This is a genomic window from Streptomyces hokutonensis (assembly GCF_042751305.1).
Taxonomy (GTDB): Bacteria; Actinomycetota; Actinomycetes; order Streptomycetales; family Streptomycetaceae; genus Streptomyces; species Streptomyces hokutonensis_A.
The window spans coordinates 139,337-187,728 of sequence record NZ_JBHYWD010000009.1; the positions used below are offsets into that span (position 1 = coordinate 139,337).

The 48,392-nt window shown below is 71.1% G+C and carries 45 protein-coding genes and 1 tRNA gene; 21 read left to right on the forward strand and 25 right to left on the reverse strand.

Going from position 1 to position 48,392, the window contains the following annotated elements; genetic code table 11:
* Positions 1–1,389 (reverse strand): hypothetical protein (locus ACFXC1_RS24320; RefSeq protein ID WP_381245759.1); only part of this gene is annotated, 1,389 nt, incomplete at its 3' end.
* A gap of 81 nt (positions 1,390–1,470) precedes the next feature.
* Entirely contained in the window at positions 1,471–2,691 is a 1,221-nt protein-coding gene (locus tag ACFXC1_RS24325; protein WP_381245761.1) for an exo-beta-N-acetylmuramidase NamZ family protein, read from the reverse strand.
* A 158-nt stretch (positions 2,692–2,849) separates the two neighbouring features.
* On the opposite strand from ACFXC1_RS24325, the gene ACFXC1_RS24330 reads away from it, so the two are divergent.
* Genes ACFXC1_RS24330 through ACFXC1_RS24340 form a run of 3 tightly spaced genes read left to right on the forward strand, consistent with a single transcriptional unit; the run spans position 2,850 to position 5,898 of the window.
* Entirely contained in the window at positions 2,850–3,614 is a 765-nt protein-coding gene (locus ACFXC1_RS24330) for an SDR family oxidoreductase (protein WP_381245763.1), read from the forward strand.
* A complete protein-coding gene (locus ACFXC1_RS24335; protein WP_381245765.1) occupies positions 3,611–5,278 on the forward strand; it encodes a class I adenylate-forming enzyme family protein in 1,668 nt (555 codons plus the stop codon). Before ACFXC1_RS24330 ends, ACFXC1_RS24335 begins: the two co-directional genes overlap by 4 nt.
* Before the next feature lie 26 nt (positions 5,279–5,304).
* Positions 5,305–5,898, forward strand: a complete 594-nt coding sequence (locus ACFXC1_RS24340) for a TetR/AcrR family transcriptional regulator (protein ID WP_381245767.1) — start codon at positions 5,305–5,307, stop codon at positions 5,896–5,898.
* 2 nt (positions 5,899–5,900) lie between these two features.
* Here ACFXC1_RS24340 and ACFXC1_RS24345 read toward each other — a convergent pair whose 3' ends face one another.
* Together ACFXC1_RS24345 and ACFXC1_RS24350 are read right to left on the reverse strand one after the other, a co-directional pair.
* Positions 5,901–6,587, reverse strand: a complete 687-nt coding sequence (locus ACFXC1_RS24345; RefSeq protein ID WP_381245769.1) for a response regulator transcription factor — start codon at positions 6,585–6,587, stop codon at positions 5,901–5,903.
* Complete coding sequence (locus ACFXC1_RS24350; protein ID WP_381245770.1) at positions 6,584–8,578, reverse strand: sensor histidine kinase; 1,995 nt, start codon at positions 8,576–8,578, stop codon at positions 6,584–6,586. Before ACFXC1_RS24350 ends, ACFXC1_RS24345 begins: the two co-directional genes overlap by 4 nt.
* Before the next feature lie 186 nt (positions 8,579–8,764).
* Between ACFXC1_RS24350 and ACFXC1_RS24355 the strand changes: the two genes are divergently transcribed.
* Positions 8,765–9,331, forward strand: coding sequence for a hypothetical protein (locus tag ACFXC1_RS24355; RefSeq protein ID WP_381245772.1), 567 nt, complete (start codon positions 8,765–8,767; stop codon positions 9,329–9,331).
* 65 nt (positions 9,332–9,396) lie between these two features.
* Here ACFXC1_RS24355 and ACFXC1_RS24360 read toward each other — a convergent pair whose 3' ends face one another.
* The 7 genes from ACFXC1_RS24360 to ACFXC1_RS24390 all read right to left on the reverse strand — a co-directional run bounded on the left by ACFXC1_RS24360 (position 9,397) and on the right by ACFXC1_RS24390 (position 14,565).
* Positions 9,397–10,611 (reverse strand): acyl-CoA dehydrogenase family protein, encoded by a 1,215-nt coding sequence (locus ACFXC1_RS24360; RefSeq protein WP_381245773.1) that lies wholly within the window; start codon positions 10,609–10,611, stop codon positions 9,397–9,399.
* Positions 10,612–10,617: 6 nt separating this feature from the next.
* Positions 10,618–11,640 (reverse strand): phosphotransferase family protein, encoded by a 1,023-nt coding sequence (locus ACFXC1_RS24365; protein ID WP_381245775.1) that lies wholly within the window; start codon positions 11,638–11,640, stop codon positions 10,618–10,620.
* A 176-nt stretch (positions 11,641–11,816) separates the two neighbouring features.
* Positions 11,817–12,113: a hypothetical protein gene (locus ACFXC1_RS24370; protein WP_381245776.1), complete on the reverse strand. Its 297-nt coding sequence runs from the start codon at positions 12,111–12,113 to the stop codon at positions 11,817–11,819.
* Positions 12,114–12,393: 280 nt separating this feature from the next.
* The gene (locus tag ACFXC1_RS24375; protein WP_381245778.1) at positions 12,394–12,720 is read right to left on the reverse strand and encodes a DUF202 domain-containing protein; all 327 of its coding nucleotides are present in this window, start codon (positions 12,718–12,720) and stop codon (positions 12,394–12,396) included.
* Positions 12,717–13,109 carry a YidH family protein gene (locus tag ACFXC1_RS24380; RefSeq protein ID WP_381245779.1) on the reverse strand — a complete coding sequence of 131 codons (393 nt, stop codon included), beginning with the start codon at positions 13,107–13,109 and terminating at the stop codon, positions 12,717–12,719. Before ACFXC1_RS24380 ends, ACFXC1_RS24375 begins: the two co-directional genes overlap by 4 nt.
* 10 nt (positions 13,110–13,119) lie before the next feature.
* On the reverse strand, positions 13,120–13,641 hold the full coding sequence (locus ACFXC1_RS24385) for an NUDIX domain-containing protein (RefSeq protein ID WP_381245780.1): 522 nt from the start codon (positions 13,639–13,641) through the stop codon (positions 13,120–13,122).
* 30 nt (positions 13,642–13,671) lie between these two features.
* On the reverse strand, positions 13,672–14,565 hold the full coding sequence (locus ACFXC1_RS24390) for a DMT family transporter (protein WP_381245782.1): 894 nt from the start codon (positions 14,563–14,565) through the stop codon (positions 13,672–13,674).
* A gap of 353 nt (positions 14,566–14,918) precedes the next feature.
* On the opposite strand from ACFXC1_RS24390, the gene ACFXC1_RS24395 reads away from it, so the two are divergent.
* The 4 genes from ACFXC1_RS24395 (at position 14,919) to ACFXC1_RS24410 (ending at position 18,982) form a co-directional block, all read left to right on the forward strand.
* Complete coding sequence (locus tag ACFXC1_RS24395; protein ID WP_381245783.1) at positions 14,919–15,869, forward strand: hypothetical protein; 951 nt, start codon at positions 14,919–14,921, stop codon at positions 15,867–15,869.
* Positions 15,870–15,946: 77 nt separating this feature from the next.
* Entirely contained in the window at positions 15,947–17,494 is a 1,548-nt protein-coding gene (locus ACFXC1_RS24400) for an APC family permease (protein WP_381245785.1), read from the forward strand.
* Positions 17,495–17,607: 113 nt separating this feature from the next.
* Positions 17,608–18,363, forward strand: a complete 756-nt coding sequence (locus tag ACFXC1_RS24405) for a molybdopterin-dependent oxidoreductase (protein ID WP_381245787.1) — start codon at positions 17,608–17,610, stop codon at positions 18,361–18,363.
* Positions 18,347–18,982: a cytochrome b/b6 domain-containing protein gene (locus tag ACFXC1_RS24410; RefSeq protein WP_381245789.1), complete on the forward strand. Its 636-nt coding sequence runs from the start codon at positions 18,347–18,349 to the stop codon at positions 18,980–18,982. Before ACFXC1_RS24405 ends, ACFXC1_RS24410 begins: the two co-directional genes overlap by 17 nt.
* Positions 18,983–18,988: 6 nt before the next feature.
* Here ACFXC1_RS24410 and ACFXC1_RS24415 read toward each other — a convergent pair whose 3' ends face one another.
* The 5 genes from ACFXC1_RS24415 to ACFXC1_RS24435 form a co-directional block, all read right to left on the reverse strand.
* Positions 18,989–19,807 carry a hypothetical protein gene (locus tag ACFXC1_RS24415; RefSeq protein ID WP_381245791.1) on the reverse strand — a complete coding sequence of 273 codons (819 nt, stop codon included), beginning with the start codon at positions 19,805–19,807 and terminating at the stop codon, positions 18,989–18,991.
* Between the two features lie 273 nt (positions 19,808–20,080).
* The gene (locus ACFXC1_RS24420; protein ID WP_381245793.1) at positions 20,081–21,106 is read right to left on the reverse strand and encodes an L-idonate 5-dehydrogenase; all 1,026 of its coding nucleotides are present in this window, start codon (positions 21,104–21,106) and stop codon (positions 20,081–20,083) included.
* 14 nt (positions 21,107–21,120) lie between these two features.
* Complete coding sequence (locus tag ACFXC1_RS24425) at positions 21,121–21,879, reverse strand: SDR family oxidoreductase (RefSeq protein ID WP_381245794.1); 759 nt, start codon at positions 21,877–21,879, stop codon at positions 21,121–21,123.
* Positions 21,880–21,889: 10 nt separating this feature from the next.
* Entirely contained in the window at positions 21,890–23,287 is a 1,398-nt protein-coding gene (locus ACFXC1_RS24430; RefSeq protein ID WP_381245796.1) for a GntT/GntP/DsdX family permease, read from the reverse strand.
* Between the two features lie 44 nt (positions 23,288–23,331).
* Positions 23,332–23,850: a gluconokinase gene (locus tag ACFXC1_RS24435; protein ID WP_381245798.1), complete on the reverse strand. Its 519-nt coding sequence runs from the start codon at positions 23,848–23,850 to the stop codon at positions 23,332–23,334.
* Between the two features lie 130 nt (positions 23,851–23,980).
* Here ACFXC1_RS24435 and ACFXC1_RS24440 point away from each other — a divergent pair, with 130 nt between their 5' ends.
* On the forward strand, positions 23,981–24,682 hold the full coding sequence (locus ACFXC1_RS24440; protein ID WP_381245800.1) for a FadR/GntR family transcriptional regulator: 702 nt from the start codon (positions 23,981–23,983) through the stop codon (positions 24,680–24,682).
* Between the two features lie 5 nt (positions 24,683–24,687).
* On the opposite strand, the gene ACFXC1_RS24445 is transcribed toward ACFXC1_RS24440, so the two are convergent.
* The 4 genes from ACFXC1_RS24445 to ACFXC1_RS24460 all read right to left on the reverse strand — a co-directional run bounded on the left by ACFXC1_RS24445 (position 24,688) and on the right by ACFXC1_RS24460 (position 31,176).
* Positions 24,688–25,071: a YchJ family protein gene (locus ACFXC1_RS24445; RefSeq protein WP_381245802.1), complete on the reverse strand. Its 384-nt coding sequence runs from the start codon at positions 25,069–25,071 to the stop codon at positions 24,688–24,690.
* Positions 25,072–25,089: 18 nt separating this feature from the next.
* Positions 25,090–25,824 (reverse strand): hypothetical protein, encoded by a 735-nt coding sequence (locus ACFXC1_RS24450; RefSeq protein ID WP_381245804.1) that lies wholly within the window; start codon positions 25,822–25,824, stop codon positions 25,090–25,092.
* A gap of 64 nt (positions 25,825–25,888) precedes the next feature.
* A complete protein-coding gene (locus ACFXC1_RS24455) occupies positions 25,889–27,232 on the reverse strand; it encodes a M1 family metallopeptidase (protein ID WP_381245806.1) in 1,344 nt (447 codons plus the stop codon).
* 80 nt (positions 27,233–27,312) lie between these two features.
* Positions 27,313–31,176, reverse strand: a complete 3,864-nt coding sequence (locus ACFXC1_RS24460; protein WP_381245807.1) for a Pls/PosA family non-ribosomal peptide synthetase — start codon at positions 31,174–31,176, stop codon at positions 27,313–27,315.
* Between the two features lie 495 nt (positions 31,177–31,671).
* Here ACFXC1_RS24460 and ACFXC1_RS24465 point away from each other — a divergent pair, with 495 nt between their 5' ends.
* Both ACFXC1_RS24465 and ACFXC1_RS24470 read left to right on the forward strand, forming a co-directional pair.
* A complete protein-coding gene (locus tag ACFXC1_RS24465; protein WP_381245809.1) occupies positions 31,672–32,919 on the forward strand; it encodes an MFS transporter in 1,248 nt (415 codons plus the stop codon).
* Positions 32,916–33,749 carry a class I SAM-dependent methyltransferase gene (locus ACFXC1_RS24470; protein WP_381245811.1) on the forward strand — a complete coding sequence of 278 codons (834 nt, stop codon included), beginning with the start codon at positions 32,916–32,918 and terminating at the stop codon, positions 33,747–33,749. Before ACFXC1_RS24465 ends, ACFXC1_RS24470 begins: the two co-directional genes overlap by 4 nt.
* Before the next feature lie 58 nt (positions 33,750–33,807).
* Here ACFXC1_RS24470 and ACFXC1_RS24475 read toward each other — a convergent pair.
* Positions 33,808–33,895, reverse strand: a tRNA-Leu gene (locus tag ACFXC1_RS24475).
* A gap of 201 nt (positions 33,896–34,096) precedes the next feature.
* Here ACFXC1_RS24475 and ACFXC1_RS24480 point away from each other — a divergent pair.
* The 3 genes from ACFXC1_RS24480 to ACFXC1_RS24490 all read left to right on the forward strand — a co-directional run bounded on the left by ACFXC1_RS24480 (position 34,097) and on the right by ACFXC1_RS24490 (position 37,087).
* On the forward strand, positions 34,097–35,422 hold the full coding sequence (locus ACFXC1_RS24480; protein ID WP_381245813.1) for a M20/M25/M40 family metallo-hydrolase: 1,326 nt from the start codon (positions 34,097–34,099) through the stop codon (positions 35,420–35,422).
* Between the two features lie 159 nt (positions 35,423–35,581).
* Positions 35,582–35,815 (forward strand): chaplin ChpH, encoded by a 234-nt coding sequence (chpH, locus tag ACFXC1_RS24485; protein ID WP_019066065.1) that lies wholly within the window; start codon positions 35,582–35,584, stop codon positions 35,813–35,815.
* Positions 35,816–35,995: 180 nt separating this feature from the next.
* Positions 35,996–37,087: a chaplin gene (locus ACFXC1_RS24490; RefSeq protein WP_381245815.1), complete on the forward strand. Its 1,092-nt coding sequence runs from the start codon at positions 35,996–35,998 to the stop codon at positions 37,085–37,087.
* 110 nt (positions 37,088–37,197) lie between these two features.
* Here the strand turns inward: ACFXC1_RS24490 and ACFXC1_RS24495 are convergent, their stop codons facing one another.
* Entirely contained in the window at positions 37,198–37,386 is a 189-nt protein-coding gene (locus ACFXC1_RS24495) for a DUF5703 family protein (protein WP_005485166.1), read from the reverse strand.
* Positions 37,387–37,433: 47 nt separating this feature from the next.
* Between ACFXC1_RS24495 and ACFXC1_RS24500 the strand changes: the two genes are divergently transcribed.
* On the forward strand, positions 37,434–38,180 hold the full coding sequence (locus ACFXC1_RS24500) for a hypothetical protein (RefSeq protein ID WP_381245816.1): 747 nt from the start codon (positions 37,434–37,436) through the stop codon (positions 38,178–38,180).
* A gap of 85 nt (positions 38,181–38,265) precedes the next feature.
* Here ACFXC1_RS24500 and ACFXC1_RS24505 read toward each other — a convergent pair whose 3' ends face one another.
* Positions 38,266–40,500 (reverse strand): helix-hairpin-helix domain-containing protein, encoded by a 2,235-nt coding sequence (locus ACFXC1_RS24505; protein ID WP_381245818.1) that lies wholly within the window; start codon positions 40,498–40,500, stop codon positions 38,266–38,268.
* The gene (locus tag ACFXC1_RS24510; protein ID WP_381245820.1) at positions 40,497–41,480 is read right to left on the reverse strand and encodes an aldo/keto reductase; all 984 of its coding nucleotides are present in this window, start codon (positions 41,478–41,480) and stop codon (positions 40,497–40,499) included. Before ACFXC1_RS24510 ends, ACFXC1_RS24505 begins: the two co-directional genes overlap by 4 nt.
* Before the next feature lie 186 nt (positions 41,481–41,666).
* Between ACFXC1_RS24510 and ACFXC1_RS24515 the strand changes: the two genes are divergently transcribed.
* Both ACFXC1_RS24515 and ACFXC1_RS24520 read left to right on the forward strand, forming a co-directional pair.
* Positions 41,667–42,722 carry an LLM class F420-dependent oxidoreductase gene (locus ACFXC1_RS24515; RefSeq protein WP_359608322.1) on the forward strand — a complete coding sequence of 352 codons (1,056 nt, stop codon included), beginning with the start codon at positions 41,667–41,669 and terminating at the stop codon, positions 42,720–42,722.
* A gap of 234 nt (positions 42,723–42,956) precedes the next feature.
* Positions 42,957–43,745 carry a ferritin-like domain-containing protein gene (locus ACFXC1_RS24520; RefSeq protein WP_381245822.1) on the forward strand — a complete coding sequence of 263 codons (789 nt, stop codon included), beginning with the start codon at positions 42,957–42,959 and terminating at the stop codon, positions 43,743–43,745.
* A gap of 15 nt (positions 43,746–43,760) precedes the next feature.
* Here the strand turns inward: ACFXC1_RS24520 and corA are convergent, their stop codons facing one another.
* Entirely contained in the window at positions 43,761–44,759 is a 999-nt protein-coding gene (gene corA / locus ACFXC1_RS24525) for a magnesium/cobalt transporter CorA (protein ID WP_381245824.1), read from the reverse strand.
* A gap of 62 nt (positions 44,760–44,821) precedes the next feature.
* Here corA and ACFXC1_RS24530 point away from each other — a divergent pair, with 62 nt between their 5' ends.
* The 4 genes from ACFXC1_RS24530 to mshC all read left to right on the forward strand — a co-directional run bounded on the left by ACFXC1_RS24530 (position 44,822) and on the right by mshC (position 48,280).
* Positions 44,822–45,508 carry a histidine phosphatase family protein gene (locus tag ACFXC1_RS24530; protein ID WP_381245826.1) on the forward strand — a complete coding sequence of 229 codons (687 nt, stop codon included), beginning with the start codon at positions 44,822–44,824 and terminating at the stop codon, positions 45,506–45,508.
* 75 nt (positions 45,509–45,583) lie between these two features.
* Positions 45,584–46,174, forward strand: a complete 591-nt coding sequence (locus ACFXC1_RS24535; RefSeq protein WP_019066074.1) for a DUF3090 domain-containing protein — start codon at positions 45,584–45,586, stop codon at positions 46,172–46,174.
* Complete coding sequence (locus tag ACFXC1_RS24540; RefSeq protein WP_381245828.1) at positions 46,138–46,956, forward strand: SCO1664 family protein; 819 nt, start codon at positions 46,138–46,140, stop codon at positions 46,954–46,956. The genes ACFXC1_RS24535 and ACFXC1_RS24540 overlap by 37 nt, the downstream gene beginning before the upstream one ends.
* A gap of 94 nt (positions 46,957–47,050) precedes the next feature.
* Positions 47,051–48,280, forward strand: a complete 1,230-nt coding sequence (gene mshC / locus ACFXC1_RS24545) for a cysteine--1-D-myo-inosityl 2-amino-2-deoxy-alpha-D-glucopyranoside ligase (protein WP_262058424.1) — start codon at positions 47,051–47,053, stop codon at positions 48,278–48,280.
* Positions 48,281–48,392 lie beyond the last annotated feature (112 nt).

The window sequence follows — 48,392 nt, forward strand, 5'->3', positions numbered from 1 at the left end:
TCCCAGAAGGTGGGGTAGACCCCGCCACCGGGGTGCCGCGTGCGGGGGGGGGGGCGGCCCCCCGCGCCCCCCCGCCAGCACCACCCGGGCCAGTTCCGGGTGCACGATGTCGCTGTGCGCCCCGTTCGGGGCGCCACCGTGACACACCACCGCACAGGTGTCGACGTTCACACAACCCGACGCCGGCAGCGGTGAGTCGAGGGCCTCGGCCAGACTCAGCTCCAGGGTGCCGGGCACCGCGCGCACCCCGTCGTGGCCCATCGCGCCCCACTTCTCACCCAGCAGCCGGTCGATGTCGAACGCGGCGAACGAACAGTCGTCGTCCGCCATCCGCGAGGCCAGCGGATAGATCGTGCCGAGCGCCGAGTCGAAGTGCGAGTAGCAGCACACCAGCGGACCGTCGACCCGGTTCTGCTGCCCCTGCAGCACACCCCCGGTGCGCGCGTCGTCCGGCAGCCGGGACGCGAACGCGTAGTGCGAGAAGGCCCCTTGGAGCAGCGTCACCGACTTGACCGAGTGCACCCCCTCGGGCAGACCCCGCAGCGCGAACGACACCAGCCGCCCGCCGAAACTGTGCCCCACGAGATGCACCCGCACCTGGGGCGCCACCCCCGCGAGCCGCCCGATCACCGGACCGAGCCCCCGCTCGCCGACCGTGCCCGCCCGCCGCTTCATCGCGTAGTACGCCGCCTGCCGCAGCAGCTCCCGCGCCCCCTTCCAGGGGTTCGGCAGCGCGAACTCCCGGGCGGTACCCGGTGGTTGGGGCGACGCGAGATGCTCCAGCGCCTGCGCGAACTGGTCGCAGACCTCGGCCGTGCAGCCGACCGCGAGCATCCGCGGCTCGTCCTGCGGCAGCCCCTCCGCCAGCGTGTCCGCGCCGAACTGCGCCTGCGGCCCGGGCGGCACCACCTCCACGAGCGTCCGCACCAGCCGCCCGAACTCCTCCAACTCGGCCTCCTGGGCAGGCTGTTGGTCCAGCATGCGGGCGATCTGGTCGATCAGCGTCGCGTTGCCCGGAAAGGCGTCGAGCAGCGCGTGCCGGGTGTCCTCGTCGAGCGCCGGAGCCGCCGTCGGCGCGGCCACGGCGGCCGGTGTGTGCGGGAAGTCCGGGACCGGCTGGTCCGGGAACTCCATCGATGGCCAGATCACGCCCACGTACCCGATGCGGGCCTTCGGCGCGAGCTTCGGAATCGGCGCGAAGAAGCGGCTGTAGAGCTTCGTGGCACCGGCACGCTGGTTGTTCCACCCGTGCGAGAACACGATCAGGTCACCGACCCCGCGCTGCCGCACCTCGCGCAGCAGGCGATCGCATTCCGCCTGGTCGACGTCCCCGTCGGCGTCGAAGGTCAGTTCCGAGTACGGGCTCACACTCATCGCCGGATCCGTCATGACCGGCCTCCTCGTCCCCCGGAGTGGCTCGATGTGGGCGCATCGTCCCGCTACCGGTGAAGATTGGCCATACGTCACGAGTCACTTGTAGAGGAGGTATTCAGTTCGAATCCCCCGGAACACCCTCAACTCCTCCTGCCACTCCGCCACCACCTCGTCTGTGCCCGCGCCCGCGTCGATCGCCGTCCGCACCCGCGCCGACCCGGTGAGGTTGTCGATCCAGTGGTCCGAGCGCCAGGCGAAGCCGCTCCAGACCTTCTTGGCGGTCACCAGCAGCGCGATCCCGGTGCGCACGGGGTCGAAAGCGGCCCGGTCGTGCACATGGAGCTGCACCCCGCCGACCGTCCTCCCCTGGAACTTGGAGAACGTCGGCGCGAAGTACGCCTCCCTGAAGTGCACACCGGGGAGGGCGAGTTGATTCACCGCCGCCGCCCAACGGCTGTCGATGCCCTCGGCGCCCAGCAGTTCGAAGGGGCGGGTGGTGCCGCGCCCCTCGGACAGGTTCGTCCCCTCGAAGAGACACGTCCCCGAGTACACGAGCGCGGTGTCCGGCGTCGGCATGTTGGGGCTCGGCGGCACCCACGGCAGCGACCAGGCGTCGTAGAACTCCGACCGCTTCCAGCCCGTCATCAGTACGGTCTCCAGTGGCACGGGTGCCTTGAGGAACTGCCCGTTGAACAACCGGGCCAGCTCCGCGACCGTCATCCCGTGTGCCTGTGCGATCGGCTGCCGGCCGACGAAGGTCGCGAACTCCCGGTGCAGGACCGGGCCTTGGGCGGTGCGGCCGGTCACCGGGTTCGGGCGGTCGAGCACGACGAAGCGTCTGCCGGCGAGCCGGGCCGCCTCCATGCAGTCGTACAGGGTCCACACGTAGGTGTAGAAGCGGGCTCCTACGTCCTGGATGTCGAAGACCACGGTGTCCACGCCGGAGGCCTTGAAGATGTCGGCGAGTGGTTGACCGCTCTTCAAGTACGTGTCGTAGACCGGGAGCTGGGTGGCCGGGTCGGTGTGGCGGCCCTCGGAGCCGCCTGCCTGCGCGGTGCCCCGGAAGCCGTGTTCGGGGCCGAAGACCGCGGTGAGGTTCACGTGGGGGTCGGCGTGCATCACGTCGACGATGTGGCGGGCGTCTCTGGTGATGCCGGTGGGGTTGGTGACGATTCCGATGCGGCGGCCGTTCAGCTGGTTGTAGTTGGTTTCAGCCAGGCGTTCGAATCCTGTACGCAAGCTGCCGGGTTTGGAGGGTGCGGGGGTGAGGGTTGCCGCCGGAGTTGCTGCCAGGAGAGCTCTTCTGGTGAGGGGCATGTCGGCACGGTATGGGCTGCCGCGTGTGAATCGTCGGCTGCGGGCCGTGTGTGGCTGGTCGCGCCGTTCCTCTCACCCCTGAACGAATCTGCCCTTCCGGTGTTACATACCGACCGGTTAGTCTGGCCGTGCAGTGGAGCCGCAGTCGAAGGAGACCGATGGTGGAAGCCGTTCAGGGTGCCGGGGTAGTCGTCACGGGGGCTGGGGGTGGCATCGGGGCCGCGCTCGCGCGGCGGTTCGCTGCCGAAGGAGCCCGGGTCGTCGTCAATGACCTGGACGGTGACCGGGCGAAAGCCGTCGCCGACGAGATCGGCGGGACCGCCGTGCCGGGGGACGCCTCCGCCGTCGTCGGTGAGGCCCGGGACGCTCTCGGTGGGACCGTCGACATCTACTGCGCCAACGCCGGAGTCGGCTCCGGTGGGTCCGAAGCCGCCGGTGAGGCGGTCTGGGCGCAGGCCTGGGACGTCAATGTCATGGCTCATGTGCGGGCCGCCGAGGCGTTGATTCCGGGATGGCTGGAGCGGGGCAGCGGGCGGTTCGTGTCCACGGTGTCGGCCGCCGGGCTGCTCACCATGATCGGGGCCGCGCCCTACAGCGTCACCAAGCACGGCGCGTACGCCTTCGCCGAGTGGCTGTCGCTGACGTACCGGCACCGGGGGATCAAGGTGCACGCCATCTGCCCGCAGGGTGTCCGCACCGACATGCTGGCCGCCACCGGCAGCGCGGGCGACCTGGTGCTGCAGCCGACCGCGATCGAGCCCGACGCCGTCGCGGAGGCGCTGATGAAGGGGATCGAGGAGGAGCGCTTCCTGATCCTGCCGCACCCCGAGGTCGCCGGGTTCTACCAGCACCGGGCCACCGAACCGGACCGCTGGCTGACCACCATGAACCACATCCAGCAGAAGTGGGAGGCCGGGGAATGACCGACTCCCGCTATGCCGCCCGCCCCTGGCTGGGGCTGCTCAACGAGGCCCAGCGCGGGCCCGTCAGCCCCGACGACTCGCTGGTGCACGCCCTGCGGCGGGTCGTCGCCGAGACGCCCGACCGCACCTTCCTCACCTACTTCGACGGCCGGCTCGGCTATCGCGAGGTCGACGAGCTGAGCGACTCCGTCGCCGGGTATCTGGCCGCGCGGGGTCTTGAGCACGGTGACCGGGTCGCCGTCCTGCTGCAGAACTCGCCGCACTTCGTCATCGCGCTGCTCGGTGCCTGGAAGGCGGGCGCGATCGTCGTGCCCGTCAACCCGATGTACAAGTCGGGCGAGGTGACCCATGTCCTGCGGGACGGCGAGGTGGCCGCGCTGATCTGCTCGGACCGCGCGTGGGAGTCGTATCTGCGCGAGACGGCGGCCGATTCGCCGGTGAGGATCGTGCTCACTGCGTGCGAGCTGGACTTCCAGAACCGGAACGACGCGCGCGTGCTCACCTTCGAGCGGCTCCCTCAGGCCTCCGATGCCGAGGACCTCGTGGCCGTCGCCCGCCAGGGCCGTCAGGCACCCGATGTCCCCGCCCCGGCGCCCGCCGACATCGCGCTGATCAGCTACACCTCGGGAACGAGCGGTGCCCCGAAGGGCGCCACCAACACCCACGGCAACATCCTCTACAACGCCGAGCGGCAACGCACCGGGCTCGGGCTGCCCGACCCGCCCGTGTACTTCGCGATGGCGCCGCTGTTCCACATCACCGGGATGGTGTGCCAGCTGGGTGCCTCGCTCGTCAGCGGGGGCTCGCTGGTGCTGGTGTACCGCTTCGAGGGCGGGGTCGTGCTCGACGCGTTCGCCGAGCACAGGCCGCACTACACGGTCGGCCCGTCCACCGCGTTCATGGCACTCGCCGCGCACCCGGACGTCACGCCGGACCACTTCGCGTCCTTCCGGAACATCTCCTCCGGCGGCGCGCCGGTACCGCCCGCCCTGGTCGAGAAGTTCCGGGCCGGCTTCGGGCCGTACATCCGCAACGGCTACGGCCTCACCGAGTGCACCGCGCCCTGCGCCTCCGTGCCGCCCCAGCTGGAGGCGCCCGTCGACCCGGCGTCCGGGACGCTGGCCGTGGGCGTGCCGGGGCCCGACACCGTCGTACGGATCGTCGACGACCAGGGTGACGAGGTTCCCTTCGGGGAGCAGGGCGAGATCGTCGTACGCGGGCCGCAGGTCGTGCCCGGGTACTGGCGGCGCCCCGAGGCCACGGCCGAGACCTTCCCGGACGGCGAACTCCGCACCGGGGACATCGGGTTCATGGACCCGCTGGGCTGGCTGTACGTCGTCGACCGCAAGAAGGACATGATCAACGCGTCCGGCTTCAAGGTGTGGCCGCGCGAGGTCGAGGACGTGCTGTACACCCACCCGGCGGTGCGCGAGGCGGCCGTCGTCGGGGTGCCCGACGGGTATCGCGGCGAGACCGTGAAGGCGTACATCAGTCTCCGTCCGGGCGCCGAAACCGACCCCGATGAATTCGCCGTGTACTGCAAGGAGAGACTGGCCGCCTACAAATACCCGCGCCAGGTGGAGATCCTGCCCGAGCTGCCGAAGACGGCAAGTGGGAAGATCCTCCGGCGGGAACTGCGTTCCCGGTCGCACGACAGCGAGTGAACACCTAGGAAAGGCAGGTGGCGGCAGTGCCCAGGACGACCGACGGAGACGGGGCTCCTGTCCCGCAGCGGCTGCTGGCCGCCGCCACCCGGCTCTTCGCCGAGCAGGGCTACGACCGCACCTCGGTGCAGGAGATCGTCGAGGCCGCGGGGGTCACCAAGGGGGCGCTCTACCACTACTTCGGCTCCAAGGACGACCTCCTGCACGAGGTGTACGCGCGCGTGCTGCGCGTCCAGATGGAGCGCCTTGAGGTGTTCGCGGGCGCGGACGAGCCGGTGGAGAAGCGGCTGCGGGCGGCGGCGGCCGACGTCGTGGTGACGACGATCGACAATCTCGACGACGCGTCGATCTTCTTCCGGTCCATGCACCATCTGAGCCCGGAGAAGAACAAGCAGGTGCGTGCCGAGCGCCGCCGCTACCACGAGCGCTTCCGCGCGCTGGTCGAGGAGGGCCAGCGTGAGGGCGTCTTCTCCACGGCGACACCGGCGGACCTCGTCGTGGACTACCACTTCGGCTCGGTCCATCACCTGTCGACCTGGTACCGGCCCGGCGGCCCGCTCAGCCCGCAGGAGGTCGCCGACCACCTCGCGGACCTGCTGATGCGGGCACTGCGGCCGTAGGCCTACGGCTCGGGAGTCGGGCCCAACCCTGCCTCCCGGGCCCAGGCCGCCGCCTCCGCGCGGTCCGCGACACCCAGTTTGGCCAGGACCGCCGACATGTGGTTGCTGACCGTCTTCGGGGACAGACCGAGGCGCGTGGCCACCGTCGAGTTGGGCTGGCCGTCGGCGATCAGGGCGAGTACGTCCCGTTCGCGCGGGGTGAGCGCCGGGCACGGGTCGGGCCGGTCCGGCGGCCTGCTGAGCTGGCCGAGCACGCGCCGGGCGACACCGGGGCCGAAGATGGCCTCACCGGCGGCCACCGCGCGGATCGCCCGGACGATCTCGTCCTGGCCCGCGCCCTTGAGGACATAGCCCAGGGCGCCCGCCCGCATCGCGGCGAACACCGAGTCGTCCTCCTCGACCATGGTGAGCATCAGCACGGCCACCCGGGGCGCCACCCGGCCGATCTCCCGGGTCGCCTCGATGCCGTTGAGATCGGGCATCCGGATGTCCATCACCACCACGTGCGGACGCAGGGTCACCGCGGCCCGTACCGCCTCCCGTCCGCTCGCCGCGACCCCGACGACCCGCACGCGCGGGGTCCCGTCCCGTACTGACTCCAGCAGCGCGGACAGCCCGGTGCGGACCACGGGATGATCGTCGGCGAGTACGACCCGCAGCACGTCCTCGTCGTCCTCTCGCCCCGTCACAGCGCCCCTCCCAGCGGCAGCGTCGCCACCACCCGCCCCCGCCCCGCCACACACCGGCCGCCCAGCTCCGCCGCGCGCTCCTGCATCGACGTGATGCCCACGCCCGGTGTCCACGCGGTCTCCTCGCCCACCGGCGAACCGTCGTCGCACACCTCCAGGCGCAGCCCGTCGCCGATCTCGATGCGCAGGTCGACACGGGAGGCACGGGCGTGCCGGGCCGCGTTGGTCAGCGCCTCGATCGCGATGCGGTACGCGGCCACCTCCACGGCGGCGGGTAGCGCCGGCAGCCGCTCGGGTGCCTGGACCCGCACCTGGAGCGGGATGCCGTCCGCGCGCCAGGACAGCCGTACCGCGCGTTCCCGCAGCGCGCCCAGCAGCCCCAACTGGTCGAGATCCGGGGGCCGTAGCCCGTCCACCAGCCGGCGCACCTCCGCGACCGCGCCCCCGACCTCGGACCGCAGCTCGGCCAGCAGCACGGCCGCCCGCTCCGGATCGAAGGCCAGCAGATTGCGCACGGCGTCCGCCTGGAAGGCCGCCCCGGCGAGGGTCGGTCCGAGCCCGTCGTGCAGATCGCGGCGGATCCGGCGCCGCTCCTCCTCGCGCGCGGCCACGATCCGCTCCCGGGAGTGCTGCAACTGCCTTGTGAGGTCGGTGGCGTGGAGTGCGGCGGCCAGCGGTACGGCGAGCAGTTCGAGTACGGCCAGGTCGGCCGGGGTGGGCTGCTGCTCGCCGGGGCGCAGTCCGATGATCAGCGCGCCGACGGTCCGGCCGTCGTAGTCGAGCGGTATGGCGTGGATCCGTTCGCCCGGTTCGCCCCAACTGCCGTCCGTCACCCCGGACTTCGACTCCACGCACGCGTAGGGCAGCCGCAGCGCCTCGCCGACCGCCTCCGGGACCCCGTCGACGCCGGTGCCGGCCAGCCGTTCGCCGATGCGGGAGACCGCGCGCACCGGGTCGTGCCGGTCGCCGTAGAGGGCGTGGTCGACCATGCGCTGGAGGAGGCGGCGGGCGGGTGCGAAGGCGAGGGCCAGGGTGACGGTGATCAACGCCGGGCCGAGGAGGGCGGGATCAGGGTTGAGGAGGGCCTGCACGGAGGTGACGAGGCCGACGTAGGTGACGATCACGCCGACCGTGAGCGTGCCGTAGAGGAGGCTGCGGGAGACGACGAGGCGGATGTCGAGGAGTTCCTCGCGGACCACGGCGATCATGATGGCGGTCGGCAGGAACAGCGTGCAGCACGAGGTGTAGACGGCCGGGAAGCCGAGGATCTGCAGGGCCACGCTCAGGGCGAGGGGCAGTATGCCCGCGATGAGCCACAGGAGTCGGCGGCGGTCCTGTTCGCCGCCGCGCCGGTAGCGCACGGCCATGACGGCGAACACGGCGGCCAGCACCAGGCAGGCCTTGGCGGTCTCGACGTCCCGCAGGAGGGGCATCCAGCCGGCCGGCACCGGGAGATAGGAGGGCTGGGCCGGTGTGCCGCGGAACAGGCCCCAGTCGTCCCGGGCCCAGATCGCGAAGTCCAGTGGGGAGGACAGGAGCTGGGCGGCCAGGGCCCAGCGCCAGCGGCGGTCGGGCAGTCGGCCGTCGGGGAACAGGAAGAACACGAGCACGAACGCCGTGGAGCTGCCGAGGATCCAGGTGTGGCGGCCGACGGTCGTCACCGCGTGCAGCAGCTCCGGCGGCCAGCCCAACCGCAGCCCCTGGACGGCCAGTCCGATCGACATGCCGGTGAAGGCGTGGCCCAGCCCGTAGGCGATCAGCAGCCAACCGATGGGGTTGCGCGGCCGGTGCAGCGCGATCACCGTGCCGCAGACCGGATAGGCGAGGCCGACCGCGAGGTCGACGACCATGTCGTAGCGGACCAGGTTCGCGACGGGGACGTCGGCCACCGCCAACGCGACCGACCCGACGGCCACTTGGAGTGCCGCCAGCCCCAACAGCGCGTACGCGGCGGCCGAGTGGGGCCGGGTGCGCCCGTCGCGGTCTTCCATGCGTCCCATCGTGGGGGCCCGGCACCCGGGTGTCATGGGAACGCTTCCCGGACCACCCGGGAGAGGTCCCCGGTGTTGCCCGGGGGCTTCCCCTCAACTCCCGGCCCCCGCCGCCGTGATGCTCGTAGCAGCGGAACGGCGGGCACACCGCCGGACCGGACGACAGGAACCAACGGGGGAAACACCATGCTGTCAACGAAGCGGCGCCTGACCGGCGTTGTCCTGGGCTCCCTGCTCGCCCTCGGCGGCACGGCCGCGGTGCCGGCCGCCGCGCAGACACCGGCACGGGCCGGGTGCGGCATCGCGGTGAACGAGCCGCACATCTACCAGCGTTGGAGCGCGCTGGGCGGGGCCGGTGGCTGGCTGGGCTGCCCGACCGGCTACACCAAGGACGTGTACCTGAACAACGTGTACGCCGGGAAGCGCCAGTACTTCCAGTACGGCACCGCCACCTGGTCCTGGCGACAGGGCTCGAACATGGTCGTCGCCGCGTGGGAGTACAACGGCTACGCCTACTTCAACTGGGGCACGACGGCCCCCGAGCACCACTACGACTCGTTCCTGGTCCGCTGGACGAGCGCCTCCGACCCCGGGGGTACCCAGCGGGAGTTCGCCGGGAGCACCTCCGGCCGGATCCGGGTGCTGGAGCGGAACACCGGCGCCTACGTCTTCACCGTCGAGGGCTGCGACATCGGCACCTTCGGTCACACCTGCCGCCAGGGCTGGACGCTGAAGGCGAGCACGCCCAACTGACCATCACCTCGGGGGAATCGGGCTGGAGGGGGTGCTCACACCCCTTCCAGCCCCTTCGTGCTTTTTTACAGGTACTTCTTCAACTCCCGCCGCGCCAGCGACCGTTGGTGCACCTCGTCCGGGCCGTCGGCCAGCATCAGGGTGCGGGCGCTCGCGTACAGCTCGGCCAGCGGGAAGTCCTGGCTCACCCCGCCCGCGCCGTGCAGCTGGATCGCCTTGTCGAGGATGCCGACCACCGTGCGGGGCGTCGCGATCTTGATGGCCTGGATCTCGGCGTGGGCACCCTTGTTGCCGACGGTGTCCATCATCCAGGCCGTCTTCAGCACCAGCAGCCGCAGTTGCTCGACGGCGACCCGGGCGTCCGCGATCCAGTTGTGGACGACGCCCTGCTGGGCCAGCGCCTTGCCGAACGCGACGCGGGATACGGCCCGTTGGCACATCAGCTCGATCGCGCGCTCGGCCATGCCGATCAGCCGCATGCAGTGGTGGATACGGCCCGGGCCGAGCCGTGCCTGGGCGATGGCGAAGCCGCCGCCCTCCTCGCCGACCAGGTTCGCCGCCGGCACGCGGGCGTGGTCGAAGATCACCTCGGCGTGGCCGCCGTGGGAGTGGTCCTCGTAGCCGAAGACCTGCATCGCCCGCTTGACCGTGACGCCCGGGGTGTCGCGTGGGACCAGGATCATCGACTGCTGGCGGCGGATGTCGGCGCCGTCCGGGTCCGTCTTGCCCATCACGATGAAGATCTTGCAGTCCGGGTTCATCGCCCCGGAGATGTACCACTTGCGGCCGGTGATGACGTAGTCGTCGCCGTCCCGCTCGATGAGGGTCGTGATGTTGGTGGCGTCCGAGGAGGCCACCTCTGGTTCCGTCATCGCGAACGCCGAGCGGATCTCGCCTGCCAGCAGCGGCTCCAGCCACTGCTTCTTCTGCTGCTCGTCGCCGAACTGGTACAGCACCTCCATGTTGCCGGTGTCCGGTGCCGCGCAGTTCAGCGCGGTGGGTGCCAAGTGCGGGGAGCGGCCGGTGATTTCGGCGAGGGGGGCGTACTCGAGGTTGGTCAGGCCCGCGCCGTACTCGGCGTCGGGGAGGAAGAGGTTCCAGAGGCCTTGGCTGCGGGCCTCCGCCTTCAACTCCGCTACTACGGCGGGGGTGTCCCAGGGGGAGGCGAGCTGTGCTCGTTGGTCCTCGGCGATCTGTTCCGCCGGGTAGACGTACTCGTCCATGAAGGCCAGGAGCTTGGCGCGCAGTTCCTCGGTGCGTGCGTCGAACGCGAAGTCCATGGTGGGTCAGCCTTCCTGAAGGGTGGTCAGGCCGTGCTCGATGAAGACGGGGACCAGTTCGCCGATGCGGTCGAAGCCGCGGCCGATCGTCTGGCCCAGGGTGTAGCGGTAGTGGATGCCCTCCAGGATCACGGCGAGCTTGAACCACGCGAACGCCGTGTACCAGGCGACCGACGACACGTCGCGCCCCGAGCGCGCGGCGTATCGCTCGATCAGCTCGGCGGGTGTCGGGTGGCCGGGGGCCGAAGCGGTCGTGGAGATGGGGGAGTTGGGCAGTTCCAGCGGGATGCTGTACATCACCAGCAGGCCCAGGTCGGTGAGCGGGTCGCCGAGTGTGGACATCTCCCAGTCGAGGATCGCCTTGATCTTGTCGTCCTTGCCGATGAGGACGTTGTCCAGGCGGTAGTCGCCGTGCACGACCGTGGGGGCGGGGGAAGTGGGGAGGCGGCGGCCGAGGGCTGCGTGCAACTCCTCCACTCCGGCCAGTTCGCGGTTGCGGGAGGCGGCCAACTGCTTGCCCCAGCGGCGGAGTTGGCGGTCCAGGAAGCCCTCGGGGCGGCCGAAGTCCGTGAGGCCGACCTCGGCGGGGTCCACCGCGTGCAACTCGACCAGGGTGTCGACCAGTTCGAGGACCGCGCCGCGCGTGCGCTCGGGGCCGAGCGGGACCAGTTCGTCGGCGGTGCGGTACGGGGTGCCCTCCACGAACTCCATGACGTAGAAGGGTGCCCCGAGTACCTCGTCGTCCTCGCAGAGGAGTACGGGGTTCGGCACCGGTACGTCGGTGGGGTGCAGGGCGCTGATCACCCGGTGTTCGCGCTTCATGTCGTGCGCGGTGGCCAGGACGTGGCCGAGCGGGGGGCGCCGTACGACCCACTTCGCGGTGCCGTCGGTGACCGCGTAGGTGAGGTTCGACCGTCCGCCCTCGATCAGCCGGCCGGACAGGGGGCCGGTGACCAGACCGGGCCGCTCGCGGTCGAGCAGACCGCGCAGCCGGTCGAGATCGAGTCCGGGCGGGTGGTCGGGGCTCATACATCACTCCTGTGAATGGACGAACGGGTCGCAGACCATCATGCCGACCGGTCGGTATGTCGTCCAGTGGGGGAGCGAAACGTGACCGGGGCCACGAGGGGTCACGTGGGGCCACGATAGGCCGACAGCTCCCCGCGCGGGGTGGCGGGGAGTTGTCGGGTGCCTTGCCCGTCGGGTCAGTGGTCGTCCCAGTGGCCGTTGTGCAGGGCGTGGCGGTGGCCGTCGTGGACGTAGTCGACGTGGTCGCCGTGCAGCACGCTCTCGTGGCCGCAGTCCTGGCCGTGCTGGTGCTCGTGCTCCTGGTGGGCGACGTGGCCGCCCGGCTCGCACTCGTCCCAGTGGCCGCCGTGCTCGCGGTGCAGGTGACCGTCGTGCGCGTAGTCGACGTGGTCGCCGTGCGGGACGGGGGCGTGACCGCAGTCCGGGCCGTGGGTGTGGGTGTGCGCGGAGTGCTCCAGGTGCAGGGTGGTCATGGTGCTCGCCTTCGGAAGTGCGGGGATGACGTCGGACAGGCTGCCATGGGAAACGCCCATATCGGGTGATCCGGGGTGCGTGGCGCCGTCGGTGGCGCCACCAGTGGTGGGTGGGGTCGAGGTCGTGGCGGTACGGCGGCCCGCCGCGGGTTGCGCCCCTCCGTCAGTTCCAAAGTGGGCGGCGTGGGGACCAGCTGAGCTGCGGGCTGCGCCGTACCGCCACGACCCGCTCCCGTTTCGTCGGCGGCTGCGGGTGCGTGGCTCCGCAACGTTCCCTCAGTCAGTACACGAGCACCGCTGCGCATACCGCCACCGCCACCGTGCACAGCACTGCCGCGGTGGCGTGTCGGGGGGCCAGGGGTGGGGGTGGTCCGCTGCCTGTTGTGAGGGTGGTGATGCGGTGGTGGGCCAGGGTCAGGAAGGCGAGCCAGAGTGTGCAGCACAGGGCGCAGATGGTGACTCCTTCTGCGCTGACCCCGCCGTGCAGTGCCGCTTTCACCGCGAGGACCGCGGCTACCGTGCTCGAGAGGGTTGTGCGGCGCCAGGCCAGGCGGGTGCGTTCGGGCTGTAGGCCCGGGTCGCGGTCCGGGGCCGGGGGTCCGGTCATCCTTCCCATCCGGCCAGTACGACTACGACCATCGCTACGGCCACGATCGCCACGGCGATGCTCAGCAGGGCCGGGAAACGGGACACCGGGAGGTCCTCGCCGCGGCGCATCGCCCGTTCGCAGCGCACCCAGTGGTTGACCGCGCGCAGTGAGCAGAGGACGCCTGCTGCGAGGAGTGCGAGGGCCAGGCCTACGCGCCAGGCCCAGCGCAGGTCCGGCAGGAACTGGTCGACCGCGAAGCCTCCGCCGATCAGTGCCAGCGCGGTGCGCAGCCAGGCCAGGAAGGTGCGCTCGTTGGCCAGCGAGAAGCGGTAGTCGGGGGTGCTGCCCTCCTCGCTGATCCCCTGGGGCGCGAACCACAGCCGGACGTTCCGTGCGAAGTCGATCACGGGAACGAGCCTATCCGGCCGTCTTTGATCGGTACTCCTTGAGTCGTTCGTAGGCCGCCAGGCCGTCCGGTACCCATTCCCAGTCGTGCAGGCGTCGGACGATCTCTCCCTCCTCCAGGAAGGCGTGCCAGTCGACCTCCTCCACCTGGGGGCTTACCGGCAGGTCGCAGCGCACCTCGTACACCGCCGACCACCAGGTCTGGCCGGCGCCGTCGTCGTACAGGAACTTGAAGAGGAAGCCGGGCTGGGGGAGGCCTGTGACGCCGAGTTCCTCTTCTGCCTCGCGCAGGGCCGCTTCGTCGTAGGACTCGCCCGCGCCGACCACTCCGCCGACGAACATGTCGTAGAGGGAGGGGAAGACGAGTTTGGTGGGGGTGCGGCGGTGGACGAAGACGCGGCCCTGGGCGTCGCGGGTCTGGACGAAGACCGCGCGGTGGCGCAGGCCCCGGGCGTAGGCCTCGCCTCGTGGGGACTGGCCGATGACCTGGTCGTGCTCGTCGACGATGTCGAGGATTTCGTCAGCTGCGCTCATGGCCCCATCCAAACAGGAGAGGGGTGGTTGTCAGCGGGGCTGGAGGTTCAGGGTCGGCTGCGGTTTCGTCGTGCCTCGCGGCATCGCGGGGTGCATGCCCAGGAGCAGGATTCCTACGACGATCCCGGCGAGGCCCACCGCCTCCCAGGCCAGCGCGCCGGTGTCGGTGCGCAACCGGTCGCCCAGGAAGCCCACTCCGCAGATGATCCCGGCCAGTGGCTGGGCCGCTGTGAGGGCGGGGAGCGACATGCGGAGGGGGGCCGTTTCGAACGCGCTCTGTACGAGGATCAGGCCGGTCACTCCGAGGGCCAGCACTCCGTACGGTTGCCAGCCGGTGACGAGTTCGGTGAGGCCGCCCTCGGTGAAACGCTGGCCGCTGACCCGGGTCAGCGCGTCCTGCACGCCGTAGAGGAGGCCGGCGGCCAGGGCCAGGAGGACCGGGCCCGCGCTGAGGCGGGAGCGTTTGGCGTACGTGGTGAGGAGGAGGGCGAGGCCTACCATCGCGCCGATGATCAGCCAGTGGCGGAAGGGGTCCGTCACCGCTGTGCCGCTGCGGGGTTCGCCCGCGACGATGAATGTGGTGACGCCGCCCGCCAGGAGCGCCAGGCCCGCCCAGCCCTGGCGGCCCAGGGGTTGTCTCGTCTGCTTGCGGGAGAGGGCGAGGGCGAAGAGGAGGTTCGTGGCGAGGAGCGGTTCGACCAGGGAGACCTCGCCCTTGCCGAGTGCTATCGCGCCCAGCACCATGCCCGCGATCATCAGGCCGATGCCGCCTAGCCAGCGCGGCACCTTCATGAGGTCGAGGAGCAGTCTCGGGGAGAGGAAGTCGCTCAGGGGTGCCTGCTGGGCCGCGTTCTGCTGGAGTACGAACCCGAAGCCGAGGCAACAGGCCGCGCTCACGGAGAGCATCAGAACCAGAACCGACACGCTGCGTACCTCGATCGTTGGGCCGGGCCACGGGGTGCGTTTGGGCGACTGTAGCGCTCCGGGGTCCGGCGTGCCCCTGGAAGTTCCCGGAAGCGGGACCGTGCTGCCATGGTCCGCCGCCGTGCGCCCGAGCGCCATGGCGTACGACACATCGGTTCCCCGTGAACGCTTGGCAGCGTACCGTCCCGGGTAGGGGTTGTGGCCACAAGTGCCTTTTGTGCAAAGGTAGTTGACAGGAGTAACGGGGGTTCGGCACTTGACGTGAAGTGTTGGCTGGGGGTTTGCTGTGCGTGATCGGCCGATAGCGCGCCGATGTCCCGCAGCGTCGCGTGAGGATCGTGAGGAATTCCCGGGTGTCACCGCCCCCGCCACCCCTCGGACGCCGCCACAAACGAGCGGCCCAGGCATTCGACGCCGCCCTCGACGACGGAGAACTCGTCGCCGCGCGCGCCGCGTTGGCCCAGGGACGCTGGCAGGCGGTGCGCGGGCTGCTCGCCCAGACGGGCGACGAGTGGGATCTGCGCGCCCACCGGGTCACCGTGCTCGCCCTGGAGTCCTACACCACCGCCTGGGCCCGTGACTGGCTGCTCGCCGAGCCCGAGTCCGCCGACGCCTCCGTGCTGCTCGCCGTCGCCCTCGTCCAGCGCGTGCTGGCCGGCAAGGAGAAGCCCGTCAGGGCCCGCGACGCCTGTCGTACGGCGGCGGCCCTCGTGCCCGCCGATCCGACGCCCTGGCTCGGACTGCTCCTCCTGGAGCACAGCCTCGGCACCGACGAGGGTGTCGTCCAGCTCTTCGACGAGGTCCGCCACCGGTACGCCGACCACCACCACGCCCACCACCTGATGGTCGCCAGGCTGGCCGAGCGCCGGGCCGCCGCAGGCCTCGACCCGCTGCACGAGGTCTACGACTTCGCCTACTGGGCCGCCGAACAGGCCCCCGCCGACTCCCCGCTCGCCATCCTGCCGGTCATCGCGCACGCCGAGCGCTACCGCGTGCTGGCCGCCGCCGGCCTGGAACCCGCCGATCCGGCCGCCTCCGGGCACTGGTCGGGACGCCGGGCCCGGCAGGTGATGAAGGCCGCCTTCGACTGGTGGCTGGAGTGGGAGCACGAGGGTCATCCGCGCCGCCTGGTCGACCTCAACTTCCTCGCCCACGCCAAGTACTGCGAGGGCCGTAGCGCCGAGGCCGCCGCCCTGTTCCACCGCATCGGGGACCACCCGACCCCGGCCCCCTGGTCCTACCCGGACCGCGACCCGCTCACCGCTTTCCGCACCGCGCGCGACCATGCGCTCGGTACGACGTAACGCCCCCGTACGGACGCATTCGTATCAACGCATTCGTATCAACGCCTTCGTAGCGACCCCGAAAGGACGTTCCCGCCATGACGACGGGCAGTTCCAGCACGAGCAGCGCCACCGCGGACGGCGGCGGCATCAGCACGTTCAGAGGGCAGGAGCGCGCCCTGCGCGCCGACCGCCTCGGCACCGGGGGCCTGCTGCTCTCCGTGCTCGCGGCGACCGCGCCCCTCATGGTGGTCGCGGGTGTCATGCCCACCACATTCGCGGTGATGGGCATCGAAGGGCAGCCGCTCCTCTTCGTCCTCCTCGGCGTCGTCCTGGTCCTCTTCAGCGTCGGCTACGCCGAGATGAGCCGGCACGTCCACAACGCGGGCGCCTTCTACGCGTACATCTCCCGCGGCCTCGGCGGCACCGCGGGCGCGAGCGCGGCCCTGGTCGCGCTGGTCGCGTACAACGCCCTCCAGGTCGGCATCTACGGCATCTTCGGCTTCGAGGTCTCCGGACTCTTCTCCACCTACGCCCACGTCCAAGTCGCCTGGTGGATACCGGCGTTGGTGGCCGTGGCCGTCGTCGGCGGGCTCGGCTGGCTGAAGATCGACGTCAACGCGCGCGTGCTCGGCGTGCTGCTGATCGTCGAGGTCGCGCTCGTCGTCATCTTCGACATCGCCGCCGTCGCCGACCCCGCCAAGGAGGGCCTGTCGCTGCACGCCTTCAACCCGGACACCCTCAGTGGCGCCGGCGTCGGCACCGCCCTCTGCTTCTGCATCGCCGCCTTCCTCGGCTTCGAACAGGCCCCGGTGTACGCCGAGGAGACCAGCCGCCCGCACATCCTGGTGCCGCGCGTGATGTTCCTGGCCGTCAGCGGCGTCGCCGTCTTCTTCGCGCTCAGCTGCTGGGCGCTCACCGTCGCGGCCGGGCCCTCCCAGATCGTCGGCGTCTCCCAGAAGCAGAGCGCCGGCCTGCTCTTCTACCTCACCGACTCCCGGCTCGGCGGCACCTTCACCGACGTGCTCCACGTCCTGTTCGTCACCGGCATGTTCGCGGCCATGCTCAGCTTCCACAACGTCGTCGCCCGCTACGCCTTCGCCATGGGCCGCGAGGGCCTGCTGCCGTCCGCCTTCGGCCGTACGACGGGCTCCAGCGGCGCTCCCGGCACCGGCTCGCTGCTGCAGACCGCCGTGTCCGCCGTGATCGTGATCGTCTTCGCGATCGCCGACGACAAGCCCACCGGCGACCCCACCGAACCGGTCCTGCACCTGTTCACCTGGTTCGGCAACATCGGCGCCCTCGGCGTGATCCTGCTGATGGCCGCCGCCTCCCTCTCGGTGATCGTCTTCTTCGCCCGCCGCGGCTCCGCCGGTGCCCAGGCCTGGCGGCTGGTCACCTCCGCGCTCTCCGGCATCGCGCTGGTCGTCATCGCCGTCTACACCGTCAAGGACTTCGACGTCCTGGTCGGCGCGGGCCCCGGCTCGTCCCTGAGCTGGATCCTGCCCGGCATCGTCGGCGTCGCCCTGCTCGTCGGCCTGGCCCAGGGCCTGTTCCTGCGCGCCCGCAACCCCGAGGCACACGCCCGCATCGGGCTCGGCAACGAGGCGTTCCAGCTGGACAAGGCGGCCACGGAGGCGCCGTAGGAACCTGTGGGCGGGCTGTCGTTGCTGAGAAGCACGTATGAAGTGATTACGGAAGTCTGACGAGCATCCGCGATCCCTGGCCGCGCCGGGGTCGCGGGTGTTCGAATGAGTGCGTGAACCCTGAACCGACCGAGTCGCCCGAGCCATCCGAGGAGGAGAGGGAAGCACAGGGTCGGCCCATCGGCCGCCGTGTCCTTCTCGGCACCCTCGGCCTGGGCGCCCTCGGCGTCGTGTCCGCGCCCGTCCTGCAGAAGGGCATGGACGGGTTCCTCGGTGCCCTCTCCGGCAAGGACCCCACCGGGCTGACCGGACTGCTCCCGAACGGCGGCGGCTTCCGCTACTACTCCGTCACCGCTTCCGTGCCGAACAGGAACGCCCAGAACTACCGGCTGACCGTCGACGGCCTGGTCGACAAACCGGCCACCTACACCCTCGCCGACCTGCGCGCGATGCCGCAGACCCGGCTGGTCAAGGACGTCCAGTGCGTCACCGGCTGGCGGGTCCCCGGCACCCCCTTCGAGGGGGTGCGGCTGTCCCGGCTCCTGGACGCCGCGGGAGTGCGCGCCAAGGCCGGGGCGGTCCGCTTCACCTGCTTCGACGGCGCCTACACGGAGAGCCTCACCCTCGACCAGGCCCGCCGCTCCGACATCCTGGTCGCGCTGCGCATGCAGGACAAACCCCTGGGCCACGACCACGGCGGCCCGGTCCGCCTCTACGTCGCCCCCATGTACTTCTACAAGTCCGCGAAGTGGCTGTCCGGCATCACGGTCACCGAGCACGTCAAGCCCGGCTACTGGGAGGACCGGGGCTACGACGTCGACGCCTGGGTCGGCAAGTCGAACGGACGCGGCGATGCCCCTACGAGCTGAAGCCCAGCCCCCGCAGACGGCGCCCTCGGCCCGGGTCCGCCGCTTCGGCCGCACCGAGCGCTGGGTGCACCGGACCACGGCCGCGCTGATGGGCGTCTGCGTGGCCACGGCCGCCTGCCTCTACATCCCGGAGTTCGCCGTGCTCGTCGGCCGCCGCCAACTCGTCGTCCGCATCCACGAGTTGGCCGGGGTCGCGCTCCCCGTACCCGTCCTCTTCGGCCTCTTCTCCCGGGGCTTCCGCGTCAACCTCGGCTTCCTCAACCGCTTCGGCCCGCACGACCGGGTCTGGCTGCGCGGCGCCCTGATGCGCGACAAACGCCGGTCGGCCCGGCCCGCCGACAAGTTCAACGCCGGCCAGAAGATCTACGCCAACTGGATCGCCGGCGCGAGCCTGGTGATGCTCGGCACGGGCCTGATGATGTGGTTCACCCACCTCACCCCGATCATGTGGCGCACCAGCGCGACCTTCGTCCACGACTGGCTCGCCCTCACGATCGGCATCGTGCTGGGCGGTCACATCGGGATGGCGCTCGGTGACCCGGAGGCGCGGGCGGGGTTGCGTACGGGGAAGGTGAGCAGGGAGTGGGCGAAGCGGGAGCACCCGCTGTGGAAGCCGTGAGCGCGGTCAGCACTCCCTGGCCCGGTAGGCGCGCCCGCTGACGTACTCCACGCGCAGCCCGGGGTCACCGTCCCGCAGCACGTAGAGCGTGCCGTCCCAGGGGGCCCAGTACCGCGGTACGAGGAACAGACGGTCCCCCGAGACGTGGAACAGCCGCAGCCCCGCATACCGGAAGTGGTAGGGACTGCCCTTCTCCGCGACGGCCGAGACACAGCTGCCGCCGCCGCGGATCAGCAGGTCCTGCTTGCTGAACACGACGACCGCCGTGAACCCGTCGGCGACCGTCACGGTCGTCTCGGCGGCACGGCGCCGGCCGACGATCTCCGCGTACGCGTACACCGCCCAGAACAGCGAGACCACGGCGACCAGCAGGGCCGGCACCCAGATACGCGCCGCCCTGCGCCGGCCGGCGGGCCGCGTGTACGCGTACGCGCTCAGCCGTACGCCCGCGAGGATCGCCAGCGGGACCACGAGATTCAGGGCGCCCGGAGCGACGTAGTAGAGGGCGAGCGGCGGGAGCGACGGCAGCCGGGCGTACCGCAGGACGCGCAGCACCCGCGCGGTGCGCTGCGGGTCGCGCTCCTCCCGGTGGTGCAGGGCCGCCGCCATCCACACGGCCGCCGCCAGCACGGGGAAGTAGAGCGCGTCCACGCTGCGCAGCAGGTAGTCGGCGGTGGAGAACCGGAAGAGCGTGTCCCGCAGCCCGAGCGCCCGCGTCTCGGCGTCCGTACTGGCCCAGCCGAAGGATGGGGGTGGGTCGGGGACGGAGTCGAGCAGCGCCTTGCTGCACCGCTTCAGCCCTCGAAATCGAGGAGCGCCTCGCAATACCGGCTCAGCTCTCGAAGCCCCGCCGCGCTTTGCAATACCGGCTCAGCTCTCGAAGCCCCGCCGCGCCTCGCAATACCGGCTCAGCTCTCGAAGCCCCGCCGCGCCTCGCAATACCGGCTCAGCTCTCGAAGCCCCGCCGCGCTTTGCAATACCGGCTCAGCTCTCGAAGCCCCGCCGCGCTTTGCAATACCGGCTCAGCTCTCGAAGCCCCGCCGCGCATTGCAATACCCGCTCGGCTCTCGACGTCCAGCTGCACTTTGCAGTGCTGGCTCAACCCCCGAAATCCAGCAGCACCTTGCACGACCGGCTCCGATCAGCCGCCAGCGTGAACGCCGACTCGGCGTCCCGGACCGGTACCACCGCGCTGACGAGCGCGTCGAACGCGGACTCCACGGCGAGGAGTTGGAGCGCGTCGTCGAACTCCGTGTCGAAGCGGAACGCGCCCCGCAGCTCGATCTCCCGGCTGACGACCAGATTCCCCGCGAAGGGACTCTGCCCCGGCGGCAGCATCCCGAGCTGCACGACCACCCCACCCCGCCGCACCAGCCGCAGACAGGTGTCGAGCCCGGCCGCCACCCCGGACGCCTCGATGGCCACGGCGACCTCCGACGGCCACCCGGAGTCGTCCGGATCGTCGGCCCGTACGACGGTGCCGGCACCGGCGGCCGTGGCGTAACTCAGCGCCGCCGGAAGGAGATCGGTGACCGTGACCTGTGCCGCGCCGGCCGCCTTCGCCGCCGCGACGACCAGGCAGCCGATCGGACCCGCGCCGGTGACCAGCACATGGCGTCCGGTCACGTCCCCGGCCCGGCGTACGGCGTGCAGGGCGACGGAGAGCGGTTCGGCAAGGGCGGCCCGGCGCAGCTCGAGCCCCTCCGGGACCGGCCTCAACTGCTGCGCGGGGACGGTGACTTGGGCCGCAAATCCGCCCTGTACGTGCGGGAAGCGGGCCGCGCTGCCCAGATAGGCGGTGTCCCGGCACACGTTGCGTCGGCCGTCCGCGCACTCGGGGCAGACCCCGCACGGGCTGGCCGGGTGCACAGCAACTGCCGTACCGGGGGCGGGACCTGAGCCCCCGGGACCGTAGGACACGACCGTGCCGACCACCTCGTGGCCGAGCAGCATCGGTTCCTTGAGGCGGAAGTCGCCGACGCCTCCGTGGCGCCAGTAGTGGAGGTCGGAGCCGCAGACGCCGCCGTAGCGGACGGCGACCAGGGCCTGGCCGGGGCCGGGCATGGGGAGCTCCAACTCCTCCACGCGCAGGTCGCCTTCACCGTGGATCACACAACCCAGCATCTCCGCAGCTCCCTTCAGAGCACGCTCGTCATACCGCCGTCGACGTACAGCACCTGTCCGCTCACGAAGTCGGCGGCGGGCGACGCCAGGAACAGCACCCCGCCGACCAGGTCCCGTGTGCTGCCCCAGCGACCGGCCGGGGTCCGCTTGCGCACCCAGGCGCTGAACTCCTCGTCGTCGACGAGGGGTTGGGTCAGTTCCGTCTCGATGTAGCCGGGACCGAGGCCGTTGACCTGGACGCCGGACGGGCCCCAGTCCGCGCACATGCCCTTGGTGAGCATCTTCAACGCGCCCTTGGTGGCCGCGTAGGGCGCGATCCCGGGGCGGACCACCTCGCTCTGCAACGAGCAGATGTTGATGATCTTCCCGTGCCCGCGCTCCGTCATCCGGCGGGCCGCCTCGCGGCCGACCAGGAACGCGCTGGTGAGGTTGGTGTCGATGATGCGGTGCCAGTCGGAGTCGGTGAACTCCAGGAGCGGGGCGCGCAGTTGCATACCGGCGTTGTTGACCAGGATGTCCAGCGGGCCGACCCGATCTTCAATGTCTTTGATTCCGGCGGCGACTGACGGACCGTCGGTCACGTCGAAGGCGGCCGTATGGACATCGCCGGAAAGTTCGGCGGCGGCCTTGGTGAGGCGTTCGCCGTCCCGTCCGTTCAGGACGACCGTGCAGCCGGCCTCCAACAGGCCCTGCGCGAGGGCGAGTCCGATGCCCCGGCTGGAACCGGTGACCAGGGCCGTACGGCCACTGATGTCGAAGAGAGGATGACTCATTCCCGTACCCCTAGATGATCAGCGAGAGGAGGAGGACCAGTCCGCCGGCGACCACCGAGATGATCGTCTCCATGACGGACCAGGTCTTGAGGGTCTGGCCGACGCTCAGGCCGAAGTACTCCTTCACCAGCCAGAATCCGGCGTCGTTGACATGGCTGAAGAAGACCGAGCCCGCGCCGATCGCCAGCACGAGGAGGGCGGTGTGGGTCGAGGACATGTCGGCGGCCAGCGGGGCGACCAGACCGGCCGCCGAGATCGTGGCCACCGTCGCCGAACCGGTCGCCAGCCGGATCGCCACCGCGATCAGCCAGGCCAGCAGCAGCGCCGGGATCGACCAGTCCTTGGAGATGTCCAGGATCATCTGGCCGACACCGGAGTCGATCAGCGTCTGCTTGAAGCCGCCGCCCGCGCCGACGATGAGCAGGATGCCCGCGATCGGCATCAGCCCCTTCTCGACGGTCGAGGACAGCCGCTCCTTGGTGAAGCCGGCCGGACGGCCCAGCGTGAACATGCCGACGATCACCGCCGCGAGCAGTGCGATCAGCGGCGAGCCGATGACGTCGAAGACCCGCTGCACGGTGTGCGTGGGGTCGTCCACGACGATGTCCACCAGCGCCTTGGAGAGCATCAGCACGACCGGCAGCAGGATCGTGGCGAGGGTCGCGCCGAAGCCGGGACGGTTCTCCAGGTCCTCGGAGGGGCGCTGCGGGAGCATGCGGTCCGGCGCCTGGACGTCCACCCAGCGGGCGGCGACCTTCGAGAACAGCGGACCGGCGATGATCACGGTCGGGATGGCGACCAGCACGCCGAGCGCGAGGGTCAGACCGAGGTTGGCCTTGACCGCGTCGACGGCGACGAGCGGCCCGGGGTGCGGCGGGATGAGCCCGTGCATGACCGACAGACCGGCCAGTGCCGGTATGCCGATCCGCATCAGCGAGTAGTTGCCGCGCTTGGCGACCATCAGCACGACCGGGATCAGCAGCACGATGCCGACCTCGAAGAACAGCGGCAGTCCGATCACGGAGGCGATCAGCACCATCGCCCACGGCATCGACCGGGGGCTCGCCTTCGCGAGGATCGTGTCGACGATCTGGTCCGCGCCACCGGAGTCGGCGAGCAGCTTGCCGAGGATCGCGCCCAGCGCGATCAGCACACCCACACCGGCGACGGTCGAACCGAGCCCGGTGGTGAAGCTGGTGATGGCCTTGTCCAGCGGCGCCCCGGCGAACGCGCCGAGCGCGAGCGAGCCGATGGTCAGCGCCAGGAAGGCGTGCATCTTGAACTTGGTGATGAGCAGGACGATGACGGCGATGCCCGCCAGTACGGCGATGCCCAGCTGTGCGTGGCCGGCCGAGGTGATGGGCTCGACGGGGTCCGCTGCCAGCATCTCGACGCTGAGTCTGGTCACGGTGATTTCCTTGTGGATACGGGGAGTCGGGGTGTCAGGCGGTACTAGGAGGTCGGCTCGGGGACCTGTTCGAGCGCGGTCATGGCCCGCTCGGCGATCTGCTCCGGGCTGCCGCTGACGTCCACGGCGACTCCGGCCTCGTCGGCCTCCAGCGGCTGGAGCGTGGCGAACTGCGAGTCGAGCAGCGCGGTCGGCATGAAGTGCCCGTGCCGGTGCGCCATCCGGTCCTCGATGAGCGCGCGGTCGCCGGTGAGATGCACGAAGACGACTCCGGGGGCCGCGGCCCGCAGCCGGTCGCGGTACGACCGCTTCAGCGCCGAGCTGCTCACGACCCCGCCGAGCCCCGCACGCCCGTGCGCCCAGGAGCCGATGGCGTCCAGCCAGGGCCACCGGTCCTCGTCCGTCAGCGGGTGCCCGGCCGACATCTTGGCGATGTTGGCCTGCGGGTGGAAGTCGTCGCCCTCGGCGTACGGCACACCGAGCCGGGCCGCGAGCAGGGGACCGATGGTGGTCTTCCCGGTGCCCGCTACGCCCATCACCACGACGACATGGGGGGTACGCATCGCTGCCTCACTGTCTCCGTCGACACCTGATGTCGATCCCACTGAAACCGATTAGGTACGACGAATTCAAGAGTCTGTGACATATAAGTCTGACTTTTTGGTTCGGTGACGCGACCCGTACGCTGAGTGCATGACCACTCCGGGCCGCGGGTTGCACGGCCGCGTACTCGACTCCCTCGGCCCCGCCATCACCGCGGGCGACTACCCGCCGGGCAGCGTCCTGCGCACGGACGAGCTCGCCAAGGACTTCGAGGTGTCCCGCTCCGTGATGCGCGAGGCGGTCCGCGTCCTCGAATCCATGCACCTGGTCGAGTCCCGCCGCCGAGTGGGCGTCACCGTCCGCCCCAAGGCCGAGTGGAACGTCTACGACCCACAGGTCATCCGCTGGCGTCTGGCCGGCGCGGACCGCCCGCAGCAGTTGCGCTCCCTCACGGTGCTGCGTTCGGCGGTCGAGCCGATCGCCGCGGGCCTCGCCGCCAAGTTCGCCACGGCGGAGCAGTGCGCGGAACTCACCGAGTGCGCGATCGGCATGGTGGCCAACTCACGCGGCCACAAACTGGAGGCCTACCTCGTCCACGACGTGGCCTTCCACCGGGTGATCCTCGCCGCCTCCGGCAACGAGATGTTCGCCCGCCTCGGCGACGTCGTCACCGAGGTCCTGGCCGGCCGCACCCATCACGAGGTCATGTTCGAGGACCCCGACCCGGCCGCCGTCACCCTCCACGTCCAGGTCGCGGAGGCGGTCCGCGAGGGCGACGCGGTCCGCGCGGAGACCCTGACCCGCGAGATCACGATCGGAGCACTCCAGGAACTGGACATCCTGGCCCCGTAGAACCCTCAGTCCTCGATGAACTCTCCGTCGAGGTAGACCCACGCCCCGTCGACCCGCTCGAACCGACTCCGCTCATGGATCGCCCCACCCCGGTACGAGGCCCGGAACGTCACGGTCCCCGCGGAATGGAACGCCGACCCACCGCTCGTACCGAGAATCTCGAGCCCGGTCCACCGCATCCCCGGGTCCAGATCGAGGGGCGCGGCGGGGCGGGTCCTCGGATGCCAACTGCGCAGCAGATACGGCGAGTCCAACCGCACGAAGGCGCTGTAGCGCGAGCGCATCAAGGCTTCGGCGGTGGGGGCTGCGGCGGTGCCCGAGTGGTAGCGGCCGCAGCAGTTGTCGTAGGGGGTGGGGAGGCCGCAGGGGCAGTTGGTGCGTGGGGTCATGGGCATATTGTGCCGGGGCTAGGTGAGTGGCTCGTCGGGGGTGACCCGGAGCGGCAACTCGACGTAGGCGTCCGCCCCGGGGCCGGGCAGCTCGGTGACTTCCTTCCCGTGCGTGAGGATCGCGCGGGCCAGGACGGGCGGCGTCGGGTTGTCCGCGGGAGCGCCATCCGCGTGTGCGGCCCCGATGAACTGGACGAGAAGGGCACCGGTGACGCGGGTGCCGATCTGGTTCACGAAACCTGGCGGGAGGATCCACTCGACTCCCTGGTACAGGGTCTCGCCGACGGTGTCGTGGACTCTCCTGACGTACCACTCGTCGTTCTGTATCTGGGGCGCGCTGCGCGCGTTCAGATGGGCGACCGCGGACGCCACCGCGTTGAGCTCAGGAAAGCCGGTCAGCCCAGCCGTGACTGTGCCGAAGGCCTCCAGCATGGGTCCGGCCACCCGGAGGTCTTTGGCCAGTGTGTCCCTCCATGCCCGCTCCTCCTGCACTGGCGGCAGGTGGTACACGACGGCCTGGAGATCCTTCACCCGCCAATCACCCTCGGCTGGGAACAACAGGGTGACCTCCGTGCGCCGGGCGTCCCCTGAGTGCCCGAGCGTCCAGATGTACAGATAGGCCGTGAATGGGGGCGTCCCATCCGAGCCCGTGGCGAAGATCCGCTCCAACGGAATGGACCGCGGCTCGGTCTCCCCGTAGACCTCCAGCCACTCACCCGTCTGCGCGCGCCCCCGACCCCATGCGGCTCCCATGACCTCACCCCCATGAAGCCACTTGATACTCCGTCAGCTCCCCACCCGCAACGGAGCCGACAACTCAGACCGCGATCCCCGTCTCCGCCGAAGGCATCGGCGGCAACCTCGTCCCGTACACCCACGCCTCGAAAAGCTGGTCCAACGGCTCGGAAGTGAACCGGGACGCATGCGACGTGAACGTCGCTGTCGTCACCGTGCCGTTGCGGTGGACGCTCGCCCAACTCCGCAGCATGCGGAAGAACGCGATGTCGCCCAGTGCGCAGCGCACCGCGTGGACGGCGACGCCGCCGCGTTCGTAGAGGCGGTCGTCGAACATGGACTTGCGGCCCGGGTCGGCGAGGCGCAGGTCCTGGGGGAGCGTGGACAGCAACCGGTGTGCCGCGGCGGCGTGTTGGTGGGCCGTACGGCCGCCGGAGCGCTCGGACCACAGCCATTCCGCGTACTTGGCGAGGCCCTCGTTCAGCCAGATGTGCCGCCAGTCGGCGATGGAGACGCTGTTGCCGAACCACTGGTGGGCCAGCTCGTGCGCGACGAGCCGTTCCGAACCCCGGGCCCCGTCAACGTGGTTGGCGCCGAACAGCGACAACCCCTGTGCCTCGACGGGGACATCGAGTTCCTCCTCCGTCACCACCACCGCGTACTCGTCGAAGGGGTACGGGCCGAAGAGGTCCTGGAACAGTTCCATCATCGCGGGCTGGCGCGCGAAGTCCCTTGAGAACTCCGGGAGTAGGTCCGACGGGATGTGCCCGTGCTGCGGGACCCCGCCCAGACCCGGGTCGCCCAGCAGCACCGTCTGGTACTTGCCGATCGACAGCCCGACCAGATAACTCGACGTCGGCGCCGACTGTTCGTACACCCAAGTCGTGGTCGAGGCCTTCGTCGTACGCGTCAGCAGTCGTCCGCCCGCCACCACCGCGTACGCCGACGGCGTCGTGATCGAGATCTGGTACGACGCCTTGTCGGCCGGGCGGTCGTTGCACGGGTACCAGGACGGTGCCCCGATCGGCTGGCTCGCCACGAGCGCGCCGTCGGTCAGCTCCTCCCAGCCGAGCCCGCCCCAGGGGCTGGCGACCGGCTTGGGGTTGCCCGACCAGTGGACCTCGACGGTGAACGCGGCACCGGCCCGCAGCGGCTTCGCGGGCCGGATGCGCAGCCGTCCGCCGCGGTGCGTGTAGTGCGGCTGGCGGCCGTCCACCCGGATCCGGCCGATCTTGAAGTCACCCAGGTTCAGCTGGAATTCGGGCAGCGGCGCACGACCCGCTATCGCGTTGATACGGGCCGTGCCGGCCAGCCGGTTGGGGCCGGGGCGGTAGTCCAGCGCCAGCTCATAGCGGTGCACCCGGTAGCGGGCATCGCCGTTTGCCGGGAAATACGGGTCCGGACCCGCCGCCTGCTGAACGGTCACTGCTGCGTCTGCTCCCTGCGCTGTGCTCGTATCTCGTACCCGTGCACCGCCCTCCGAAGCCGACGCCGCGTGACCTGTGTTCAGGATCGCCATGACTCGATCGGATTGCCCAGCCAGCGGGTGTCGTCCGGAACGGACTCCCCCGCCATCACGAGTGACGCGGGGCCCAGAGTGGTGCGCGCCCCGACCTCGCTGCCGGGCAGGACGATTCCGCCAGGACCCAGCGTCGCGCCCGCACGGAGGACCACAGTATCCGTCCGCAAGATCCGGTCGTGGAAGAGGTGGGTCTGGAGCACACAGCCGCGGTTCACCGTCGTGGCGTCCTCCAGGGTCACCAGGTCGGTCTCCGGCAGCCAGTAGCTCTCCACCCAGACGCCCTTGCCGATGTGCGCGCCGAGCCCTCGCAGCCAGGCCGTCAGCACCGGAGTACCCGGAACCGAACCGGCCAGCCACGGCACCGCCACGACCTCGACGAAGGTGTCCGCCAGCTCGTTGCGCCACACGTAACCGCTCCACAGCGGGTGCTCGGCACCGTGGTGCCGCCCCACGAGGGTCCACTTGGCCACGATCGAGATCAGCCCGGCGAGCGCGCCCACGGCCAGCAGCACCAGGCCCGCCAGCAGCGGCGCCCACACCCCCAGCGCACACAGCGCGGCCACCGTCAGCAGGGCGAGCGCCGCCGAGCAGAACACCGGCACGATCCGGCACAGCTCGACCAGCCCGCGCGCCCACAGCAGCCGGGCCGGCGGGTCGTACGTCCGGCTCTGGTCGCCGCCGCTCGTGCTGCGCGGCAGCTTCACCGGCGGCAGGCCCAGATACGACGTGCCCTTCTTCGCCTTCTTCGGCGTCGCCGACAGCACCCCGACGAGCCCGCCGTCCGGCACGCTCCGCCCGGGCGCGGTCATCCCGGAGTTCCCGAGGAACGCCCGCCGCCCGATCTCGGCGCGCCCGATGTGCACCCAGCCGCCACCGAGCTCGTACGGCGCGGTCAACGTGTCGTCGGCCAGGAACGCGCCCTCGCCCACGGTCGTCAGGCTGGGCAGCGCGAGCACGGTCGACACCTCGGCACCCCGCCCGATCCGCATCCCGAGCAGCCGCAGCCACACCGGCGTGACCAGCCCGGCGTACAGCGGGAACAGGGTCTCGCGGGAGAGGTCCATCAGCTGTGTGACCGTCCACGCCTGCCAGCCGATGCGGCTGTGCGTGGGGTGCGTGCCCTCGCGCAGCCCGAGACTGAGCAGCCGGACACCGATCAGGATCAGCAGCGCGTACGCCAGCCCGAAGGCCAGTGTCGCCGGGACCAGGGCCAGGGACGCGCCCCGCAGGGCCTCGCCGAGACCGTCGCCCGGTGCCACGAACAGGCTGGTCACCAGGAGCGCTACGGCGCCCGCGACCACCGGGAGCATGGTGAGCGCGAAGCCCGTCATGCCGTACATAGCGCGCCAGTACGTGCCGCGCTGCGGGCGCTCCTTGGGCCAGTTGCGCTTGGCCTTGCCGAGCTTGACCGCGGGCGCGCCCGCCCAGCGTTGGCCGGTCGGGATGGTGCCGGTGACGGCCGAACCCGGCGCCACCTCGGCCCGCTTGCCCACCCGGGCGCCCGGGAACAGCATGCTGCGCGTGCCGACGACGGCGTGCGCGCCGACCTTGACCGGGCCGATCTCCAGGCGGTCGCCGTCCAGCCAGTAGCCGGACAGGTCCACCTCGGACTCGACCGCGGCACCGCGGCCCAGCTTGAGCATGCCGGTGACCGGCGGGAGGGAGTGCAGATCGACGTCCGGGCCGATCTTGGCGCCCAGCGCACGTGCGTATCGCTCAAGCCACGAGCCCGTCAGCGCGGTCGCCCCGCTGAACTCGGCCAGCCGCTCGGCCGCCCACAGCCGCAGATGGACGCTGCCACCACGGTCGTAGCGTCCCGGCTTCACGCCGCGCAGCAGCAGGCGCGCGCCGCCCGCGGCGATCGCGAGCCGGCCGGGCGGGCTGAAGAGCAGCAGGGCGCCGGCGGCGACCAGCCACCACGAGGCGGTCGGCAGCCAGGCGTAGCCGTTGAGCACGTTGCCGAGCGCGGCCAGCGCCACCGTCCAGCGCAGGCCCGCCAGGGTGAACAGGGGGACCAGCGCGAGGAGTTGGATCACCTTGGCGCGGGTCGGGACCGGCGCGATCACGCGTGCCGTGCCGTCGCCCTGCGCCGAGTCCTCCAGGTGCCGGGCCAGCTTGCGGAGCGTGGGCTGCTGGTAGATGTCGAGGACGGCCGCGCTCGGGTAGCGGGTGCGCAGCCGGGTGGTGAGCTGGGCGGCGGCCAGGCTGCCGCCGCCGATCGCGAAGAAGTCGTCGGCCGCGCTGCTCACGGGGATGCCCAGCACCTCGGCCCACTGCTCGGCGAGCCAGGCCTCCGTGCCGTAGAGCTGCTCCTTGGCGCCGCCGGTCTCCAGGCCTTCGAGCGGCCAGGGGAGTGCGTTGCGGTCGACCTTGCCGGAGGTGCGGGTCGGGAGATCCTCGACCGGCGCGATCAACGGGACCAGGGCGGCGGGCAGTTCGGCGCGCAGCTTCTCGACGGCGGAGGCGTGGTCCCAGCCCTCCTGCGTGACGACATAGCCGACGAGAAGTTGGTTGCCGCTGCGGGCAGTTCGTACGGCGGCTGCGGCGCCCGCGACTCCGGGCAGTGCCTGGAGGGCCGCGTCGACCTCGCCCAACTCGATCCGGCGGCCGCCGAGTTTGATCTGCTCGTCGGCGCGGCCGAGGAAGATCAGGCCCTCGGGTTCGGCCTTGACCAAGTCACCGCTGCGGTACGCCCGTTCCCAGCCGAGCGATTCGAGGGGCGCGTACTTCTCCGCGTCCTTCTCGGGGTCGAGATAGCGGGCGAGACCGACCCCGCCGATCACCAACTGGCCGCTGCCGCCCATCGGTACGGGCACTCCGGCCTCGTCGACGACGGCCAACTCCCAGCCGTTCAGGGGGAGTCCGATGCGGATCGGCTCGTCGCCGGTCATCAGGGAGGCGCAGGCGACGACGGTCGCCTCGGTCGGGCCGTACGTGTTCCAGACCTCGCGGCCCTCGGTGACGAGGCGCTGCACCAGCTCGGGCGGGCAGGCCTCACCGCCGAAGATCAGCAGGCGTACGTCGTTCAGCGCCTCGGGCTCCCACAGGGAGGCCAGGGTCGGCACGGTCGAGACGACGCTGATGTCCTGGTCCACCAGCCAGGGGCCGAGGTCGGCGCCGCTGCGGACCTGGGAGCGGGGGACGGGCACCAGGCAGGCGCCGTAGCGCCAGGCGAGCCACATCTCCTCGCAGGAGGCGTCGAAGGCGACGGACAGGCCCGCCATGACCCTGTCACCCGGACCGATGGGGTCGTCGGTGAGGAACAGTGCCGCCTCGGCGTCCACGAAGGCCGCCGCGCTGCGGTGGGTGACGGCGACGCCCTTGGGCTTGCCGGTGGAGCCGGAGGTGAAGATGATCCACGCGTCCTGCTCGACACCGGGCCGGGCGGCCGGAACGTCGCTGTGCCCGAGCACGGTCAGCGCGTGCTCGGCGCCGATCACGGCACGGACGTCGGCCTCGCCGAACACCAGCTCGGCCCGCTCGTCCGGGTCCTCGGCGTCGACGGGGACGTAGGCGGCGCCGGCGGCGAGGACGGCGAGGATCGCGATGTAGAGGTCGTTGGTCCCGGACGGGACGCGCACGCCGACCCGGTCGCCCAGGCCGACACCGGCGGCGGCCAGGGTGCGGCGCAGGGTCTCGACCTCGACGGCCAGCGCGCGGTAGGTCAGGCGGACGGTGCCGTCGTCCAGGGCGAGCTCGTCGGGATACGACCGCACGGACGCGTCGAAAATGTCGACAAGCGTGCGGGCCGAGGCGGCGGGCGCCGCGGAGAATCGTGCCGTATCGCCGAACTGTGTGCGGATCTCTTCGTCAAGCCCGAGAGCACTGCTCTCGTGTATGGCTGCCATCGGTCCTCGCGTCTCGAACCCGGAAACTTCCGGGGTGCTGGCGGGCCCGCAGGTATGCCTGGGGTTGTCCAGCTCCAGCTCCGTTCCGTAACAAGCCGGAAATTTTAGTACGACGCTAGGCGCCCCGCCCGCCGACGGCCACTCGGGGCGGCCGAACGGGGGCGCTCCGTGAGCAATCGGCAACGCTCTGACCTGCTGATCTTCCGATCGATGGAGACATCCCCCACAAAACCGGCGAGGACTCCCTCCTGGCGTCGGTCGGATCCGGGCCACGGACTCCCGCGGGGCGCGTTCCGGCATATGTCGTCGATCAGACACTCCCGGAATCAGATTCGGCCAACTCCCCTGTTAACCCTCTGCGTTCGCACACGAGCCGATGAAGTCGGGGCTTGTCACAGGGGACGGCCGTGAGGCTAAATGGCGAAAGAATCGACTTCGGTCGCGGGTCGCCGCCTTGCACCGGGTGTCTCGCAGCGGAGGAAGGGGATTCGTCTGGTGGCAGCCGACCGGCCGGTGGGCTATCGGGTGCTGTGGGCGGTGACGGAATACCGTGCGGTGTTCGTCGCGAGTGCGCTGTCCTGGACCGGGGACTATCTGTGCAAGGCCGCAGTCACTCTGCTGGTGTACGAGCGGACCAGTTCGGCGCTGGCCTCCGGTGCCGCGTTCGCCATCGGGTATCTGCCCTGGCTGTTCGCGGGCCCCGTGCTCGCCGCGGTCGCCGAACGGTACCCCGCGCGCACGGTGATGATCTCCTGCGATCTGATCCGCGCGGTGCTGATCGGACTGGTCGCGATTCCGGGCCTGCCGATCCCGGTCCTCTTCGCGCTGCTGCTGGCCGGCGGGCTGGCGTCGCCACCGTTCGAGGCGGCCCGCTCCGCCCAGCTCCCGGAGATCCTGACCGGCGACCGGTATCCGCTGGCCCTGGCACTCAACAACTCCGTCCTGCACGCCGCGCAGGTCGCCGGGTACGCCCTCGGCGGAGTGATCGCCGGATACAGCCCCCAGGTGGCGCTGGCTCTGAACGCCCTCACGTTCCTCGGTTCGGCGCTGCTGCTGCGCCTGTACGTCCGCAAACGTCCCGCGGGGCTGACAGCCGCCCGCCGCACCGGCCTGTGGCGCGAGACGGGCCAGGGATACGCGGTGGTGTTCGGCGACCCGCTGCTGCGCGCGATCGCGATCATCACCTTCGGCGTGGTCACCTTCGTGATCGTCCCGGAGGGCCTGGCCGCCGCCTGGGCGTCCGACCTGGGCGGCGGTGGCAGGACCCAGGGCCTGATCATGGCCGCCAACCCGCTCGGCGTCGCCATCGGCGGCCTGGTTCTGAACCGTCTGCTGTCGCCCCGGGTCCGGACCCTGCTGATGCGCCCACTGGCCGTCCTGGCACCGCTGGTCCTGGTCCCTGCGTTGCTCAACCCGCCACTGGCCGTGGTGGTGGTCGTGGTCACCGTCTCCGGGATAGCCATGGCGCTGCTGCTGCCCGCCGCGCAGACCCTGTTCAAGCAGGCGCTCGCCCAGGAATACCGGGCCCGGGCGTTCGGTGTGATGAACGGCGGCGTGCAGCTCGCCCAGGGAGCCGCGATCCTGATCACGGGCGCACTCAGCGAGCGCCTGCCCACCCCGACCGTCATCGGCGCCTGGTGTGCCGCCGGGACGGTGCTGATGCTGCTGGCCACGTTCCGGCCGCTCACCGACCCCGCCGGGGCGGTCGCCGTGCCACCCGTGCTGACCGAGGAGACCCGATGAACACCCCCACCGTCACGGCTGCCACCGGCGGTGATTCCGGCCAACCTCTGGACCCGCAGGACCCGGGAGACCGTCACGGCCCCCGGACCGGTGACGCGATCGGGGACCTGCTGCTCGCCGCCCACCGGGCGGACCCGGATGCCGCCCCGGTCCTGCAGATCATCGAACGCGACGACGGCTTCGTGAAATCGGCTCCCCTCACCTCCTGGCTCGCACCGATCGACCAGTGGCCCGACGAGGACCGCCAAGCGCTGGACCTGGTCAAGGGCCACCGGGTCCTGGACATCGGCGCCGGCGGCGGACGCGCCGCGCGCGTCCTCCTGGAGCGCGGCCACGACGTCACCGCGCTGGACGTCTCGGCCGGCGCGCTGGAGGTGTGCCGGCGGCAAGGCGTCCGGTCCCTGGTCCACGGCACGGTCGACGAACACGCCGGTTCCGGGGCGCGCTACGACACCTTCCTGCTGCTCGGCGCCAACCTGGGCCTCCTGGAAAGCCGGGAGCGGGCGCCCCGGTTCCTCCGCGCCCTGGCCGCGATGGCCGCACCCGGGGCCGTCGTCATCGGCCAGGGCCACAACATGACCGACTCCCGGGACCCGCAACAGCTGCCCTACAACCGGCGGAACCTGCGCGCGGGCCGCATCGCCGGTCAGCGCACCCTGCGGATCCGCTACCGCGACGTGACCACCCACTGGTTCCACTACCTGTGCCTGGCCCCCCGCGAACTCGCCGGGCTGGCCGCCGGAACCGGCTGGCAGCTCACCGACACCGCCCCCGACGACACGGCTACCGACTACATCGCCACCCTGACGCTGACATCGACATCCGACTGAACGTCGTGCGGCCACAGTCCCGAAACGCAAGAAACCCCACACGAAGTGGGGTTCCAGCTGGTGTCCGAGGGGGGACTTGAACCCCCACGCCCGATAAAGGGCACTAGCACCTCAAGCTAGCGCGTCTGCCATTCCGCCACCCGGACAAGGTGTCTGTCGCGCGTGGTTTCCCCCGCGGCGACGAAGGAAACATTACCAGGCTTCCAGGGGTGGCCGATCACCCCCTGTTCCCACCCCCGTCCCGCGTGAACGGCGTGTGACGGGGGCGGACCACCCTTGGGGTGCGGGCCGGGGAGAGGGAGGATGAGGGGGAACCGCCGGCAGTGACAGCAGTGGGAGGAAGCAGCGTGAGCGACACGGACACGGCCAAGGGCGTCACCGGTGAGGACGAGGTCGTGGACCTCTGCCGCGAGCTGATCCGGATCGACACCAGCAACTACGGCGACCACTCGGGCCCGGGTGAGCGCAAGGCGGCCGAGTACGTCGCCGAGCAGCTCGCCGAGGTGGGCCTCGAACCGAAGATCTTCGAGTCGCACCCGGGACGCGCCTCCACGGTGGCCCGGATCGAGGGCACGGACCCCTCCCGGCCCGCGCTGCTCATCCACGGCCACCTGGACGTCGTACCGGCGAACGCGGCGGACTGGACCCACCACCCCTTCTCCGGCGAGGTCGCCGACGGGTGCGTGTGGGGGCGCGGCGCGGTCGACATGAAGGACATGGACGCGATGACCCTGGCGGTCGTCCGCGACCGGCTGCGCAGCGGGCGCCGGCCCCCGCGCGACATCGTGATCGCCTTCCTCGCGGACGAGGAGGCGGGCGGTACGTACGGGGCGCGGCACCTCGTCGACAACCACCGGGAGCTGTTCGACGGCGTCACCGAGGGCATCAGCGAGGTCGGCGGGTTCTCGTTCACGGTGAGCGATGAGCGGCGGCTCTATCTGATCCAGACGGCCGAGAAGGGCATGCACTGGCTGAAGCTGACCGTGGCCGGTACGGCAGGCCACGGGTCGATGATCCACCGGGACAACGCGATCACCGAGCTGTCCGAGGCCGTCGCCCGGGTCGGCCGGCACAGGTTCCCGGTGCGGGTCACCAAGACGACCCGGGCCTTCCTCGACGAACTCGGCGACGCGCTCGGCACCCCGCTCGACCCCGAGGACATGGAGTCGACCCTCAAGCGGCTCGGCGGCATCGCCAAGCTCATCGGCGCGACCCTCAGCAACACCGCCAACCCGACGCAGCTGAACGCCGGTTACAAGGTCAACGTCATCCCCGGCGAGGCCACCGCGAACATCGACGGGCGCTTCCTGCCGGGCCACGAGGAGGAGTTCCTCGCCGACCTCGACCGCATCCTCGGCCCGAAGGTCAAGCGCGAGGACGTGCACTCGGACAAGGCCCTGGAGACCTCCTTCGACGGTCCCCTGGTCGAGGCCATGCAGTCCTCACTGCTCGCCGAGGACCCGACCGCGAAGGCGATCCCGTACATGCTCTCCGGCGGTACGGACGCCAAGTCCTTCGACGACCTCGGCATCCGCGGCTTCGGCTTCGCCCCGCTCAAGCTGCCGCCGGAGCTGGACTTCGCTGGCATGTTCCACGGCGTCGACGAGCGGGTGCCGGTGGAGGGGCTGAAGTTCGGGGTGCGGGTGCTGGACCGGTTCATCGACGCGTCGTGAGACGCGGGTGACACCGGTTGACGCCTGAATTCGACCGCGCGTGCGGGAGGCGACTGGGACGAGTGAATGTGCTCATAAGCTCGTAGCTCCATTACTCCCTCCTCGTTACAGGTGATGCGATCGGCAACACGAGATCGCTTTTGCCAACAAGGAGGAATAATGATCAAGAAGGTCGTCGCCGCTGCGGCTGCCACTGGTGGCCTGGTTCTCGCGGGAGCGGGCCTGGCCGTCGCCGACTCGGGCGCTCAGGGTGCCGCCGTGCACTCCCCGGGTGTCGTTTCCGGCAACGTCATCCAGGTTCCCGTGCACGTCCCGGTGAACGTGTGCGGCAACACGATCTCGGTGATCGGTCTGCTGAACCCTGCCTTCGGCAACACCTGCATCAACAAGTGACGTCGTCCCACTGAGGGGTGACCACATCCTCGGCCCCGGAGCGCGCGCCATGCGCTCCGGGGCCGACGGTCTTTGCGCGAGAAACCGAGCGGGAAACCGAGCGAGAAATCGAGCGGGAAGTCGTTCGAGAAGTCGCGTGAGGAAATTCAGTCAGGAATGAAGGCAGGGGGGAATTCAGCAATGCGACAGGTCACGCGAAAGAGCTTGATGACCATGGCGGCGGCGACCGGGGTGATCGCCGCCGCGGGCGGTGTCGCCCACGCCGACTCGGGCGCGAGCGGCTCCGCCTCGGACTCGCCCGGCGTACTGTCCGGCAACACCGTGCAGGCACCGGTGCATGTGCCGGTCAACGTATGCGGCAACACCGTGAACGTGGTCGGGATCCTCAACCCGGCGGTCGGCAACAAGTGCGCCAACCCGGGCGGCGGCAGCGGGCACGGCCACGGCCACGGGGGTTCGGGGGGTCACGGCTCGTCCGGGGGGTACGGCGACTCGGGGGGTTACGGCAACTCCGGAGGCCACGGCGGTTACGGCGGCTCGGGCGGGCACGGGGACTCCGGCGGGCACGGCGCGCACGGCGGCTCAGGGGGCTCGTACGCCGGCGGACACACCTCCGGCTCGCCCGGCGTCGGCTCGGGCAACCACGTCCAGGTACCGATCGACGTGCTGGTGAACGTGTGCGGCAACAGCGTCGACGTCATCGGCGTCGGCAACTCCGCCACCGGCAACGACTGCGCCAACGGCGGCGGCCGGCACGACGGCGGCCACCACCACGGGACGCCTCCGGGCGGTGGCGGGCAGCACGGTGGCGGGGGCCACCACGGCGGAGGCCACGACGGTGGCGGCGGACACCACGGTGGTGGACACCACGGTGATGGGGGCGAGCACGGCGGCGGTGGTCACCACGGGGGTGGCGGTCACCACGGCGGCGGTCACCACGGCACGCCTCCGGGCGGCGGCCACGGGACGACCCCGCCGGGGACGCCGGGCCACCCGGGCACTCCGGGCCACGCCGGAACTCCCACCCACCCGGGCACTCCCGCCCACCCCGGTTCGCCGGGCGGCATCTCTCCGGTCAACGGCGGTCACACGCCGACCGGCGCCGCGCACGTCACCCAGCCCGGCGCCGCGCAGTCCGCCGTCCAGTCGCAGGGCGCTCCGCAGCTCGCGCACACCGGCAGCGAGCTGCCGCTGGGCCTCGCGCTGCCGGTCGGAGCGGGCGCGCTGCTCGCGGGCGCGGTGCTCTACCGCAAGGCGAAGGCCATGGCCTAGCGCCTGGGAACAAGCATCCGGGAACTGGGAACAGGCGCCCGGGAACATGTGATCTGCGCAACGGAGGGGCCCCGCACAGCCGGGGCCCGCTCCGTTTCGCCCGACTCAGCTCACCACGTGGCACGCACCTGGCGGATGATCCGCCGGCGCAACCGCACCCTGCGGCTGCCGTCGCGCAGCAGGCTCAGTCGGTCCAATTCCCAGTGTCCGTACTCGGCGTGGTCCGTCAGCAGACGTGTGGCGTCCTTGCGGGAGACCCCGCGCGGTACGTACACGTCGACAAATTCGTATTCCGGCATCGCATCTATTGTGCGGGCAGAGCCCCTGTACGGATAGCGTCTGCACTATGTCTGATGCTGCGCAGCCCACCGCTGCCGAGGTACGCGCCGCCGCCGAGGCGGTCAAGACCGCGCTCGACCGCCACCTGGCCGCGGTCGAAGGCCGGTCGGGGGAGGACGACCCGGCCGTCTACGAGGCGTTCAACCAGCTCGCCGCGGCGGCCGAGGTCTACGACGAGCTGCTCTACGACCGTTATGACGAGGTCACGCCTTTCGAGATCCCCGGTACCGACGACTCCCTGCCGCCGTACACCGGCCCCGAGGAGCCGAACGCGGTGAGCGTGCTGATCCGTCGCGACTACGCGGTGGCGGAGCCGCAGCGACTGCTCGCCCAGGCGCAGCGGGTCGAGGCGGCGGTCGGCGACGGCACGGGTACGGAGGCCTCCGGCACGATCCATGGCGCGCTCGGCATCCTCTTCGACGAGTTCGAGGCCGACGAGATCGCCTCCCGGCCCAAGGAGTTCGGCCTCGAGGAGGGCGACTCCACGCTGTGGGTGACCGCCTCCGACGAAGCGGCCGAACCCGGCGCCTGGCTGGAGGCCCCCTTCGAGGGGGTCGATCCGCAGCGGGTGGTGTGCCGATTCGACGTCAGCGCGGTCTTCGACGACGAGATCGACGACGATCTGGACGACCTCGACGAGGTGGACGAGCCCGGGGCGGAGATCGAGGACGGAATCGAGGACGAGCTCGATCCCGACCTCGACGCGGATCTCGACGAGGACGAGGACCTGGAGGCGCTCGAAGCGGACCGCTGAGCCGCGCCTCGCCGTACCGACTGTGACGAACGACGACGGCGGCGGTCACGGAGGAAGCCCTCCGGGACCGCCGCCGTCGTGGTGTTCAGCTCCCGACCGGAACCTGCGGTCGCAGCAGCACCGGCAGGCGGGTCGTGCGCGGCTTCGCCGGGACCTCGGCGACGGCCCGGGGCAGCGCCTGATCGACGCCGTGCACCACGGAGAGATGACGGTCCGCCCGGCTGAACGCCGTGTACACCCAGGGCCGGCTGAGGGCCTGCGCCGCGTCCCCGGGCAGCACCACGACCACGGCGGGCCACCGCGCCCCGACCGCCTGATGCGCGGTCAACGCCCACCCGTGCCGCACGGACTGCTCCACCCGCTCCTTCGGTACCACGACCAGGCCGTCGGGGCAATCGAGATGCAGCCCCTTGGCGTCGGCCGTCAGCACCCGGCCGGAGACCGTACGCCCCGGGGCGGGGGAGTACGCGACCCGGTCACCGGGGTCGAAGCCGCCGAACCGGCCGGGGCCGGGGTTGAGCCGCTCCTTCAGCGCCACGTTGAGGGCACGGGTGCCGGCCGCGCCGCCGTGGCCCGGTGTGATCACCGCGGTCTGCTCGGCGGGGACGCCGATCACGCGCGGCACCGAGTCGGCGACGAGCTGCACCGTCCGGTGCACGGCCTCGCCGGCGTCCCGCACCGGCACGATCACGACCTCCTTGCCGGGGGCCTCCACCTGGTTCAGCTCGCCGATGCCGATGCCGGAGACCAGTTCGCCCACGGGACCGAGGTCGGGGCGGCGCGAGACCACGTGGGGGCAGGCCCGCGCGGCGAGCAGATCGGCGAAGACCCGCCCGGGGCCCGCAGACCACAGCACCGCCGGGTCTCCGGCCAGCACCAGCCGGGCGCCGTCCGGCAGCGACTCGGTGAGCAACGCCGCCGTCTCGACGTCCAGTTGAGGCGCGTCGAGCACGACGAGGAGATCCAGGTCCAGGGCACCGTCCGTGTCCCGTCCGGGGCCTTCGGCACCGGCCAACAGTCCGGCCACGGTTGCCACTTGGGGTCCGTCGCCGGGCCCGGCACCCTCCGCGTCCGCCTCCGCGGACCGCGTCAGCAGCTCGGCGAACCGGTCCCGGCCCACAGGGGTGTACGCGGCGGCCCAGGCGCGCAGCCCGAAGCCCGCTGCCGCGTGCAGCAGCGCGGCCGGTTCCTCGTGGGAAGCCTCGCCGCCGGTGTGCAGCACCAGGCCGTGTCCCGCGACCGCGCGGATCAGCTCGCCGGTGGACCCCTTGGCGGCACCTGCCTGCTCCCACTCCGCCGCCGAACCGTCCTCCTTCGGCACCGAGTTGATCAGCTTGGCCAGTCCGTCGGCGAGGCTCTCCTCGGCGAGCGCGTACCGCTCCAGGCCGATCAGCACCCGGACCGGACGCTCCGCGCCCTCTTCTGCTTCCGCCTCGTCGTCCGTGCGCTGCACCGGGACCGCGGGTTCGTCCAACGCGTCCTGGAACACCAGTACTTCGCCCTCCGCGATGGCGCTCTGCGTCGCCGCGTCCGGGTCGGGCACGCCCTGCTTGGCCAGTGCGGCCGTCAACGCCGAGGCCTCCAGGGCCGTGTGCCCCGCCAGGGCCGCCTGCTCCAGGAGCCAGCCGGTGACCGACCGGCCCCGCCGCTCGTCGTCCGGCGCGCACTCGGCGCCGAGCAGCGCCCGCGCGAACCCGTCGGCCTGCTCGGGCCGCACTCCCGCGACGCGCAGCAACTGCCAGGGATCCTCGCGGAGTCGGTCGTCCGCGCCCTCGCCGAGGGCCGCCGCGACCTGTGCCGCGAGGGTCTCGGGGGCGCCGCCTTCGGCCAGTACCCGCCGTACGGTTGCGACGGTCTCGCCAGCCGGAGCGCCTGGCTCGGCCGCGACGGGCTGGGGTCGCCGTACCGCCTCAGGAGTGGCGGACGGGCGCGGCGCGGGCTCCGGCGTGGCGAACGCGGTGGCCACGGGCTTCTCGCCGCTCTCCACGGCTCGCACGGCCGCGAGCAGATCGGCGGCCGTGCCGCTCAGCTTGGTCCCGGCCGCGATGGGCCCGGCCTTCTCCGCCTTCCGCCGCTCGATCCGCTCCCGCTCCAGCCGCTGCGCGAGCAACTCGGCGGCGGCTTCGGAGAGTTCGGGAGTGGCTGCCAGCTCCGTGGTGGCCTCACCGGCGGCTTCGGAGCCCTCAGCGGTCGTGGCCTCGGCACCCTCACCGGCCTCCGTGCCGGTGCCCGTGTCCTCGGCGGCGTCCGTCACGGCGTCCCGCGTCACCTCCGTGTCCTCGGCCGGCGAGGTCTCCGTGGTCTCCGGGTCCGTGCTCACAGCGTGCTCCAGTCGTGATCGGGATAGCGGTGCAGAGGCGCCGACACATCGTCGAGCGCTCGGCAGATCTCGTCAGGAAGACTAAGCGCCTCCACTGACAATGCGGCCGTGAGCTGCTGCGCGTTGCGCGCGCCGACGATCGGGGCGGCCACCCCGGGCCGGTCGCGGACCCAGGCCAGGGCGACCTGGAGGGGTGTCACGGCGAGCCCGTCCGCGGCCGTGGTCACGGCGTCCACGATGCGGCTCGCCGTGTCGTCGAGGTAGGGCGCGACGAAGAGCCCCATGTGGTCCGAGGCGCCGCGCGAGTCGGCCGGTGTGCCGTTGCGGTACTTGCCGGTGAGCACCCCGCGCCCGAGCGGCGAGGAGGGCAGCAGTCCGATGCCCAGGTCGAGCGCGGCCGGCAGCACCTCGCGCTCCACGCCCCGCTGCAGCAGCGAGTACTCCAGCTGTGTGCTCGCCAGCCGCGTCCGCGTGCCCGGCGCCGCCAGCTGCCAGGTCGCCGCCTTGGCGAGCTGCCAGCCGCAGTAGTTGGAGACGCCCGCGTAGCGCGCCCGCCCGCTGCTGACCGCCAGGTCGAGGGCCTGGAGGGTCTCCTCCAGCGGGGTGAACGGGTCGAAGGCGTGGATGTGCCACAGGTCGACGTAGTCCGTGCCGAGGCGGGCCAGCGAGGCGTCCAGCGCGGCGAGCAGATGGCCGCGCGAGCCGTCGAAGCGGCGGTCGGGGTCGGGCACGCTCCCCGCCTTCGTCGAGATGACCAGGTCCCGGCGCGGCACGAGCCCCTCTATGAGCTGTCCGAGCAGGTACTCGGCCTCCCCGTCGCCGTACACGTCCGCCGTGTCGACGAGGGTGCCGCCGGCCTCCCAGAACGCCTTCAAGAGGTCCGCGGCGTCATGCTCGTCGGTGTCGCGCCCCCACGTGAGGGTGCCGAGTCCGATCCGGGACACACGAAGGCCGGTACGGCCGAGATGCCTCTGCTCCATGAACGCCGAGATTACTGGCCTGAACCTGGCCTGTGGTTGCCTGTGGATAACCGATTTCCACGATGATCCACAGTCCCTCGCACGGCACGCTCCGTGACCACTCACCGGCACCCGTCCTGTCCGCCCGCACCACCTCGCGCTAGGGTCGGCACAACAGCGACGTTACTGATGGGTAAGGGGTCTGCCATGCAGCTCGGGATCAACCTCGGCTACTGGGGTGCCGGAATGGACGGCGACAATCTGGCCGTGGCCCAGGAGGCCGACCGCCTCGGCTACGCCGTGTGCTGGGCCGCCGAGGCCTACGGCTCCGACGCGGCCACCGTGCTCACCTGGGTCGCCGCGCAGACCGAGCGCATCGACGTCGGCTCGGCCATCTTCCAGATCCCGGCCCGCCAGCCCGCGATGACCGCGATGACCGCCGCGACCCTCGACTCCCTCTCCGGCGGCCGCTTCCGCCTCGGCCTCGGCGTCTCGGGCCCGCAGGTCTCCGAGGGCTGGTACGGCGTCAAGTTCGACAAGCCGCTGGCCCGCACGCGTGAGTACGTCGAGATCGTCCGCAAGGCGATGACCCGTGAGCGGCTGTCGTACGACGGCGAGCACTGGACGCTGCCGCTGCCCGGCGGCCCCGGCAAGCCCCTCAAGCTGACCGTGCACCCGGAGCGCGAGCACATCCCGCTGTACATCGCGGCGATCGGCCCGAAGAACCTGGAGCAGACCGGCGAGATCGCCGACGGCGCGCTGCTGATCTTCCCGTCGGCCGAGCACCTGGAGGACACCGCCGTACGGCACCTGCGCGCCGGGCGCGAGAAGGCGGGCAAGACCCTCGAGGGCTTCGACATCGTCCCGACGGTCCCGCTCGCCCTCGGCGAGGACAAGGACGTCGAGAAGCTCGCCGACACCTTCCGCCCGTACACCGCGCTGTACGTCGGCGGCATGGGCAGCCGGCAGCAGAACTTCTACAACAAGCAGGCCCGGCGCATGGGCTTCGAGGAGGCGGCGACCGAGATCCAGGACAAGTACCTGGCCGGTGACAAGGACGGCGCCGCCGCCGCCATCCCGCACGACCTGATCGACAAGACGACGCTCCTGGGCTCCGTGGACCGCATCGCGGACCGGATGAAGGAGTACGCGGCGGCCGGAGTCACGACCCTGACGCTCGCCCCGGCGGGCTGGACCCTGGAGGAGCGGATCGCCGCCCTCCGCGCCGGAACCGAGGCGCTGGAGCGCGCGGGCCTCGCGTAACGCGACTGCGCCGTACGGAAGTTTTCTACGGCCGTGGTGGGGGCTCGGGGGGTCTTCCCCGCCACGGCCGTCACGGGGAACAACGCGCCCGGGCCCTTGCGGTTACGCCCCCGTCGGGATATCGGCGGTCCTCCTTTTGGCGGAGTCGTCCGACACAGCTGTTGCAGCACCTCTGGTGCCGCATTTGACTCGTTCTTTGCGGATTGCTGCTGATTCTGCAGAGAGGTGCCTCAGATGCTGTCGGCCAAAAGTCTGTTCCAGGAGATCCTCGACGACGACGAGTCCTTCCGGCTGTTCTGCTCCATCGCGGCCAGCGGCGAATCCCAGGGCGGCTGGGAGAACGGGCGCATCGCCGCCCTCGTCCCGCCGGCCGAACGCGACCTCGCCCCCAAGATCGGCCGGCACGGCGCCGACGAGGACAAGCACGGGCGCATTTTCAACGCCCTCATGAAGAAGCGCGGCCTCGAACCCGTCCCGGTGCCCCCGGACACCGACTACACGATGCTCCTGGAGCGGCACGGCATCGGTCTCGCGCACGAGAAGCTCAAGGCCGACCAGCCGCTCACCGTCCAGGACATCGTCACCTACCTCGCGCACAGCCGGGTCACCGAACAGCGCGCCTCCGAGCAGATGGAGCTGCTGCGCAGGCACTTCGCCGATCACCCCGACGTCGGCCGCGCGGTGCGAATGATCTCCAACGACGAGGACAACCATCTCGCCTACTGCCACGAGGAGTTGCTGCGCTTCGCGCGCGCGGGACACGGCCGTACGATCCAGCGGGCCCTGCGCGAGTGCGCGCTCGCCGAGATCCGCATCTACCGGGACGTCAGCCTCGCCGTGATGGCCCACATGGGACGCGTCCTCGGCTGGCCGCGCGCCAAGTCGGCGGCCCTGGCCGCGGGCATCCACGCCGTGTACGCCTACGAACGGCTCGGCGGCTGGCGGCGGATGGTGTCCCTGAGGATGCCGGAACGGCGTGACGCGCTCGGCGGACCGGCCACCGCCGCACCCGAGTTCGCGTGATCCCGAAGAGGCGCGCTACAGCCAGCCGCGCCGCTTGAACGTCCGGTACAACAGCACCTCCAGGGCGACCATCAGCAGGATCACCGCCGGGTACCCCCACAGCCAGTGCAGCTCCGGCATGTGGTCGAAGTTCATGCCGTAGACGCCCGCGATCATCGTGGGCACCGCGGCCATGGCCGCCCACCCGGAGATCTTCCGCATGTCGTCGTTCTGCCGGACGCCGGTCTGCGCGAGATGCGCCGACAGGACGTCCGAGACCAGCCGGTCCAGGCCCTCCACGGACTCGTTGACCTTCATCAGGTGGTCGTTCACGTCCCGGAAGAAGGGCCGCGACTTGTCGTTCACGAACGGCACCCGGTCACCGGCGAGGCCGACACCCGCGAGCCGGGCCAGCGGCTGCGCGAGGGGTCCCGTGGCCCGGCGGAACTCCAGGATCTGCCGCTTGAAGGCGTAGATCCGCGAGGCCGTCGTCCGCGAGCCGCCGCCGGCCGGCGAGAACACCGCCGCCTCCAGCTCCTCCAGGTCGGTCTGCAACTCGCCCGCGACGTCCACGTAGTGGTCGACGACGGCGTCGGCGATCGAGTACAGCACCGCCGTGGGACCGTGCCGCAGCATCGCGGGCTCCTCCTCAAGGCGGTGTCGTACGGCCGCCAGAGGGGACTCCTCGCCGTGCCGGACGGTCACCACGAAGGAGTCGCCCACGAAGACCATGACCTCGCCGGAGGTGACCACGTCGCTGTCCGCCTCGTAGCTCACCGGCTTGAGGACCACGAACAGCGAGTCGTCGTAGACCTCCAGCTTGGGCCGCTGATGGGCGGTCAGGGCGTCCTCGACGGCCAGCGGGTGCAGTCCGAACTCCTCGGTGACCTTGTCGAACTCGTCCTCGGTGGGCTCGTAGAGACCGATCCAGACGAACGCGTCGCCCACCCTGCGGCAGTGGTCGAGGCCGTCGGAGAAATCGCCGGGCCCCTCCGTCCGGCGTCCGTCGCGGTAGATGGCGTAGTCGACGATCACGGTGCGTATTCTCCCGCCGTCCGGCCAAAACCGCACTTCGGTGTGCGCCTACCCTTGGCCCCATGCCCACGTTGATCCTTGTCCGGCACGGACGTTCGACCGCCAACACCGGGGGAGTGCTCGCCGGCTGGACACCCGGTGTCGCCCTCGACGAGCGCGGCAACGCCCAGGCCGCCGCGCTCCCCGGACGGCTCGCCGCGCTGCCGATCGCCGAGGTCGTCACCAGCCCGCTGCAACGCTGCCAGGAGACCCTCCAGCCCCTCCTGGACGCCCGCCCCGAGCTGCGCGCGCACACCGACGAGCGGATCGGGGAGTGCCACTACGGCGACTGGTCCGGCCGCAAGCTCGCCGAGCTCAAGGACGAGCCCCTCATGGAGGTCGTCCAGGCGCACCCCTCGGCCGCCGCGTTCCCCGGCGGCGAGTCGATGCGGTCGATGCAGACCCGCGCGGCCGAGGCCGTACGCGAGTGGAACGCGCGCGTGGAGCGCGATCACGGCGCCGACGCCGTCTACCTCATGTGCTCGCACGGCGACATCATCAAGTCCCTTGTCGCGGACGCACTCGGACTTCATCTCGACCTCTTCCAGCGGATCTCCGTAGAACCGTGTTCCATCACCGCGATCCGTTACACCCGTCTCAGGCCTTTTCTCGTACGGCTCGGGGACACCGGCGATCTCGCCTCCCTGGCGCCGCGCGAGGAGCCCCCGGGCGACGAGGCCACGGTCGGGGGCGGCGCGGGCGCACCGTGATCGTCGGCCGCAGTAGGGTGAAGCGGTCGCAGTAGCGCCGCACTTGTCAGCAGTCGATTCCAATGGAGACAGGACGTGTCCCGTCAGGTGTTCCTCTACGACCCGCCGGACCGCTTCGTAGCCGGTACGGTCGGTCTGCCCGGGCGCCGTACGTTCTTCCTCCAGGCCGCCGCCGGCCCTCGGGTAACCAGCGTGGCCCTGGAGAAGACGCAGGTCGCCGCGCTCGCCGAGCGCATGGACGAGCTTCTGGACGAGGTCGTACGGCGCAGCGGCGGCAGCGCGGCCGTCCCCGCCGTCACCCCCACCGAGATCTCCGACACCCGCCCTCTGGAGACCCCCGTCGAGGAGGAGTTCCGCGTCGGGACCATGGCGCTCGCCTGGGACGGCGAGGAACAGCGCATGATCGTCGAGGCGCAGGCCCTCGTGGAGCTCGACGCGGAGTCCGAGGAGGACCTCGCCGAGGCCGAGGAGCGGCTGCTCCAGGACGAGGAGAACGGACCTCCGATGCTGCGGGTCCGGCTCACCGGAGCACAGGCCCGCGCCTTCGCCAAGCGCGCCCTCGACGTCGTCAACGCCGGCCGGCCGCCGTGCCCGCTGTGCAGCCTCCCGCTCGACCCGGAAGGACACGTATGTCCGCGCCAGAACGGATACCGCCGCGGAGCGTGACCACGGCCGAGCTGCTCGCCAAGGGTGAGCTGAAGGTACGCGGACGCATCCGCGAGGCGTCGAACGCGGTGCTGTTCTGCTCCGTGACGTACGAGGGCCGTGAGGCGTCCTGCGTCTACAAGCCGGTCGCCGGGGAGCGCCCCCTGTGGGACTTCCCGGACGGCAACCTGGCCCGGCGCGAGGTCGCCGCCTACGCGGTCTCCGAGGCGACCGGCTGGGGCCTCGTGCCGACGACCGTGCTGCGCGACGGGCCGTACGGCGAGGGCATGTGCCAGCTGTGGATCGAGGCGGCGGCCGAGTCGGAACTGCTCGCCCTGGTGGACGCGGAGGAGCCCGAACCGGGTTGGAAGGCCATCGGCTTCGCCGAGGTCGGTGAGGGGAAGACGGCCCTCCTGGTGCACGCCGACGACGAGCGGCTGCGCCGGCTCGCCGTCCTCGACGCCGTGATCAACAACGCCGACCGCAAGGGCGGCCATCTGCTGCCCGCCGACGAGGGGCGCCTCTACGGCATCGACCACGGTGTCACGTTCAACGCCGAGAACAAGCTGCGCACCCTCCTGTGGGGCTGGGCGGGCGAGTCCCTGCCTCCGGAGTCGATCGAGGTCCTCCAGGGGCTCAGAGAGGCGCTCAGGGACGGTGCCGGGCTCGCCGGGAAGCTCGCCGAGCTGATCACCGCCGCCGAACTCGACGCCACGCGCGCGCGGGTCGACGCGCTGCTCGCGGCCGGAAAGCATCCCGAGCCGAGCGGGGAGTGGCCGGCCATTCCGTGGCCGCCGGTGTGACTGCATACCGGCGGAGACCGCGCAAGAGCGCCTAACCGGCCGTCCGGCCTGGTCCGGTTCGTATGCGAAACATCCGTCCGGTTACGCTCATGACATGTATGCCTGGCCCGCTTCTGAGGTCCCCGCCCTGCCCGGCAAGGGCCGCGACCTCCGGATCCACGACACCGCGACCGGCGGTCTGGTCACCCCTGACACCGGTCCCGTCGCCCGTCTCTACGTGTGCGGCATCACGCCGTACGACGCCACCCACATGGGGCACGCGGCGACCTACAACGCGTTCGACCTCGTGCAGCGCGTGTGGCTCGACACCAAGCGGCAGGTTCACTACGTCCAGAACGTGACCGACGTCGACGACCCGCTTCTGGAGCGCGCGGTGCGCGACGGCGTCGACTGGGTCGCCCTCGCCGAGAAGGAGACCGCGCTCTTCCGCGAGGACATGACCGCCCTGCGCATGCTGCCCCCGAAGCACTACATCGGCGCGGTCGAGGCGATACCCGGCATCGTGCCGCTCGTCGAGCGACTCAGGGAGGCCGGTGCCGCCTACGAACTCGAGGGCGACACCTACTTCTCCGTCGGGTCCGACCCCAACTTCGGCAAGGTCTCGAACCTCGACGCCGCCGCGATGCGCCTGCTGTCCGCCGAGCGCGGCGGCGACCCGGACCGCCCGGGGAAGAAGAACCCGCTGGACCCGATCCTGTGGCTCGCCGCCCGCGAGGGCGAACCCAGCTGGGACGGCGGCTCGCTCGGCGCCGGCCGCCCCGGCTGGCACATCGAGTGCGTGGCCATCGCCCTGGACCACCTCGGGATGGGCTTCGACGTCCAGGGCGGTGGCTCCGACCTCGCCTTCCCGCATCACGAGATGGGCGCCTCGCACGCCCAGGTGCTGACCGGCGAGTTCCCCATGGCCAAGGCGTACGTCCACGCAGGCATGGTCGCCCTGGACGGCGAGAAGATGTCGAAGTCCAAGGGCAACCTGGTCTTCGTCTCGGCGCTGCGCCGCGAGGGCGTCGACCCGGCCGCGATCCGGCTGGCGCTGCTCGCCCACCACTACCGCGCCGACTGGGAGTGGACCGACGGGGTCCTCGCGGACGCGGTCGCCCGGCTCGGCCGCTGGCGTGCCGCCGTCTCCCGGCCCGACGGCCCGTCCGCCCTGAAGCTCGTCGAGGAGATGCGCGAAGCCCTCGCGAACGACCTCGACGCCCCCGCCGCGCTCGCCGCGGTCGACCGCTGGGCCGCCGTCCAGCGCGACCGGGGCGGCAGCGACGAGGGCGCCCCCGGCGTCGTATCCCGCGCGGTGGACGCCCTGTTGGGCGTGGCCCTCTAGCAACGGCTGACAGAACAGGGGCGGGGGGGCAGGGGGGGGCGGGTCGAGCCCCGGTTTGGAGCGGGTTTTGGGGCCCGCGACAGCAGCGCGCGGGTGGACCAGCAGGGGCGGC

Excerpts from the sequence above, each read along its gene's own strand:
- ACFXC1_RS24470 (WP_381245811.1), top strand. The coding sequence starts at position 32,916 with ATGAACACCCCCACCGTCACGGCTGCCACCGGCGGTGATTCCGGCCAA.
- ACFXC1_RS24375 (WP_381245778.1), bottom strand. The coding sequence starts at position 12,720 with ATGACCGGACCCCCGGCCCCGGACCGCGACCCGGGCCTACAGCCCGAA.
- ACFXC1_RS24510 (WP_381245820.1), bottom strand. The coding sequence starts at position 41,480 with ATGGAGCAGAGGCATCTCGGCCGTACCGGCCTTCGTGTGTCCCGGATC.
- ACFXC1_RS24360 (WP_381245773.1), bottom strand. The coding sequence starts at position 10,611 with ATGGACTTCGCGTTCGACGCACGCACCGAGGAACTGCGCGCCAAGCTC.
- ACFXC1_RS24410 (WP_381245789.1), top strand. The coding sequence starts at position 18,347 with ATGCCCCTACGAGCTGAAGCCCAGCCCCCGCAGACGGCGCCCTCGGCC.
- ACFXC1_RS24420 (WP_381245793.1), bottom strand. The coding sequence starts at position 21,106 with ATGCTGGGTTGTGTGATCCACGGTGAAGGCGACCTGCGCGTGGAGGAG.
- ACFXC1_RS24450 (WP_381245804.1), bottom strand. The coding sequence starts at position 25,824 with ATGGGAGCCGCATGGGGTCGGGGGCGCGCGCAGACGGGTGAGTGGCTG.
- ACFXC1_RS24495 (WP_005485166.1), bottom strand. The coding sequence starts at position 37,386 with ATGCCGGAATACGAATTTGTCGACGTGTACGTACCGCGCGGGGTCTCC.
- ACFXC1_RS24460 (WP_381245807.1), bottom strand. The coding sequence starts at position 31,176 with ATGGCAGCCATACACGAGAGCAGTGCTCTCGGGCTTGACGAAGAGATC.
- ACFXC1_RS24335 (WP_381245765.1), top strand. The coding sequence starts at position 3,611 with ATGACCGACTCCCGCTATGCCGCCCGCCCCTGGCTGGGGCTGCTCAAC.
- ACFXC1_RS24440 (WP_381245800.1), top strand. The coding sequence starts at position 23,981 with ATGACCACTCCGGGCCGCGGGTTGCACGGCCGCGTACTCGACTCCCTC.
- ACFXC1_RS24365 (WP_381245775.1), bottom strand. The coding sequence starts at position 11,640 with ATGAGCCCCGACCACCCGCCCGGACTCGATCTCGACCGGCTGCGCGGT.
- ACFXC1_RS24445 (WP_381245802.1), bottom strand. The coding sequence starts at position 25,071 with ATGACCCCACGCACCAACTGCCCCTGCGGCCTCCCCACCCCCTACGAC.
- ACFXC1_RS24490 (WP_381245815.1), top strand. The coding sequence starts at position 35,996 with ATGCGACAGGTCACGCGAAAGAGCTTGATGACCATGGCGGCGGCGACC.
- ACFXC1_RS24515 (WP_359608322.1), top strand. The coding sequence starts at position 41,667 with ATGCAGCTCGGGATCAACCTCGGCTACTGGGGTGCCGGAATGGACGGC.
- chpH (WP_019066065.1), top strand. The coding sequence starts at position 35,582 with ATGATCAAGAAGGTCGTCGCCGCTGCGGCTGCCACTGGTGGCCTGGTT.
- mshC (WP_262058424.1), top strand. The coding sequence starts at position 47,051 with ATGTATGCCTGGCCCGCTTCTGAGGTCCCCGCCCTGCCCGGCAAGGGC.
- ACFXC1_RS24355 (WP_381245772.1), top strand. The coding sequence starts at position 8,765 with ATGCTGTCAACGAAGCGGCGCCTGACCGGCGTTGTCCTGGGCTCCCTG.
- ACFXC1_RS24435 (WP_381245798.1), bottom strand. The coding sequence starts at position 23,850 with ATGCGTACCCCCCATGTCGTCGTGGTGATGGGCGTAGCGGGCACCGGG.
- ACFXC1_RS24330 (WP_381245763.1), top strand. The coding sequence starts at position 2,850 with ATGGTGGAAGCCGTTCAGGGTGCCGGGGTAGTCGTCACGGGGGCTGGG.
- ACFXC1_RS24425 (WP_381245794.1), bottom strand. The coding sequence starts at position 21,879 with ATGAGTCATCCTCTCTTCGACATCAGTGGCCGTACGGCCCTGGTCACC.
- ACFXC1_RS24385 (WP_381245780.1), bottom strand. The coding sequence starts at position 13,641 with ATGAGCGCAGCTGACGAAATCCTCGACATCGTCGACGAGCACGACCAG.
- ACFXC1_RS24400 (WP_381245785.1), top strand. The coding sequence starts at position 15,947 with ATGACGACGGGCAGTTCCAGCACGAGCAGCGCCACCGCGGACGGCGGC.
- ACFXC1_RS24500 (WP_381245816.1), top strand. The coding sequence starts at position 37,434 with ATGTCTGATGCTGCGCAGCCCACCGCTGCCGAGGTACGCGCCGCCGCC.
- ACFXC1_RS24325 (WP_381245761.1), bottom strand. The coding sequence starts at position 2,691 with ATGCCCCTCACCAGAAGAGCTCTCCTGGCAGCAACTCCGGCGGCAACC.
- ACFXC1_RS24540 (WP_381245828.1), top strand. The coding sequence starts at position 46,138 with ATGTCCGCGCCAGAACGGATACCGCCGCGGAGCGTGACCACGGCCGAG.
- ACFXC1_RS24370 (WP_381245776.1), bottom strand. The coding sequence starts at position 12,113 with ATGACCACCCTGCACCTGGAGCACTCCGCGCACACCCACACCCACGGC.
- ACFXC1_RS24520 (WP_381245822.1), top strand. The coding sequence starts at position 42,957 with ATGCTGTCGGCCAAAAGTCTGTTCCAGGAGATCCTCGACGACGACGAG.
- ACFXC1_RS24350 (WP_381245770.1), bottom strand. The coding sequence starts at position 8,578 with ATGGAAGACCGCGACGGGCGCACCCGGCCCCACTCGGCCGCCGCGTAC.
- ACFXC1_RS24530 (WP_381245826.1), top strand. The coding sequence starts at position 44,822 with ATGCCCACGTTGATCCTTGTCCGGCACGGACGTTCGACCGCCAACACC.